Annotated in this window: 46 protein-coding genes and 1 tRNA gene; 32 read left to right on the top strand and 15 right to left on the bottom strand. The window is 59.6% G+C overall.

The window, feature by feature from the left end; genetic code table 11:
* The 6 genes from B3Q33_RS08635 to tatC form a co-directional block, all read left to right on the top strand.
* On the top strand, positions 1–1,023 hold a 1,023-nt coding region (locus B3Q33_RS08635), incomplete at its 5' end, for an ATP phosphoribosyltransferase regulatory subunit (RefSeq protein WP_286827486.1).
* Positions 1,024–1,169: 146 nt separating this feature from the next.
* Positions 1,170–2,462 carry an adenylosuccinate synthase gene (locus tag B3Q33_RS08630; protein WP_035245022.1) on the top strand — a complete coding sequence of 431 codons (1,293 nt, stop codon included), beginning with the start codon at positions 1,170–1,172 and terminating at the stop codon, positions 2,460–2,462.
* Positions 2,463–2,724: 262 nt separating this feature from the next.
* Entirely contained in the window at positions 2,725–4,878 is a 2,154-nt protein-coding gene (locus B3Q33_RS08625; RefSeq protein WP_273009855.1) for a PhoX family protein, read from the top strand.
* Positions 4,879–5,049: 171 nt separating this feature from the next.
* The gene (locus B3Q33_RS08620) at positions 5,050–5,277 is read left to right on the top strand and encodes a Sec-independent protein translocase subunit TatA (RefSeq protein ID WP_272961570.1); all 228 of its coding nucleotides are present in this window, start codon (positions 5,050–5,052) and stop codon (positions 5,275–5,277) included.
* 5 nt (positions 5,278–5,282) lie between these two features.
* Positions 5,283–5,570 carry a Sec-independent protein translocase protein TatB gene (gene tatB / locus B3Q33_RS08615; protein WP_273009854.1) on the top strand — a complete coding sequence of 96 codons (288 nt, stop codon included), beginning with the start codon at positions 5,283–5,285 and terminating at the stop codon, positions 5,568–5,570.
* Positions 5,567–6,301, top strand: coding sequence for a twin-arginine translocase subunit TatC (gene tatC / locus B3Q33_RS08610; RefSeq protein ID WP_273009852.1), 735 nt, complete (start codon positions 5,567–5,569; stop codon positions 6,299–6,301). The genes tatB and tatC overlap by 4 nt, the downstream gene beginning before the upstream one ends.
* A gap of 72 nt (positions 6,302–6,373) precedes the next feature.
* Here the strand turns inward: tatC and B3Q33_RS08605 are convergent, their stop codons facing one another.
* Positions 6,374–6,601, bottom strand: coding sequence for a hypothetical protein (locus tag B3Q33_RS08605; RefSeq protein WP_035245017.1), 228 nt, complete (start codon positions 6,599–6,601; stop codon positions 6,374–6,376).
* Positions 6,602–6,684: 83 nt separating this feature from the next.
* Positions 6,685–6,771, bottom strand: a tRNA-Leu gene (locus B3Q33_RS08600).
* 130 nt (positions 6,772–6,901) lie between these two features.
* Between B3Q33_RS08600 and rnr the strand changes: the two genes are divergently transcribed.
* Entirely contained in the window at positions 6,902–9,319 is a 2,418-nt protein-coding gene (gene rnr, locus B3Q33_RS08595; RefSeq protein WP_035245015.1) for a ribonuclease R, read from the top strand.
* A 147-nt stretch (positions 9,320–9,466) separates the two neighbouring features.
* On the top strand, positions 9,467–10,222 hold the full coding sequence (rlmB, locus tag B3Q33_RS08590; protein WP_272961565.1) for a 23S rRNA (guanosine(2251)-2'-O)-methyltransferase RlmB: 756 nt from the start codon (positions 9,467–9,469) through the stop codon (positions 10,220–10,222).
* Positions 10,223–10,346: 124 nt separating this feature from the next.
* On the opposite strand, the gene B3Q33_RS08585 is transcribed toward rlmB, so the two are convergent.
* Together B3Q33_RS08585 and B3Q33_RS08580 are read right to left on the bottom strand one after the other, a co-directional pair.
* Positions 10,347–10,931 carry a hypothetical protein gene (locus B3Q33_RS08585; protein ID WP_035245014.1) on the bottom strand — a complete coding sequence of 195 codons (585 nt, stop codon included), beginning with the start codon at positions 10,929–10,931 and terminating at the stop codon, positions 10,347–10,349.
* Positions 10,932–10,967: 36 nt separating this feature from the next.
* Positions 10,968–11,702 (bottom strand): hypothetical protein, encoded by a 735-nt coding sequence (locus B3Q33_RS08580; protein WP_035245012.1) that lies wholly within the window; start codon positions 11,700–11,702, stop codon positions 10,968–10,970.
* 287 nt (positions 11,703–11,989) lie between these two features.
* Here B3Q33_RS08580 and rpsF point away from each other — a divergent pair, with 287 nt between their 5' ends.
* The 7 genes from rpsF (at position 11,990) to radA (ending at position 17,750) form a co-directional block, all read left to right on the top strand.
* Positions 11,990–12,331 (top strand): 30S ribosomal protein S6, encoded by a 342-nt coding sequence (gene rpsF / locus B3Q33_RS08575; protein ID WP_035245010.1) that lies wholly within the window; start codon positions 11,990–11,992, stop codon positions 12,329–12,331.
* Between the two features lie 2 nt (positions 12,332–12,333).
* Positions 12,334–12,648 (top strand): primosomal replication protein N, encoded by a 315-nt coding sequence (gene priB, locus B3Q33_RS08570; protein ID WP_035245008.1) that lies wholly within the window; start codon positions 12,334–12,336, stop codon positions 12,646–12,648.
* Positions 12,649–12,663: 15 nt separating this feature from the next.
* Entirely contained in the window at positions 12,664–12,894 is a 231-nt protein-coding gene (gene rpsR / locus B3Q33_RS08565) for a 30S ribosomal protein S18 (RefSeq protein ID WP_035245006.1), read from the top strand.
* 15 nt (positions 12,895–12,909) lie between these two features.
* Positions 12,910–13,362, top strand: a complete 453-nt coding sequence (rplI, locus tag B3Q33_RS08560; protein ID WP_035245005.1) for a 50S ribosomal protein L9 — start codon at positions 12,910–12,912, stop codon at positions 13,360–13,362.
* Positions 13,363–13,623: 261 nt separating this feature from the next.
* Entirely contained in the window at positions 13,624–15,018 is a 1,395-nt protein-coding gene (gene dnaB, locus B3Q33_RS08555; RefSeq protein ID WP_035245003.1) for a replicative DNA helicase, read from the top strand.
* Between the two features lie 85 nt (positions 15,019–15,103).
* Positions 15,104–16,165 (top strand): alanine racemase, encoded by a 1,062-nt coding sequence (alr, locus tag B3Q33_RS08550; protein WP_273009848.1) that lies wholly within the window; start codon positions 15,104–15,106, stop codon positions 16,163–16,165.
* 217 nt (positions 16,166–16,382) lie between these two features.
* Entirely contained in the window at positions 16,383–17,750 is a 1,368-nt protein-coding gene (gene radA / locus B3Q33_RS08545; protein ID WP_273009846.1) for a DNA repair protein RadA, read from the top strand.
* Positions 17,751–17,917: 167 nt separating this feature from the next.
* On the opposite strand, the gene B3Q33_RS08540 is transcribed toward radA, so the two are convergent.
* The 5 genes from B3Q33_RS08540 to B3Q33_RS08520 form a co-directional block, all read right to left on the bottom strand.
* Entirely contained in the window at positions 17,918–18,349 is a 432-nt protein-coding gene (locus tag B3Q33_RS08540) for a hypothetical protein (protein WP_273009844.1), read from the bottom strand.
* Between the two features lie 3 nt (positions 18,350–18,352).
* Positions 18,353–19,147 (bottom strand): DUF547 domain-containing protein, encoded by a 795-nt coding sequence (locus B3Q33_RS08535; RefSeq protein ID WP_035244997.1) that lies wholly within the window; start codon positions 19,145–19,147, stop codon positions 18,353–18,355.
* A gap of 78 nt (positions 19,148–19,225) precedes the next feature.
* Complete coding sequence (gene lpdA / locus B3Q33_RS08530; protein WP_035244996.1) at positions 19,226–21,370, bottom strand: dihydrolipoyl dehydrogenase; 2,145 nt, start codon at positions 21,368–21,370, stop codon at positions 19,226–19,228.
* An 18-nt stretch (positions 21,371–21,388) separates the two neighbouring features.
* Positions 21,389–21,526 carry a hypothetical protein gene (locus B3Q33_RS08525; protein WP_156964813.1) on the bottom strand — a complete coding sequence of 46 codons (138 nt, stop codon included), beginning with the start codon at positions 21,524–21,526 and terminating at the stop codon, positions 21,389–21,391.
* Positions 21,527–21,620: 94 nt separating this feature from the next.
* Entirely contained in the window at positions 21,621–22,664 is a 1,044-nt protein-coding gene (locus B3Q33_RS08520) for a methyltransferase domain-containing protein (protein ID WP_273009841.1), read from the bottom strand.
* 176 nt (positions 22,665–22,840) lie between these two features.
* Between B3Q33_RS08520 and B3Q33_RS08515 the strand changes: the two genes are divergently transcribed.
* From B3Q33_RS08515 to B3Q33_RS08485, 7 genes are all read left to right on the top strand, one after another.
* Positions 22,841–23,644 carry a phosphate ABC transporter substrate-binding protein gene (locus B3Q33_RS08515; RefSeq protein ID WP_273009839.1) on the top strand — a complete coding sequence of 268 codons (804 nt, stop codon included), beginning with the start codon at positions 22,841–22,843 and terminating at the stop codon, positions 23,642–23,644.
* Positions 23,613–24,473: a phosphate ABC transporter permease subunit PstC gene (gene pstC, locus B3Q33_RS08510; RefSeq protein ID WP_273009838.1), complete on the top strand. Its 861-nt coding sequence runs from the start codon at positions 23,613–23,615 to the stop codon at positions 24,471–24,473. The genes B3Q33_RS08515 and pstC overlap by 32 nt, the downstream gene beginning before the upstream one ends.
* A complete protein-coding gene (gene pstA, locus B3Q33_RS08505; protein WP_035244992.1) occupies positions 24,460–25,290 on the top strand; it encodes a phosphate ABC transporter permease PstA in 831 nt (276 codons plus the stop codon). Before pstC ends, pstA begins: the two co-directional genes overlap by 14 nt.
* Positions 25,290–26,054, top strand: coding sequence for a phosphate ABC transporter ATP-binding protein (locus B3Q33_RS08500; RefSeq protein ID WP_035244991.1), 765 nt, complete (start codon positions 25,290–25,292; stop codon positions 26,052–26,054). The genes pstA and B3Q33_RS08500 overlap by 1 nt, the downstream gene beginning before the upstream one ends.
* A gap of 37 nt (positions 26,055–26,091) precedes the next feature.
* Positions 26,092–27,378 (top strand): lipase/acyltransferase domain-containing protein, encoded by a 1,287-nt coding sequence (locus B3Q33_RS08495; protein WP_273009836.1) that lies wholly within the window; start codon positions 26,092–26,094, stop codon positions 27,376–27,378.
* Between the two features lie 66 nt (positions 27,379–27,444).
* A complete protein-coding gene (locus B3Q33_RS08490; RefSeq protein ID WP_273009834.1) occupies positions 27,445–27,807 on the top strand; it encodes a glutaredoxin family protein in 363 nt (120 codons plus the stop codon).
* Between the two features lie 81 nt (positions 27,808–27,888).
* Entirely contained in the window at positions 27,889–28,305 is a 417-nt protein-coding gene (locus tag B3Q33_RS08485) for a hypothetical protein (protein WP_052042458.1), read from the top strand.
* A 35-nt stretch (positions 28,306–28,340) separates the two neighbouring features.
* On the opposite strand, the gene B3Q33_RS08480 is transcribed toward B3Q33_RS08485, so the two are convergent.
* From B3Q33_RS08480 to ettA, 4 genes are all read right to left on the bottom strand, one after another.
* Complete coding sequence (locus B3Q33_RS08480) at positions 28,341–28,577, bottom strand: zf-HC2 domain-containing protein (protein WP_035244989.1); 237 nt, start codon at positions 28,575–28,577, stop codon at positions 28,341–28,343.
* A complete protein-coding gene (locus B3Q33_RS08475; RefSeq protein WP_035244988.1) occupies positions 28,571–29,182 on the bottom strand; it encodes an RNA polymerase sigma factor in 612 nt (203 codons plus the stop codon). The genes B3Q33_RS08480 and B3Q33_RS08475 overlap by 7 nt, the downstream gene beginning before the upstream one ends.
* A 16-nt stretch (positions 29,183–29,198) precedes the next feature.
* Positions 29,199–29,552 carry a PilZ domain-containing protein gene (locus B3Q33_RS08470; protein WP_272961549.1) on the bottom strand — a complete coding sequence of 118 codons (354 nt, stop codon included), beginning with the start codon at positions 29,550–29,552 and terminating at the stop codon, positions 29,199–29,201.
* A 68-nt stretch (positions 29,553–29,620) separates the two neighbouring features.
* On the bottom strand, positions 29,621–31,288 hold the full coding sequence (gene ettA, locus B3Q33_RS08465; RefSeq protein ID WP_035244986.1) for an energy-dependent translational throttle protein EttA: 1,668 nt from the start codon (positions 31,286–31,288) through the stop codon (positions 29,621–29,623).
* A 241-nt stretch (positions 31,289–31,529) separates the two neighbouring features.
* Here ettA and glyA point away from each other — a divergent pair, with 241 nt between their 5' ends.
* From glyA to nrdR, 3 genes are all read left to right on the top strand, one after another.
* Complete coding sequence (gene glyA, locus B3Q33_RS08460) at positions 31,530–32,786, top strand: serine hydroxymethyltransferase (RefSeq protein ID WP_035244985.1); 1,257 nt, start codon at positions 31,530–31,532, stop codon at positions 32,784–32,786.
* Positions 32,787–32,852: 66 nt separating this feature from the next.
* Positions 32,853–33,209, top strand: coding sequence for a four helix bundle protein (locus B3Q33_RS08455; protein WP_035244984.1), 357 nt, complete (start codon positions 32,853–32,855; stop codon positions 33,207–33,209).
* A gap of 58 nt (positions 33,210–33,267) precedes the next feature.
* Positions 33,268–33,738: a transcriptional regulator NrdR gene (gene nrdR / locus B3Q33_RS08450; protein WP_035244983.1), complete on the top strand. Its 471-nt coding sequence runs from the start codon at positions 33,268–33,270 to the stop codon at positions 33,736–33,738.
* A gap of 82 nt (positions 33,739–33,820) precedes the next feature.
* Here nrdR and B3Q33_RS08445 read toward each other — a convergent pair whose 3' ends face one another.
* Both B3Q33_RS08445 and B3Q33_RS08440 read right to left on the bottom strand, forming a co-directional pair.
* Positions 33,821–34,756, bottom strand: a complete 936-nt coding sequence (locus tag B3Q33_RS08445; RefSeq protein ID WP_035244982.1) for a sodium-dependent bicarbonate transport family permease — start codon at positions 34,754–34,756, stop codon at positions 33,821–33,823.
* Positions 34,746–34,952 (bottom strand): hypothetical protein, encoded by a 207-nt coding sequence (locus B3Q33_RS08440; protein ID WP_272961546.1) that lies wholly within the window; start codon positions 34,950–34,952, stop codon positions 34,746–34,748. The genes B3Q33_RS08445 and B3Q33_RS08440 overlap by 11 nt, the downstream gene beginning before the upstream one ends.
* Positions 34,953–35,047: 95 nt before the next feature.
* Here B3Q33_RS08440 and B3Q33_RS08435 point away from each other — a divergent pair, with 95 nt between their 5' ends.
* The 7 genes from B3Q33_RS08435 to thiL form a co-directional block, all read left to right on the top strand.
* On the top strand, positions 35,048–36,016 hold the full coding sequence (locus B3Q33_RS08435) for a LysR family transcriptional regulator (RefSeq protein ID WP_198030603.1): 969 nt from the start codon (positions 35,048–35,050) through the stop codon (positions 36,014–36,016).
* A 10-nt stretch (positions 36,017–36,026) separates the two neighbouring features.
* Complete coding sequence (ribD, locus tag B3Q33_RS08430; RefSeq protein WP_035245500.1) at positions 36,027–37,157, top strand: bifunctional diaminohydroxyphosphoribosylaminopyrimidine deaminase/5-amino-6-(5-phosphoribosylamino)uracil reductase RibD; 1,131 nt, start codon at positions 36,027–36,029, stop codon at positions 37,155–37,157.
* Between the two features lie 113 nt (positions 37,158–37,270).
* The gene (locus B3Q33_RS08425; protein ID WP_273009832.1) at positions 37,271–37,936 is read left to right on the top strand and encodes a riboflavin synthase; all 666 of its coding nucleotides are present in this window, start codon (positions 37,271–37,273) and stop codon (positions 37,934–37,936) included.
* A 218-nt stretch (positions 37,937–38,154) separates the two neighbouring features.
* Positions 38,155–39,264, top strand: coding sequence for a bifunctional 3,4-dihydroxy-2-butanone-4-phosphate synthase/GTP cyclohydrolase II (gene ribBA, locus B3Q33_RS08420; RefSeq protein ID WP_035244978.1), 1,110 nt, complete (start codon positions 38,155–38,157; stop codon positions 39,262–39,264).
* 134 nt (positions 39,265–39,398) lie between these two features.
* The gene (gene ribE / locus B3Q33_RS08415) at positions 39,399–39,869 is read left to right on the top strand and encodes a 6,7-dimethyl-8-ribityllumazine synthase (protein WP_035244977.1); all 471 of its coding nucleotides are present in this window, start codon (positions 39,399–39,401) and stop codon (positions 39,867–39,869) included.
* Between the two features lie 60 nt (positions 39,870–39,929).
* Entirely contained in the window at positions 39,930–40,382 is a 453-nt protein-coding gene (gene nusB, locus B3Q33_RS08410; protein ID WP_272961543.1) for a transcription antitermination factor NusB, read from the top strand.
* Positions 40,383–40,422: 40 nt separating this feature from the next.
* The coding region (thiL, locus tag B3Q33_RS08405) for a thiamine-phosphate kinase (RefSeq protein WP_286827481.1) at positions 40,423–41,323 on the top strand (901 nt) is incomplete at its 3' end.

Here is a 41,323-nt window from a genome sequence, read left to right as displayed (position 1 = left end):
GAATCCCTGCTCAACGGCGCCGGTCGTGATCTGGAACGGGAAACCTTCAAGATTACCGATCAACTGACTGGCCGTCTGATGGGCGTGCGCGCGGATATCACCCCCCAGGTGGCGCGGATGGACGCCCACAGCCTGCGCCGTTCGGCCCCCTCCCGCCTTTGCTACTGCTCCAGCGCATTGCGCACTCGCCCGGCGGTGGCTGGTGCCACCCGTCTGCCTTACCAGCTTGGTGTCGAGCTGTTTGGTCATGCCGGCAGCGACAGCGATCTGGAAGTGATGAGCCTGCTGCTGGATACCCTGGCGCTGGCCGGTGTGGCCGACCAGGTGGTGCTGGATCTTGGCCATGTGGGCTTGTTCCGCGGATTGCTGGACGCCTGCGAGTTGAGCGACGCAGAACAGAACCAACTGGAAGACATTTACGTGCGCAAGGCGCGAGTGGAGCTGGATGCCTTCCTGGCAGAACGCGATCTGCCGGCGCCTGCTGCCCACGCCCTGGCGGCTCTGCCCTGGTTGGCAGGAGGCGTGGAAGTGATTGATCAGGCTCGCGCCCTGCTGGGTGATTTCCCCGGTGCTGTGGCGGCGCTGGATGAACTGGCGGTGCTGGCCGGAGTGCTGGATGCCCGGGGTGTAAAACTGCACCTGGATCTGGGCGAATTGCGTGGCTATCACTACCACACCGGCTGTGTGTTCGCCGCCTACCTACCCGGTGAGAGCGAGCCGGTGGCCAAGGGCGGCCGTTATGACCATATCGGTGAAGTGTTCGGGCGCGCCCGGCCGGCGACCGGGTTCAGCGCCGACCTGAAAATGCTCGCGGCGCGCACTGACGCTGCCGCGCTGAGTGGCATTCTGGCGGAGGGCTCCTTGCAGGATGCCGCTTTTGTTGCCCGGGTGAACGAGCTGCGAGGCACCGGTGAGCGGGTGGTCCTGGCTCTGACTGGAGCAGACAATGACCCGCAGGAACTGGGCTGTCAGCGTAAGCTGGTGTCAGAAGGCAGCGACTGGGTCATCAAGGATATCGACTGAACCCGTAGGAGCTATGCTTGCATGGCGAACCTGCTTGCGAGGGCGTTTGTCATGCGAGCACGGCTCCTGCGATAAAGATCGTGCGTGCCCCGTTAAGCGGGTCGCGTGCAAGCGTTTGTTATAACTCAACACGGCAGCTAGCAATCATGGGTAAGAACGTAGTCATTCTCGGCACCCAGTGGGGTGATGAAGGCAAGGGCAAGATCGTCGATCTGCTTACCGATCAGGCCTCTCTGGTGGCCCGTTTTCAGGGTGGTCACAATGCCGGCCATACCCTGGTGATCGATGGCAAGAAAACCGTCCTGCATCTGATTCCTTCCGGCATTTTGCGCGATGACGTTCAGTGCCTGATCGGCAATGGTGTGGTGCTGGCCCTGGATGCCCTGCTCAAGGAAATCGGCGGCCTGGAAGACAATGGCGTGCCGGTACGTGAGCGTCTGCGCCTTTCTGCCTCCTGCCCGCTGATCCTGCCGGTGCACGTGGCACTGGATCAGGCCCGGGAAGCGGCCCGTGGCAACAAGAAGATCGGGACTACCGGTCGTGGTATCGGCCCGGCCTATGAAGACAAGGTGGCCCGTCGAGGCCTGCGCCTGGGAGATGTCTATTCCCGTGAGCGCTTCGCCGCCAAGCTCGGCGAAGTGATGGACTACCACAATTTTGTGCTGCGCAGTTACTACAATGCCGAGCCGGTGGATTTCCAGAAAACCCTGGATGAAACCCTGGCCATGGGCGAAGACGTGCGCAGCATGGTCACCGACGTGACCACCGTGCTCCACGGCGCCCGTGAGCGCAACGAGAACATCATGTTCGAAGGCGCCCAGGGCACCCTGCTGGATATCGATCACGGCACCTATCCCTATGTGACCAGCTCCAACACCACCGCTGGTGGCGCCGCCACCGGCACCGGTTTCGGCCCGCTTTATCTGGACTATGTGCTGGGCATCACCAAGGCCTACACCACCCGGGTAGGCAGCGGTCCTTTCCCCACCGAGTTGTTCGATGAGAATGGCCGTTACCTGGCAGAGAAAGGCCACGAGTTCGGTTCCACCACCGGGCGTGCCCGCCGTTGCGGCTGGTTCGATGCGGTGGCTCTGAAGCGCTCCATCCAGATCAACTCCATTACCGGCCTGTGTCTGACCAAGCTGGACGTGCTCGACGGTCTGGAAGAAGTGAATATCTGTATCGGCTATCAGGATGCGGAAGGCAACTCCCTCACCTGCGCCTGGGATGCGGATAGCTACGAAGAAGTGAAACCGGTTTACGAAAGCCTGCCCGGCTGGACCGAGTCCACCCTGGGTGCCAAATCCGTGGATGACCTGCCTGCCAATGCGGTGGCCTACCTCAAGCGAATCGAAGAAGTGACCGGTGCGCCCATCGATATTATTTCCACCGGCCCGGACCGTGTGGAAACCATCATCAAGCGGCACCCGTTCTCCTGACGGCTCCTTCCGTCACGTCACCGATGCCCGCCGGGCATCTGGTGACCTGACGGTTCGCGCTATTTGCGCCTTCCTGTTCTGCCCTGATTATCCCCCGCGCTGACTGTCTTTTGATAGACACATCCATGCATTGAAAATGACATGGTCTGTACCCCTTTTTGTCATTCGTTCTGCCTAACCTCGTTTGCGTACTTTCACCGACTCAGTGGCCGGTACGTCCGGCTGCAGGCAGGCAACGAAAACAGACACAGGGAGAACAGAGATGGGCCACCATCCCGTAGAAGACAGCAACCGTTCCGATAACACCACCATCAACACTGTGCTGGAGCAGCACCTTTCCCGTCGCCAGATCCTGCGCGGCGGCGCTACGGCTGCCACCATGGTGGCAGGTGCCAGCCTGGTGGCCTGTGGTGGCGACAGCAACAATCGTAATGGCGGTGATGCGGGTAGTGAGACGCCTGCCGAGTTGGGTTTTGCGGCGGTGCCGCGGTCACTGGAGGATCGGGTGGTGCTGCCTGATGGCTACCAGGCCAGTGTGCTGATCGCCAAAGGTGATGCGCTGTTTTCCGATATCGCGGATTACCAGAACGATGGTAGCGGTGAGGACTTCGACAAGCGTTCCGGCGATGAGCACGACGGCATGGAGTTCTTCGGCCTGGGGGCTGCGGGTGTCTGGGAGCCGAATGCCTCTGAGCGTGGCGTGTTGTGCATGAATCACGAGAATCTGGAAGATGGCACCCTGCATGAGAATGGGGTGACCGATGCCGCCGATAACGGCGGTGCCCGTCCGCAGGTGGAGATTGACCGGGAAATCCTCGCCCATGGTGTGGCGTGTCTGGAAGTGATCAAAGAGGATGGCCAGTGGCGTTACGTCAAGGATTCCGCATTTAACCGTCGTGTTACCGGTGCCACTGAAGCGGTGATTTCAGGCCCCTGCGCAGGCCATGACGCCTTGAAAACCAAACTGAGCCCTGCCGGCGACAAGGGCTTTGGCACCCTCAATAACTGCGCCAGCGGCCGCACTCCCTGGGGCACCTACCTGACCTGTGAAGAAAACTGGTTTTCGTATTTCAATCGCAACGACGCGTCTGATGCGCGCAGTGCGGTCGAGAATGACCTGTTCGCGCGCTACGGCATGGGGCTGGTGAGCAAAGGGTTTTCATATCGGGAATGGGACACCGTTGCCGGCGACATGTACCAGCGGTTCAATATCAGTGTCATCGGTGCCACGGCCACGGATGATTTCCGCAATGAGCCGAACACCTTTGGCTATATTGTGGAGGTGGATCCTTTCGATACCGCCAGCAAACCGGTCAAGCGTACCGCCATGGGCCGCTTTGCCCATGAAGGCGCCATCTTTGCTCCCGCCGAAGCCGGCAAGCCGCTGGTGTATTACATGGGCGATGATTCCCGCAACGAATATCTCTACAAGTTTGTCAGTGCTGCCAGCTGGGATCCCGCTGACGTGGGTATGGGAACCACTGCGGGCAACAAATATCTGGATGACGGCAAGCTGTATGTGGCGATCTTCAACAATGACGGCACCGGCGAGTGGAAAGAGCTGAGCTTCGGAGTGAACGGGCTGGATGCAGCGAATCCCCTTTACCCCTTCTCCAGTCAGGGTGATGTAATCCTGGCGACCCGTCTTGCCGCAGACCATGTTGGTGCGACCAAGATGGATCGCCCGGAGTGGGCGGCGGTCAACCCGATGAATGGTGAGTGCTACCTGACCCTGACCAACAACAACGGCAGAAACCGTACCCCGGATACCGTTGATGGCGTCAATCCGCGCACCTATGGCGGCTCGGGCGGTAACCCCAATGGTCACATTATCCGCTGGCGCGAAGAGGGTGGCGATCATGCCGCCACCAGCTTCGATTGGGATGTGTTCCTGTTCGGCGCCCCTGCCGACAAGGATGCTCAGAGCATCAATCTGTCCGGCCTGACCGCCGACAATGATTTCTCCAGCCCGGATGGTTTGTACTTCGACCAACGTGGTCTGTTGTGGATTCAGACCGATGATGGCGCCTACCGCGATACGGTGAATAACCAGATGCTGGTGGCTATACCGGGCGAGGTCGGTGACGGTGGCATGCTTACCTTTAGCAATGATTTTGGGGCTGAGGAAAATACCACCTTCGTTGGCAAGGATGCATCGGCGGTGGACCTTCGCCGTTTCCTGGTCGGCCCGAAAGGCTGTGAAATTACCGGTATCACCATGACGCCGGATGCCCGCAGTCTGTTCATCAACGTGCAGCACCCCGGCGAGGGTGGCTCTGCCGCCAACTTCAACACGGATGTAAGCACATGGCCAAACCCGAATGGTGATGCCTTGTCATTGGGCAATGGTGTCAGCCGTCCTCGTTCTGCCACTATCGTGATCACCCGTGAAGATGGTGGTGAAATCGCACTGTAAGTCGGCAATCTAACGAAAAAAGCCGCCCACATTGTGGGCGGCTTTTTTCGTTCCGGGTTGTGTTTTTTAAAGTCAAAGCGTCACTGAGATAGCGCGTTGCTGTCATCGCGGAGTCATGCGGAGTCGGGACAATGTTCGTCATATCCCATCAGACAAACGCAGGTGAAAAACATGCTTTCCGGTATCAGCCTCTGGCAACTTCTTATTGTTCTGGTCATCGTCATCATGCTGTTTGGTACCAAACGAATCCGTAGTCTTGGTTCTGATCTGGGAGGCGCTTTCAAGGGCTTCCGGGATGCGGTCAAGGATGGCGAGAAAAGCCTGCAAGCGGAACAGGAGGATTCGGCGTCATTGGTGTCCAGTGATCTGGACTCTCAGAAAGACACCATGCGGAGCTGAGAGTCATGCTCGATTTCGGGTTCATGGAAGTGCTGCTGGTCTGTGTGATCGCGCTGGTGGTGCTGGGGCCGGAAAAGCTACCCAGGCTGGTGCGCACTCTGGGGCAGTGGCTGGGTAAAAGCCGCGCGATGATGAAGCAGGTGCAGCAACAGCTGGAAAGCGAAGCGCGCAATCTGGATATGAAAGAACGCCGTGACAAGATCCAGCGAGAGTTGGCGTTATTGCAACAAGAGCCTGTCGATAAGCCCCCCATGGAGGAAAATGGGTCGGCGAAGAAAATGGAGTCATCATGAATTCCATGCCGCTGACCCGGCATTTGCTGGAACTGCGCCAGCGACTGTTGCGCTCAGTCGTTGCTGTTGTGTTGATTTTCATCCCCTTGTTCATGTTTGCCGGGGACATTTATACCCTGCTGGCGAAGCCGTTGATGCAGGCGCTGCCCGAAGGCGGCAGCATGATCGCCACTGATGTAACCGGGCCTTTTCTGGTGCCCTTCAAGTTGGCGTTGTACCTGAGCATGTTATTGGCCATGCCGTTTTTACTGCACCAATGCTGGAGCTTTGTATCACCAGGGCTTTATCGGCGTGAGAAGCGTTTTGCGCGCCCGCTGTTGTTTGCCAGCGTGCTGTTGTTCTATTTCGGTGCCGTGTTCGCCTGGTTTGTGGTCATGCCGCTGTTGTTTGCGTTCTTTATCTCGGTGGCCCCGCAAGGGGTGGCGGTGATGACGGATATCGGTGCCTGGCTGGGGTTCACCATGACATTCGTGATGGCTTTTGGCATGGCCTTTGAGTTGCCCGTGGCTGTGGTGCTGCTGGTAGCGTCGGGAATTGTCACGCCGACAGTTTTGGCCGGTGGGCGGGCTTATGTGGTGGTGGGGTGTTTCGTGGCGGGCATGTTGCTGACGCCGCCGGACATTATCTCCCAGAGCCTGCTGGCGATCCCCATGTGGGTGCTCTTTGAGGTGGGGCTGCTGTGTTCGCGCTGGGTGGAGCCGATGGCGGATGACAGTGAGGCGCTGTCCTGACGGGGCGCAGGCAGGGTGTGGGGTCTAGATCACGCGGAGCCTGTCGGCAGGGGCGCTGCCAGGGCCAGCTGGTTACTTCCTGCGGCGGGTAATGATGATCAGTGCCACGGTGATGCCGATGACTGCCGCCGGAAACACTAGCAGGTAGCGTTTGCGATTGGCTTCTTTCTCGCGCTGGGCATCAGCTTGCTGAATAGCGGGGTGTTTGGCGCTGCCATCGTCGGCATAGGTGGCAACCGGCGCCAGGAACAGGCTGGTGGCCAATACGAAGGCTGCGATCATGGAACGTAGGATATTCATGGCTTTCTGCACCTTGGCTCTGGGACGGCTGGCGGTGTTTGGCCTGAAACAAAAAAGGGCCCCCGTTTGGGAGCCCTTTGAATTGGTGCCGAGGAGAGGACTTGAACCTCCACGGGGTTGCCCCCACTAGCACCTGAAGCTAGCGTGTCTACCAATTTCACCACCTCGGCGTTTCGTGCTGTACCGAACCCTTCAATATAAGGTAAAGTTGCTTACCGTTTCCGGCCGGTTCATCGCGAAAGCGCGTGCATTCTAGTATATGATGGCCGGATGTCAAACCCTCTTTCCGAAAAAAATTTAATGCCCCCTAAAAAACGTTACCGTGACCCCCATGCCGATCGTGAGGCCGAAAACTACGAAAACCCTGTTCCCAGCCGGGAACTGATCCTTGAGGTGCTCAACGACCATGGCAAGCCCATGGAGTTCGAGCAAATCGCCTCCCTGCTGGAGGTGGACGAGGATGGTGAAGTCGGCCTCGAACGTCGTCTCAAAGCCATGCTGCGTGATGCCCAACTGGTACAGAACCGCAATGGCAAGCTGGGCGTGGTGTCCCGTATGGACCTGATCGCCGGCCGAGTTCAGGCTCATAAGGACGGCTTTGGCTTCCTGATTCCCGATGACAAAACCCAGAGCGACCTGTTTCTGGGGCCTCGCCAGATGGAAAAAGTCCTGGATGGGGATCGGGTGCTGGTCAGCGATGCCGGCTATAACCGCTTTGGCAAAAAAGAAGCCCGCATCGTAGAGATCACCGAACGGGTTGCCACCGAAGTGGTCGGCCGCTACTCCCGCGAGGCCGGCATCAGCTTCTTGCAGCCGGAAAACCGGCGTATTACCCGTGAAGTGCTGGTTGAGGACAAGAATGGCCTCAAACCCAACCCGGGTGACCACGTACGCGCCACGATTACCCAGTACCCCAGCCGTGACCACCATGTGCTGGTGCGTCTGGAAGAGATTATTGCCACTCCGGATCAGGCTGGCATGGAAATCGAGGTGGCCCTGCGCCGTTTCGAGATTCCTCATGTCTGGCCGGACGGTGTGGAAGCCGACGCCGAGCGTTTTGGCACCGGTGTGCCCCACAAGGCGAAAGCCCATCGGGTGGACCTGCGTGATCTGCCGCTGGTCACCATTGATGACGAAACCGCCCGGGATTTTGATGACGCGGTTTATGTGGAGCGTCGCCCCCGTGGTGGCTGGCGCCTGATCGTCGCCATTGCTGATGTCAGCCACTATGTGGCGCCGGGTTCTGCCCTGGATCGGGAGGCCGCTACCCGTGGCAATTCGGTGTACTTCCCCAACCGGGTGGTGCCGATGCTGCCGGAGGCCCTGTCCAACGGGCTGTGCTCGCTCAATCCCCATGTGGATCGGCTGTGCCTGTATTGCGACATGAGAATTTCCGCCAACGGTCGTCTGACCGGGTTTGTCTTCCGTGAAGGGGTGATGCGCTCGCGGCACCGCCTGACCTACAACAAGGTCGGCGCGATCATCGAAGAACCGGATTCCCAGTTGGCCCAGGACACCGTGGCCAGTCTGGACGACGAGTCCCTGGACATGATCTGGTCGTTCCATGAAATGTTCCTGGCACTGCGCAAGCGCCGTGCGGAACGGGGCGCCATCGATTTCGACAGCGATGACACCCGCATCATCTACGATGAAAACCAGAAGATTCAGGCCATTGTGCCGGTGACCCGCAATGTGGCGCATATCATGATCGAGGAGGCCATGCTGGCCGCCAACATCTGTTCCGCCAAACTGCTGGAAAAATCAGGTCTGCCGGCCCTGTTCCGTAACCACGAGCCCCCCAAGGAAGAGCGTCTCAGCAAGCTGCAGCAATTCCTGGGTGGCCTGGGGCTGAGCCTGGGCTGGTCGGAAGGCGCGCCCAAGCCGCACGTCTATCAGGATTTGCGTGAGCAGATTCTGGATCGACCGGATCGCAACGTGATTCAGACCATGATGCTGCGCTCCATGACCCAGGCCAAATACGAGGCGGAGAACAAAGGGCACTTCGGGCTGGCCTACAAGGCCTACACCCACTTCACCTCGCCGATTCGCCGTTATCCGGATTTGCTGGTACACCGGGCCATCCGCTTCCTCATTCGTAGCGAAGGTGAGCCCAATCACGTGGACAATCCCGGCAAACTTCCGAAGATTCCCGCTGAGAAGCTGATTCCCTACAGTCAGGCAGACATGGTGGCCATCGGTGAGCAGTGCTCCATGACCGAGCGCCGGGCTGACGACGCCACCCGCGATGTGGTGTCCTGGCTCAAATGCCAGTTCATGGAATCGCATATCGGTGACGTTTTCGAAGGCGTGATCAGCGGTGTGGCTAATTTCGGTCTCTTTATCCAGCTCAATGAGCTGCATATCGATGGCCTGGTACACGTGGCCAACCTGGATAGCGACTACTACCACTTCGATGAGGTCAATCTGACCCTCACCGGGGAAAGCAGTGGCCGCAAATTCGGGCTCGGCGATGGCGTCACCGTGCGTGTGGCGGCAGTCCATACCGAAGACCGCAAGATTGATCTGCAGCTGGAGTCGTCCACGCCTTCCGGCAAGGGTCGTCCCAAGGGCGGCAGCAAGAAAACCGGTGGCGGTAATCGCAGAGGCGGTAACAGCGAACGGGAAAAGCTGGCCAAAGGCGATATCCCCAAGGCCAAACCCAAACGGAAAGGGCCGCCACGCGGTAAAAAAGCGGCCCGGCGTAGCAGCAAGAGCTAGGCTGCCTTTGCCCGTAGGAGCGTATGGGGCGCGAATAATCCAGAGGATGTTCGCGGCTCAACTCGCAGAGTGCAGAGCTCGCCGCTCCTACAGCTTCCTTTTCCCCGCCGCGTATTCCCGTGGTGCGTATAGCCTGCAGGCGTCGTTATGAATAAACCCTTGATGTATTCCGGCTTCCACGCGGTGGAGGCCCTGTTGCGCCATCGTCCTGAGGCGGTGCTGGAGCTGTTTGTACAGGACAGCCGTGCCGAGCGGGAGGAGCCCCGGCTGGCGGCCATGATCCAGTCCGCCAGGGACTTCGGCATCGCGGTACAGCGGGCTCGCCGAGAGGTGCTGGAAAAGCACGCCGGTCCCCAGCATCAGGGTATCGTGGCCCGGGCGCGGCCCCGCAAGCCTGGCGATGAGAGTGGTCTGCTGAAATGGCTGGATGGCAAGCCCGCGCGGCCATGGCTGTTGATTCTGGAAAATGTCACCGACCCCCATAACCTGGGCGCCTGCCTGCGTAGTGCCGATGCGGCCGGGGTGGATGCGGTGATCGTGCCGCGCCGCAACGCCGCCGGGCTCACGCCGGTGTCCTGTCGTACGGCGGTGGGGGCGGCGGAAAGCCTGGCCTATTACGAGGTGGGCAACCTGGCCAGCCTGCTGGATCAGCTTCGTGAAAGGGGCGTTTGGGTGGTGGGCACAGCGCTCGAAGAGCGTAGTGAGTCCCTGTTTACGTTCCAGGCCCCGGATGCCCTGGCGGTCGTGATGGGCGCCGAAGGTGCCGGCCTGAAGCGGCTGACCCGGGACAAGTGCGACCAGCTACTGGAAATCCCCATGGCCGGCGAAGTGCAGAGCTTGAACGTCTCCGTGGCCACGGGGGTGATGCTGTTTCATGTGCGGGCACAGAGGGAAAGCAAGTAATAATGAATAATTAATAGTTGCGTGAGCAACGGCTTTGGTTTTCTCAACGCAAGAGGCCGCGACCCAAGGATGGGCGCGGCCTCTTGCGTTGGCAAAACCACGAACCAGCATTGCGAGTTATTAATTATTCATTATTAACTATTAATTGCCTTTCCAGCGTGGGTAGCGGCAGCGGGGTGCGGCTGACGGACAGTTCCCGCTGGATGCGCACGTTGTCCTCCAGCAGTATTTCCGGAATCTCGTCGTCATGGTTCTCGGGCAGGGCGCCGGGGACGCTGAGCGCTTTGTCGGCCAGCGTCTGGCCGGGCAGTGGCGCCAGCGGAAAGCTGATATGGGTGGTGCGGTTATAGCGAATCGGTTCCCGGTATTGCGGCTGCACATAGCCATCGGCATTGCGCACGGCGGTGTCCAGATCCTCCGGGCCGGTGACATGATGCCAGTCATTGGGGCTGCTGGGCCGGGGCGGGGCAATGGATTCGCCACGGGCGAGTCTGGCGGTCAGGCGGCTCTTGCGCTGTTGCCAGGCCAACAGATCGGTGACGAACTGGTCCTGGCGGTTGTACTCATGAATGTCCGGTCGAGGCCCCAGTGCCTGCCTCAGGGCCTGTTGCTGGGGCTGGCTCAGCCCGCTGCTACCGGCGGCCGCTGCCACCGTCGGCAGCAATGGCCCCAGCAGGGTCAGCAGGATGATTAAGCGGATCAGGGACATGGCGTGCTCCGGGGCCTCTTTCACATCTGTGCGGGGTCAGGGCGAATTCTCGCAGCCGCTGCTCAGGCAGCTTTCCACTTCAATGAGGCCGGTGGTTAACACTGACTCATTGTTAACATCCAGATAGAGCATCAGGTTACCGTTGCTGGATATCTCGACGATGGCATTGGGGTTGCCGGCCATCAGGGTGGCCAGGTCCGCCTTTCGCTCCTCGCCAAACAGGTTTCGGTAAAGCTGTTCGGTGAGCAGGTTTCGGGCGTCGCCGCCATCGTTCAGCCCGTTTAGCTGCATGCCGACAATGGTCATTGGCAGCACCAGCGGGGTGTCTGATCCGGCGTTGCCGAGCAGGGTGCGGATATGCTCTCCGGCCAGGGAGTTGCCGGGCAGGGCCGGCAGGCCAAAACTCTGTGACGTGGAGCGGTTATACCAGGTGCGGTTGCGCTGGTAGTCAATCGGGCTCAGGCGCTCTGTGCGGGCCAGGGCGCTGTCCAGGGTTTCCGGCTGGTCGATGACGGTGGGGTCGCTGCTGGCCACTGGATCGGGCTCATAATCCTGCGGGCAGGCTGCCTGATGATTGGCTTGCTGACGATTGGCCTGCTTGTACTGCATCACCTGCAGCAGGAAGTCCGAGTAGTCCGGGTAATCCTCTAGAGCCGGTTTGTCCGGCACGGCCACCGGACTGCCGCAGGGTGGCGGGGCCGATTCCTGGGCGGACAGGGGGCTCAGCAGGCATAGGCTGCACAGGCCGAAGGCCAGAGCGCTAAATTTCATGGTCGTATCCCGTTCTTGTTGTTTTCCCTTTTATTTCAGGGATTTAGGGTTAACGACGCTTCTTGTAAGCGTTTGTAGCGTTTTGTTTCTACTGAGCATACGTCCGTCTTTGCCGGATGGCAACGGATATGCCTTGAGGAAAGGGCGTGCAATGGGATAGAATCGCGCGCTTCCTGCGTCCTATAGGCTTTAGCCTGTCGAGCAGGTCTCCTTGCTTCACCGTCCTGCATTTGGCGGATGGGAAGCTGAATTGATGCCGTGAGGTATCGCAACCGTAAGGAGCTAACATGCGTCATTACGAAGTTGTGTTCCTGGTTCATCCGGACCAGAGCGAACAGGTGCCGGCCATGATCGAGCGTTATAGCGCGATCGTGACCGATGGTAAGGGCACCATCCACCGTCTTGAAGATTGGGGCCGTCGTCAGCTGGCTTACCCGATCAACAAGATCCACAAAGCCCACTACGTGATGCTGAACATCGAATGTGACGGCGAGACCCTGGGCGAGCTGGAAAACACTTTCCGCTTTAACGATGCCGTAATCCGTCACCTTGTGATTCGTTGCGACAAGGCGGCCTCCGAGCCGTCCCCGCTAGCCAAGAATGACGAGAAGGAGGGGGCTGCCAGCTGATTTTGGAAAGCAATCGCTGTGAACTCACTGGTGTGATTGTCACTTTGGAAAAAGTGATAGTGACGCCGGCAGGGGTACCGCGCCAACGCCTGTGGCTGGAGCATCGCTCCCGGCAACTGGAAGATGGCCATCCCCGCGAAGTCCAGGCCCGCGTTGCCGTGATACTGGCAGGTGGGATGACCCGACAGGCCCAGAGCCTGAAAGAGGGTCAGCGCATTAAAGTTACCGGTTGCCTGAGTCGCGCCGGTTACAAAGGTGACGCCCGGGACCGTTTGCAATTGATTGCCCAAACGCTGGACACCCTCAACCAGGATTAAAGAGGAGATTATCCAATGGCCCGTTTTTATCGCCGCCGCAAGTTCTGCCGCTTTACCGCGGAAGGTGTTGAGTACATCGATTACAAAGATCTCGACACCCTGAAAGCTTACATCACTGAAACCGGCAAGATCGTGCCCAGCCGTATTACCGGCACCAAGGCACGCTACCAGCGTCAGCTGGCCTCTGCGATCAAGCAGGCCCGCTTCCTGGCGCTGCTGCCGTACACTGACAGCCACGACAATTAAGCCGAGGGGACCATCATGCAAGTGATCCTGCTGCAAACGATCAAGAACCTGGGTGACCTGGGTGCTGTGGTGGATGTGCGTTCCGGTTACGGTCGTAACTTCCTGATTCCGCAAGGTAAAGCGTTGCCGGCTACCAAAGGCAACCTGGCCGAAGTGGAACAGCGTCGCGCCGAGCTGGAGAAGCAAGCTGCCGAGCAGCTGGCCGCCGCCCAGGAACGTGGTGAAAAACTGAACGAAGCCAGCGTGACCGTGACCTCCAAGGCCGGTGACGAAGGCAAGCTGTTCGGTTCCGTGGGTACCCGCGACATCGCCGACGCCATCACTGCTTCCACTGGTGTGGAAGTGGAAAAGGCCGAAGTGAAGCTGCCCCACGGTGCGCTGCGTAACACTGGTGAGTACGACATCGACGTGGTTCTGCACGCCGACGTGACCGTGACCATCAAGCTGGCTGTGGTTCCTGCCGAGTAATCGACAGTTGACCGACAACCGGTTTGCCCCTTGCGGGGCGCGGTGACAGAATTAGGGCATTGTCCGCAAGGGCAGTGCCCTTTTTCGTTTAGTGACAAGTTGAAAGTTCAAAGTGGAAACGCGAGCCAATCCGGTCACAATTTCAGGGTTGCTGGCCGCGTTCAGGGCGTTGGCGCGGAGAGACGTTTAGAATAGCGCTTTCGCCCCCTGTCGCGTTGCAACTTTTAACTTTCAACTTTCTCCTCTTATGTTGGTTGCCCCATGAATGATGCCCTGTCGCTGGATAAACACCTGCCGGAAAACCTCCGGGTCCCCCCCAATTCCCTGGAGGCGGAACAGGCCATTCTGGGTGGCTTGTTGCTGAATAACAGCGCCTGGGATGACGTCGCCGAGCGGATCAGCACGGAAGATTTCTATCGCAAGGAGCATCGCCAGATCTTTTCCGTCATCGGGCAACTGGTGGAAGAGGAAAAGCCCTGTGACCTGGTCACCGTGTCTCAGGCGCTGACTCATCTGGACCAGTTGGACGATGTGGGCGGCATGAACTATCTGTCCGAACTGGCTCGCAATACGCCCAGTGCTGCCAATATCAACGCCTACGCGGATATCGTGCGCGAGCGCAGCATCCTGCGGCAGTTGATCCATGTGTCCCAGGATGTCACCAAGAACGCCTTCACCCCCCAGGGCCGAAAATCCCTGGAGATTCTTGATGAAGCGGAATCGGCGATTTTCCGCATTGCCGAACAGCAGAAGAAAGGGGCGGGCCCGCTGGACATCAAAACCGTGCTGAAAAAGGCGGTGGACCGCATTGATGAGCTCTACAAGCACAAGGGCTCGCTGACCGGTCTGACCACCGGTTTCGAGGAGCTGGACAAGATCACCTCAGGCCTGCAGCCCTCCGACATGGTGGTGATTGCTGCGCGTCCTTCCATGGGTAAAACCACCTTTGCCATGAACCTGTGCGAGAACGTGGCCATCAAGAACGGCAAGCCGGTGCTGGTGTTCTCCATGGAAATGCCCGCCGATGCCATCGTCATGCGGATGCTCTCGTCCCTGGGCAGAATCAATCAGAGTTCGATTCGCTCCGGTAACCTGGACAAGGATGATTGGCCGCGCATTACCTCCGCCATTCATATGCTCAGTGAGCAGAAGATTTTCATCGACGACACCGCGGCCCTGAGCCCGCTGGAAATGCGTGCCCGGGCGCGCCGGGTTGCCCGGGAATGCGGCGGTGAGCTGGGCCTGATCATGGTCGATTATCTGCAGCTCATGCAGGTGCCCGGCGTGGAAAACCGGGTCAACGAAATCTCCGAGATTTCCCGTAATCTGAAGGGGCTGGCGAAGGAAATGAACTGCCCGGTACTGGCGCTTTCCCAGCTCAACCGCTCCCTGGAACAACGCCCCAACAAACGCCCGGTGATGTCCGACCTGCGCGAATCCGGGGCGATTGAACAGGATGCGGATCTGATCGTGTTCCTCTACCGCGATGAGGTCTATAACAAGGAAACCAACGAAAAAGGCGTGGCGGAAATCATCCTCGGCAAGCACCGGAACGGTCCCATCGGCACCGTGCGCCTGGCGTTCCGGGGTGAATTCCTGCGCTTCGATGACCTGGCACCGGAATACTATGCCCAGTTGTCGGCCATGGACGAGTGATTGAGTTGCAAGTTTCAAGAGGTAAATTGCAAGGGAGTGCTCTGGTGTGCCGGCGTGAGGCATGGTGGCGTGGGAGTGTCTCTCAATGAGAGGAACCCGTATCGAAATCCGTCCCGGGGCGCTCAGGAACAATGCGCGGCGAGCCAGGATTCTGGCAGACGGTGCCGAGGTGTTTGCCATGATCAAGGCCGACGGCTACGGCCATGGTCTGACACTGGCTGCGGATGCCCTGGCTGGAGAGGTGGATGGCTTCGGGGTGGCGGTGCTGGAAGAAGCCCGGGCCCTGCGTGATCATGGCATCAGTGCACCGATTCTGGTGGCGGAAGGTTTTTTTGATCGCGAAGAGCTGGAGCAGGCCAGGGCCTTGTCTCTGGAGATGGTCGTGCATTCCCCCTGGCAGGTCGCCCTGTTGCAAGACAACCCCGGCCCGCTGCGCCTCTGGCTGAAGCTGAATACCGGCATGAACCGGCTGGGGCTGCGTCCTGACATTGCCCTGGAAGCCGCCGAGCAGTTGGCCGCTGCGAGCATGAACCCGGTGGGGGTGATGAGCCATTTTGCCTGCGCCGACGAAGCCGATGAGGGTCGTACTGATCCCCAGATGGCGCTGGCCGGTGAAGTGGCAGATCGCCTGGGTTTGCCTCTCTCGGCGGCCAATTCGGCGGCCCTGATCCGCTACCCCCATACCCGTGCCCAACGGGTACGGCCGGGCATTATGCTGTATGGGTCGTCACCCTTCGACTGGCAGAGTGCCGCGCAGCTGGATCTGGCGGTAAGCCACCGTTTCAGTGCCCGCCTGATCGCCATTAATGAGATCCAGCCGGGTGACACAGTGGGTTACGGCGCCACCTGGACCGCCACCCGTCCCGGTCGCATCGGCGTGGTGGCCGCCGGATATGGTGATGGTTACCCGCGTCATGCCCCCAGCGGCACTCCCGCCGCCGTTAATGGCCAGCTCACGATGTTGGTGGGGCGTGTCTCCATGGATATGCTGACCATTGACCTGCATGGCATTGAGGCCGATATCGGTGATGAGGTAGAGCTGTGGGGCGACCACGTGGACGTGGACAAGGTCGCCCGCGCCTGCGGCACCATCAGCTATGAACTGTTCTGCCAGATCACCGGTCGGCCGGAACGCGTCATCGTTTGATTCGCACAGTCGGTATCATGCGAAGCCGCTGTAGGAGCGCCGATTGAGGCGCGAAAACCAAGTGCGATTTCACCACAGAGAACACAGAGCTCTCAGAGAAAACCGGCTTATCCTCAGTTGTCTTTGTGTCCTCTGTGGTAAAAAACTCTTCCCTTCAGGCCTGGATTCGCGCCTCAAGCGGCTATAGTAGAGAGTAATACATAAAAAGGATTTTTTTGTGGCCAAGAAAAAAACTGCCTTTGTCTGCACCGATTGTGGCGCTGATTTCCCCAAGTGGCAGGGGCAATGCCCCGCCTGTGGCGCCTGGAACACCCTGCAGGAATTCGTTCATGATCCGGCCACGCCCATGTCCAAGGGCGCAGGTAGCCGTGACGGCTTTTCCGGGCAATTGTCCGAGGTGCAGAACCTTGGCGAGATCGTGCTGGCGGAAACCCCGCGCATCAGTTCCAGCATGGGCGAGCTGGACCGGGTGCTGGGCGGAGGCCTGGTGCCGGGCTCGGCGATCCTGATTGGCGGGCACCCCGGTGCCGGCAAATCCACCTTGTTGCTGCAAATGCTGTGCAAGCTGGCGGCCACCCAGAAGTGCCTTTATATCACCGGTGAAGAATCCCTCTCCCAGGTGGCCATGCGCGCTGACCGGCTCAAGCTGCCCAAGGAGCAGCTGCGGCTGGCGGCGGAAACCGATGTGGAGCAAATACTGGATCTGGTTCGCAAGGAGCAGCCCCGGGTGCTGGTGGTCGATTCCATTCAGGTCATGTTCCTTGCTGCCCTGCAGTCCGCCCCGGGCAGTGTGGCCCAGGTGCGCGAGTGTGCGGCGGCGTTGACCCGGTTTGCCAAGCAGACCGGCACCGTGCTGTTGCTGGTGGGCCATGTCACCAAGGATGGCACCCTGGCTGGCCCCAAGGTGCTGGAGCATATGATCGACTGCTCACTGATGCTGGAAGGTTCCACGGATTCACGTTTTCGCACCTTACGTGGGCTGAAAAACCGTTTCGGTGCAGTCAACGAGCTAGGTGTGTTTGCCATGACCGGCGAAGGCCTGAAAGAAGTGAAGAACCCCTCAGCCATCTTCCTCAACCGGGCCGACGACATTGCGTCCGGTTCCCTGGTGACGGTGGTCTGGGAGGGTACTCGTCCCTTGCTGGTAGAGCTGCAGGCGCTGGTGGATGCCTCCCACTTCGGCAACCCCCGCCGGGTCTGTGTGGGCCTGGAGGCAAATCGTCTCGCCATGCTGCTGGCGGTGCTGCATCGCCATGGTGGCATCCAGGTAGGCGATCAGGATGTGTTCATGAATGTGGTGGGTGGCGTCAAGGTCACCGAAACCGCCGCCGACCTGGCCCAGGTACTGGCCATCGTCTCCAGCTTTCGCGACCGGGCTCTGGGCCGGGAACTGGTGGTGTTCGGCGAAGTGGGCCTGTCCGGCGAAATCCGCCCGGTGCCCCAGGGCCAGGAGCGTCTCTACGAAGCGGTCAAACACGGCTTCAAGAAAGCTATTGTTCCCAAGGCAAACCTTCCACGACAACTACCGGAAGGGGTGGAGGTGATCGGGGTGAGTACGGTGGGGGAGGCGCTGGAATACCTTTAGTTAATTGATAGTTGAGAATGGATAATTGATAACGTCGCGAGAAATGCCCTCACGACCTAAAACCTATGAGGCCGCGCCCAAAGCATGGGCGCGGCCTCATAAATTTCAGAAAGGGTAATGCCGCATCGCGAGTTATCAATTATCCATTCTCAACTATCAATTGCATTTCACGGGTGGAGCGTCACCCGATCTCCCTGCGCCCAGCACCAGGCATCGACGATGTCGAAGAACAGACTGACGGCGTTGGTCATCACGATGGCCACGGTGAAGGCCCATTGGCTGGCGGTCATGAAGTCGTCGCCCCAGAGGCCGGCGAGTTGGCCGAGCAGGCCCAGCTCCAGGGGGATCCAGGCGAGCAGGTGAACCAGGGACATGTCCTTGTTCATGCCGCCGTGGTGCCACATCAGTGACAGGTTGACTGCCAGAACCAGCAACAGGGCCAGGGCGGTGGCCTGGCCGCTGAAGCTGCTCAGCAGTAACAGGCTGGCGCCGTTCAGGGGCATCAGGATCAGTAGTACCCAGCCTTGCAGCCACAGGGGCAGGTTGCGAAAGGAATGCCAGATGCCCAGCAGGCGATGTGAGGTGGAGTTGCCTTCCATGACTCAGCTCCCGTTGGTTTCACTATTCAGTGACCAGTCATAATCCAGAAATTGAATCTTCAGCCGTTCTGCGTCCAGTGATTTTCGGTGGTTGGCGGGTATCTCCAGCGTATCCGCATACTGCAGAAGGTAATGAGACAGGCTGCCGGCGGCATCGATGAAATCGTCTTCATACCAGTCGAAGATCTTTGAGACTGCCAGATGGGGCGGTTTTTCATTGAAGCGATTGCGCTGCCGGTCGGCCAGAAAGCGGCGGGTGCTGTCGGCCAGTTGCTGTTCCAGCTCCTTGGCCCGATAGGCTTCCGGGCGCAGGGCGGGGCAGCCCACGGAGGCGCAGTTCACAGCAAAATGAATGCGCGGATCCATCAGTGCGGGGTTGCCGCGAATCATGTCGTGCTCAACTTCGTCCAGGGTGCGTGCTTCACCCAGCAGGGTAAAAAAGCGCTGATCCCAGGGGCCGGAGAAGAAGGAGCCGATATCACGGATGGAGTCGGGCAGGGTGTCCTGGCGCAGGACCAGGTCGATGGTGAAGGCATTGTAGGCATTGATCAGAAAGGCAAGCTTCTTATCCCGAGGCCAGCTTTCGAAGTCATCTTTTGATACCTGCGAGAGAGCGCCCAGATATTCGTCGAGTGCTGCCCGATCCTTGCGCAAGCCAGGGTAATCAACACTGGTGGTGACTCCGCCCCGTTGCCATTGCACATGGTTGTCCAGCAATGCATCCCAGCGCTGGTGATCAAAGGCCATCAGCGGGCTGGCAAGTAATAACAGTAGTGGTAGCAGTAGCCGAGCAGCCATGGGGCCTCCAGAGAAATCGATGTGAAAATCTGTTGGCGCCCGGTCTGCAAGACGAGAGCGCCGGATGAAAATGGCAGTCTATCGTCGCCAGTTATGGAAGCGCTCCACCCACCGCAGCACGCCTTCCGGCTTGTGGGCCTTCTTCCATTCACCGGCGGCAAACTTGTTGGCTTCCGCCATGGTCGGGTAAATGTGGATGGTGCCGAGAATTTTGTTCAGACCCAGGCCGTGTTTCATGGCCAACACATATTCGGCGATCAGGTCGCCGGCACCGGCGCCGACGATGGTAACGCCGAGAATCTTGTCGCTGCTCTTGGCGGTAATCACTTTCACGAAGCCGTGATCATTGCTGTCGGCAATGGCCCGATCCAGGTCGTCGATACCATAGCGGGTCACTTCGTAATCCACTCCCTGCTCTTCGGCCTCCTGTTCGTTTAGACCAACGCGAGCCACTTCCGGGTCAGTGAATGTACACCAGGGGATCACACGGTAATCCACGGCGAAGCTTTTCAAGGAACCGAACAGCGCGTTCACTGACGCATACCAGGCCTGATGGGCGGCGGTGTGGGTGAACTGGTAGGGCCCGGCTACGTCGCCACAGGCGTAGATGTTCGGGTAGCGGCTTTGCAGTCGCTCATTGACGGTGACGGTGCCATTGCCGTTGGTGGGCAGGTTGAGCTCATCCAGACCCAGGCCATCGGTATTGGCGCGGCGACCCACTGCCACCAGTACCGCATCGAACACCAGGCGTTTTTCTTCGCCGTTGTGTTCGACATAGAGCACCTTGTCGTCGCCTTCCCGGGCAAAACGCACGGCCTTGTGTTCGGTGAGCACGTCCACGCCATTGTCGCGGAGTGAGGCGGTGACCAGGGCGGCGGCGTCGTCATCTTCGCGGGGCATGATCCGTGGCAGCATTTCCACCTGCATCACCTGGCTGCCCAGGCGAGCGAAGGTCTGGGCCAGCTCGCAGCCAATCGGGCCGCCGCCGAGTACCACCAGCCGTTTGGGTTGATCCTGCAGCTCCCACAAATTATCGGAAGTAAGGATATCCATGTCCTCGATGCCGGGAATGGGTGGCACAAAGGGGCGCGCGCCGGTGGCGATGATGATGCTGCGGGCGGTGAGTGTCTCGATGTTGTCACCGTTGCGAATTTCCACTTCCCAGGGTGAGACCATGCGCGCTTCTCCCTGGCGGCAATCCACCCCCAGTTCCGAGTAGCGTTCCACGGAGTCATGGGGTTCGATTTTTTCGATCACCCGGTGCACCCGGGCCATCAGGTTGCTGAAACGGAAATCGCTACGGATGGCATCGAAGCCGTACTTGTCTGCTTCCTTGTCGTGCCAGGCCAGACGTGCGCTTTTGATTAATGCCTTGGACGGCACGCAACCGGTGTTCAGGCAATCACCGCCCATCTTGTGCTTTTCAATCAGGGTAACCTTGGCTTTGACAGTGGCAGCGATATAGGCGCTGACCAGTCCGGCGGAACCAGCGCCAATGACGATCAGGTTGCGGTCAAAGTGATCGGGTTTCTGCCAGCCGCGATATACCTTGCGGGCCTGGAGTCTGGCCATGATGAATTTGGCAATCCAGGGGAAGATGCCCAGCAATACAAAGGCGCCGATCAGTTCCGGTGACAGCAACCCGCTGGCGCTCTCTATCTGCCCCAGTTGCGTGCCCGCCAGTACATAGACGGCGGTGCCCGCCAGCATGCCCACCTGGCTGACAAAGTAAAAAGTGCGGACCTTGATGGGGGTCAGACCCATGACCAGATTGATGACAAAAAACGGAAAAGCCGGCACCAGACGCAGGGTAAAGAGATAGAACGCCCCGTCTTTCCTGACACCTTCGTTGAGCTTTTTCAGGCGGTCGCCGAAGCGTTGCTGCACCGTATCGTGGAACAGAAACCGGGAAGCGAGAAAGGCCAGGGTGGCCCCCATGGATGAGGCAAAAGACACCAGCAGCAAGGCCACCCAGAAACCGAAAAGAGCGCCGGCGGCCAGTGTCATGATGGCAGCGCCGGGCAGGCTCAGGGCGGTAACCACCACATACATGAGAAAGAAGCCGCCCAGAATCAGTGCCGGATTTTCCTGATACAGGGCATCAAAAGAGGCTTGTTGATTCTTGATGTAATCCAGGCTCAGGTACTGGCCAAGATCGAAGAAGAAGTAGCTGGCGATCAGGGTGGCAAAGACCGCCAGCAGGATGAGTTTGCGAACATTCATGGAAAAGTCCTTGCCGGATTAACCCTGGAAAATCCAGGGTTGGTCGATCAGGGTCCAAAGCGAGCACTGCTCCTGCTCGCCAGGAGAATAAGCCGTGCCCGCCAGGGTAAGGCTGCTAAATGCCAGTAATGCCAGCACGATCATGGCCCGTTGCATTATCTTCTCCTGGTGACCGGATGCAGCAATAGGATGCGTGTCGAGAACCGGTGTTACACCGCGAGTCGATAACAGCAGGCGTTACGTCGGCGTCTCAGCAGCAGGGAGCGGCGCCGTTGCTGGCATCGTTCTCTTCAAAGGGAACGTTCAGTCCGCACCCTTCAAAGATGCCGTAATGAGTATCGAAGTTCCCGATAAAGGTGAAATGCTCGGCGAAGCGGCTTTTCTCCAGCATCAGCCAGGTGTTACCGCAGACCGGAAACACCTTGCCGGTTTCAATCACATGGTGATCATCCAGCATGAGCGCATGGGGATGCTGGTCCACGGTGCCCTGATAGATCACCGCCTGGCCGTAGTCTTCGCAGGCCGGTTCCAGGCCTTCGATATTGAACAAACGGTAGGTGGCGGAATAAAAACGTTGTTGGCCGAGTCGTGCTTCGATATCCGGGTTTTCGATGGTCAGCCGGCGGGATTCCACCAGGCGGGGATCGGCAAAGCCGTTCTGCTTGGCCAGGTTGATAAAATCATTCCAGTACAGGGCACCAGCCAGACATTCACCGTACAGCACCGGGTCGTTGAGGAGCGGTTGGGGTACGCGACGATCGGCATATACATCGGAGAAAAAGAATTCGCCACCGGGTTTCAGCAGGCGTTTCACGTCACGTATTACCTTGGGCTTGTCGGTGCTGAGATTGATCACGCAGTTGGAAATAACAATGTCGAAATAGCCCTCTTGCAGATCCAGCTGATCCAGCTCTTCGATATACCCTTTCAGAAAGCGCACATTGCTTTTCGCGTAGCCGAACACGTCCCGGTGGTAGTCCTGATGACGTCTGGCTACCTCCAGCTGCTCGTCGGTCATGTCCACGCCTACCACTTCGCCCTGTTCGCCGACCAGGGCGGACAACAGATAGACGTCGCGCCCGGAGCCGGAGCCCAGGTCGAGAATACGCATGCCCTTCAATTGCTGGGGGGCCACCAGACCACAGCCGTAGTAGCGCATGACCACTTCATCATGGAGCTGCGCAAGGAGGGGTTTCAGATAGGCCGGCGGCTCCTGGTCACAGCAGGCGTTGGTCTGCAGATCGTCACTGGAGTGCAGCTGTTGGCCGTAGTAGTTCTGTACCTCTTCACGCATTGTTGATCCTCTGGTGGTGGCTTCGGTGTAACGTGGTTTCACTGCGTACGGTTTAGCGCAATGAAGTAAAGATGCCATCTTTGTGTTCAGGTTACACCGGTGAGCGGCCGTTACTGTAATTATTGCGTCAAGATGGCATCCAAGACGGCAGTAAAAAGTGAAAACAAGGACAACAGATGCAACGGAAAAGATGGAGCGCATTATTTCTCGCGCTGGCAATGGCGGGCTGTCAGCCGGCAACGGACAAGTTGGTGATTACCGGTTCCAGCACCATCGCGCCGCTGATGGCGGAGCTGGCTGAACGTTATGAGGCACAAACCGGGGTGCAGGTGGATGTGCAGAGCGGCGGTTCCGGTCGCGGCATCAGCGATGTGCGCCAGGGGCTGGCGGATCTGGGCATGGTCAGCCGTGCGCTGAAGCAGGACGAGCAGGACCTGACCGGTCATGTGATCGCCCGTGATGGCATCGCGCTGATTGTGCACGCAGAGAATCCGGTGGCGCCGCTTACCCGGGACCAGGTGATCGATATCTACACCGGAAAGCTGGACAGCTGGTCGCTGCTGGGTGGCGCAGATCGGCCCATTACTGTGGTGCACAAGGCCGACGGGCGATCGACGCAGGAGCTTTTTCTTGAGCACTTTGGCCTGGATGGCGATCAGATCCGGGCGGACCTGGTGATTGGTGAAAACCAGCAGGGGATCAAGGCGGTCGCCGGTGACCCGTATGCCATTGGCTATGTCTCCATCGGTACGGCGGTTTATGAGGCGGACCATGGTGTACCGCTGCGGTTGTTGCCGCTGCAGGGTGTGCCGGCCAGCCTGGCGACGCTGGATCAAGGCGATTACCCGTTAAGCCGCGAACTGAACCTGGTCAGCCAGGGAGAGCTACAGGCCCAGGCACAGGCGCTGCTGGATTTCATCTCCGACCCGGCGCAGGCCGAGATATACCATGCTTACTACTTTCTCCCCGCCACGCGCTGACCGGCTGCTGAGCTGGGCGCTCAGACTGGCCGGCGCGATGGCCGTGCTGGTGCTCGGCGGTATCGTGCTGGTACTGCTGATCCAGTCCGCGCCGTTTCTGTTTGATCATGGTAGTGGCCTGTGGCGCAACGACTGGCAACCCGGTCAGGCCCGTTATGGCATGGCGGCCATGGTGGCCGGCTCCATCGTGGTGAGTGTGCTGGCGCTGCTGATGGCCGGGCCGTTGGCGGTATTGTTGGCCGCCTGGTTACGATATTTCGCCCCTGTACTGCGCCGGCCGACGCTGGCGCTGGTGGAGTTGATGGCTGGGATTCCCTCGGTGGTTTATGGCCTGTGGGGGATGCTGGTTCTGGTGCCCTGGATTAACCAGTGGGCACCGCCGGGGGCCTCCTGGCTGGCGGCATCGCTGGTATTGGCCCTGATGATTTTGCCGCTGGCATTGCTGGTCACCGATACGGCCCTGGACCAGTTGCCCGCTCGCTACCTGCAGGCCGGGCAGGCGTTGTCCCTGTCCCGGGTGGGCATGCTCCGCCGGATCCTGTTGCCCCAGGCCGGGCCATCCATAGTCAGTGGGTTGGTGCTGCAATTCGGTCGTGCCCTCGGGGAAACCATGGCGGTATTGATGGTGGCGGGTAATGTGGTGCAGTGGCCAACCTCCCTGTTCGACCCGGTACGGACGTTGACTGCCAATATCGCCCTGGAAATGGCCTATGCTACTGGCGACCATCGAGTGGCACTGTTTGCCAGCGGGCTGTTGCTGTTACTGGTTACCGCGCTGCTGTTGTTGCTGAGCTGGCGGTTGCGGGGAGAAAAGCATGCGCTGGCCTGATCGTCTGGCGGCAGTGACCGGTGCATTGCTGCTGCTGGCGGTGCTTGTGCCCATGGGCCTGATGCTGTGGTCGCTGATGGCGCAAGGCAGCAGTGTGTTATCCGTCGATTTTCTGTTTGAGGATCCGAGTCAGGCTGGCCGTGCCGGTGGTATCGCGTCGTTGATGATCAGCACTGGCTGGATTCTGGCGGTGTGTCTGCTGGTGGCCGTGCCGCTGGGGCTTGGCTGCGCACTGTATCTGAGTGAACAGGTGCCAGCGGGCACCCGCCGCGCCCAATGGCTGGGTGGCGTGCTGGATATGCTGGCGGCAGTGCCCTCCATTGTTTACGGCCTGTTCGGCTACCAGTTTTTTGCCATCAGTCTGGGGCTGGGGTTTTCCATTCTCAGTGGCGGTCTGGCATTGGCGCTGATGGTGTTGCCGCTGATGATTCGTAGTGCAGAGCAGGCCCTGCGGGCGGTGCCGCTGTCCTATCGGCAGGCCGGTGAGGCGCTCTCGATCAGTCGTTGGGGCTGGGTAAGACGCATCCTTGTACCGCAGGCCGCGCCGGGGATTGCGGTGGGGATTATTCTCAGCATCGGTCGGGCACTGGCTGAAACCGCCGTGCTGTTGTTCACCGCCGGCTATGTGTTGCGGCGGCCGGATTCGGTTATGGATTCCGGTCGTGCCCTGAGCGTGCATATCTACGATCTGGCCATGAACGTGCCCGGTGGTATGCCCCGGGCCGCGGCCACCGGCCTGGTGCTGGTGGCCATATTGGTGATACTGAATCTGCTGGTGCGGCGCTGGCTGCGTCCGGCTCAAGGAGTGTTGTACTGATGATGCCCCCTTCGTTGGAACTACAAGGCGTGTGTGTGCATTACGGCAACCAGGCAGCGATTGAACATGCCAGCCTGACCGTGGGTGGTGGTGAGTTGATGGCACTGGTCGGCCCCAGTGGCTGTGGCAAAAGCAGCCTGCTGGGCAGTATCAACCGCATGACCGACAGCATTCCCGGATGTCGGGTCAGTGGTCGTGTATTGCTGGGAGATGAGGTTATTTCTGCCCGCCGCGATCCGGCAACGTTGCGCCGCCAGATCGGTATGGTGTTTCAGCAGCCCAATCCCTTCCCGTTGTCGATCATCGATAATCTGCGTTTCCCCCTCTCTGAACACGGCGTGCCTCGTCGCGATCGTGATGCCCTTGCTGAACAGGCCCTGCGGGCAGTGGGGCTGTGGGAGGAGGTGAAAGGGCGGTTGAATCAGTCGGCCCTGGGGCTGTCCGGCGGTCAGCAGCAGCGCCTTTGTATTGCCCGGGCGTTGGTGCTGGAGCCGCAGGTGCTGTTGCTGGACGAGCCCTGTTCCGCACTGGACCCGGTGTCCTCAAAGGTGGTGGAGGAGCTGATTGTCTCTCTGAAAGGCCGTTATACCCTGCTGATGGTCACCCATAATCTGGCGCAAGCCCGGCGTATTGCTGACAGCGTGACGGTGTGTTGGGTCGAAGCGGGGTGTGGTTGCGTGGTGGAATCCAACGGCTGCCGTCAGGTGTTCGAACACCCCAGCCACCCGATCACCGCCGCCTATTGTGCCGGGGAGGCGGGTTAGTGACATGTGGCGGCTAGGGTTGTTGGTCGGGCTCATCATGGCTGGTTGCTCAGAGCCGCAACCGGATCTGCACTGGCTTTACGGTGAGGCACGGGAAGCCCGGGTGCCTCCACCGCTGATTGTGGTGCCGGGGGTCATGGGCAGCCGGCTGGTGGCGACGGACAGCGGCAAAGAGGTCTGGCCGGGTGGGCTCGGGCGGCTGTTGTTTTCTGACTATGCGGATCTGGCCTTGCCATTGTCGGGTGACCCTCAGGAGTCAGAGTGGCAGGTGGCCGGGTTCTTTGATGGTGTAGCAGGTCAGGATTTCTATGGTCGCATTGTGCGCACCCTGGAAGAGGCGGCGGGTTACCAGCGTACCGAACCCGGAAGCCCGATTGATGAACCTGTGGCTCGCTACTACGAGTTTGATTACGACTGGCGACAGGACAACGTGGCCACTGCCCGTCACCTGCATGCTCTGATCGAACAGATTCGTCGAGACCATGATGATCCCGCCCTGAAAGTAGATGTGATTGCCCACTCCATGGGTGGCCTGGCGCTACGTTATTACCTGCGTTATGGCACCGTGGATGTGCTGGAAAGCAACGATTTTCCTGTCAACGGCGTGGGCGCCGAGCGGATTCATCGGCTGATCCTGTTGGGTACCCCGAATCTTGGCTCGATTACCGCCATGACCTCGTTGCTGGAAGGGCAGAGAGTAGGGTTGCGTCGGGTGCCGGCGGAGGTGATGTTGTCGTTCCCTTCCGTCTATCAACTGATGCCCCATGCTCTGACGCCCTGGCTGGTGACGGAAACCGGTCAGCCTTTATCCCGTGACCAGTTTGATGCCTATATCTGGAAACGTTTTCAGATCGGACCCTGGGATCCGGCGTTGGCGAAGCGGATAGAGCCGCAGCACCTTGAGTCCCTGCAGCAGGCCAGTCAACGTTACCTGGAAAGAGCCCGTCGGTTCTCCTGGTCTTTGACGGTGCCGGCGGGTGAGGCAGACATTTACCAGCTTGGCGGCGATTGCCATCCCTCTCCCAGCCGTTTTCTGGTGGAGGAGGTTAACGGGACGTCACATCTGCGGCTGTGGCCTGAGGACATTGCGGACCGAAAGCCGGGCCGGGACTATCAGCGCTGGATGTTGGAGCCGGGGGATGGTGTGGTCACCAAGTCCTCGTTGTTGGCGCGTAATGTATTGAACCCGGCCTTGCCGCGTCACCCCCATATTCACTTTCCTGCACGCAGTGCTTTTTTTCTTTGTGAGCAACATGATGGTCTCACCGGCAATGTGAATTTTCAGGACAACTTGCTCCATCTTCTGCTCAGCATCGATCATTGATGTGAATCAGCCTGTGTCGTTTTTGCGCCAAGGGGGGGGGGCGGTAATTAAAAGGAGGAAAAGGGAATGAAAAGACTGGTGACAAAGTGGAAGCGCTGGTTTCAGGGCTCGGATTCGCCGGCGCTAGGGCGCTCTCCCGCACAGCAGCGAACACTGGATCAGGCCGGTGAAAACCTGACATTGTTCTTTTTTCCCTCCTGCCCATTTTGTCGAAAGGTATTGCGTGAGATTGAGCACATGCAGCTGACCATCGAGTGTCGCAATATTCGGCAGGATGTAGGTGCCCGTGATGCCCTGAAGGCGGGAGGTGGGCGCACCACCGTGCCCTGTCTGCTTATTAGCGAGGGCGAGCAAGTCCAGTGGCTGTATGAATCGTCTGATATCGTCAGGTTCTTGCGTGCCTGGTCGGCATCGGTGTTGTCTGGCTGATACATCTTCCTATTGCCAGGGTGTAACAACCCAGGTTGCCGGGCGTCTCTCTTGTTCAATAACAATGTACCGGGGACCATTATGAATCGTATCAATGACATCTGGCGTTCGTTGCGTAGCTTGCCGCTGTGGGTGCAAATCTGGGTGGTAGGGATTCTTGTGCCGGTGAATGGTTTGCCATTTTTTCTGCTCGATACCCGGGTAGGGTTAGCTGCCAGTCTGGCGGCGCTGTTCGTAGTAGTGACCAATGTGCCGCTGATGTGGATTTACAAAGGCATGAACAAGGTGTTGTCGATCCCGCACTTGATTGCCTGGGGGCCGCTACAAATCTATCTGTTGATGCTGCTGGCTGATAGCGGCTTCCGTGCCGAAGCGGGAGCCCTGGAGTTGGGGTTGGCGGTGCTGCTGCTGGTGGTCAATGGCATCAGCCTGGCCTTTGATGTGATGGACAGTGCCAAGTGGGTGGCAGGAGACCGGGCAACACCGGGGCTAACATAACGGTGAGGCTTTGACTAAGTAAAACAGCAGGGGGATCAGGGCTGATCTTGTGGTGTATCCAGCTTTTTCAGAATGTCCTCAATCGCTGCCTCTTCCAGAGGTTGCTTGTCCCGTGGCAAAAAGCCAAGCAGGGCGCGAAGCTGGCGCACATAGCGCCGGCAATGGTGGCACATCATCAGATGCAAGCGCAGAGCAAGGCGCTCGCGAAGGCTGATCGGACTGCCATCTACCAGTGCGTCCGCTTTTTCAACGAGGTGTTGGCATTTCAGCATTCGCCTGTCTCCTGGAAGTGATCCACCATTTCGAATAAACGGGCCCTTGCTCGGTGAAGCAATACCCGCACATTCGATGCACTGATTTCCAGCATGTTACAGACATCCTCTGCGGGCAGGCCTTGCATATCACGCAGCTCCAGCACCAGGCGCTGACTGTCAGGCATGAAGTGCAGGTGCTTTTCCATACAGTGGCGCAGTTCTTCGCGGGTCAGCAGGTTGTCAGGGCTGGATAGTTCCCAGTGTTGCGGTGGGTGCTGCCAGTGGCCATCACCGTGAAAGCGATGCGCCAGTGCGTCAGGGTCGTTGGTGGGATCAAACTGAACTTCCCGGCCGCGTTTTCTGATCATCATTTTCGCCTGGTTGATCACGATGCGCGTCAGCCAGGTGCGCAACAGGCTGCGGCCCTCGAATTTTGCGATCGCTCTATGGGCGGCTATCCAGGCATCCTGTACGGCCTCTTCGGCATCTGCCGGGCTGAGTAAGGTGCGGGCGGTGGCCAGCAGCATGTTGTGATGGCCTTTGACGAGTTTGCCAAAGGCGGCCCGGTCTCCCTGGCGGAGCTGTTCGATGAATTGGGGATCTTCCAGCTGAATATCGGCCATTGGCGATTCCGGTTAGCTAACGTGGGAGCAGGTCGCTGGGGTTGTCTTCACCCTCATCCCCCTGGTGCAGCATGACCAGACGGCGCAGATGCTGCATGTCGTCCACGGAAGGACGGCTGAACATGATGCCGATTTCCAGGCCTTGCTGACGTTTCACGGTGCCGGGCAGGGTCAGGTGAATGTCCGAATCTTCCAGGGTAATGGTCAGGGTGACCGGCGAGGCATCGGGCAGGGCCAACGGCTGGCTGCTGTGCACCTGGGCGCCCATGACGGACAGGTCCGCCAGTTCTACCGCAACGGTATCCTGCTGAAAGATCAGTGTGGCTTCGCCATCAAAGGCAACGCGGTTGGCCCGGCGCCGTTCATTCATGTTGTTATGTCCTTGTTAATCCCCGCACCCCGGCGACGCTCCTGCTGCCGGGGTGACCCTCTCTCGTCTTACACCTCGATACGTTTGTATTTCATGCGCTTGGGCTGCAGAGCGTCGTCACCCAGTTGCTTGCGCTTGAACTCCTCGTACTCGGTATAGGAGCCTTCAAACCATTCTACCCGTGCATCCCCCTCAAAGGAGAGAATATGGGTCGCCACCCGATCCAGGAACCAGCGATCGTGCGAAATCACGATGGCACAGCCGGGGAAGGCCAGCAGGGCTTCTTCCAGGGCCCGCAGGGTTTCCACATCCAGATCGTTGGTGGGCTCATCGAGCAGTAGCACGTTGGCGCCCTGCTTGAGGAGTTTGGCAAGGTGCAGACGGTTTCGTTCCCCGCCAGACAGATCGCCGACCCGTTTCTGTTGGTCGCCACCCTTGAAGTTGAACCGGCCCAGGTAGGCGCGGCTGGGAACTTCGTAGTTGCCGATCTTGAGAATGTCGTTGCCCTCGGACACTTCTTCCCAGACGGTTTTCTTGCTGTCCAGGTCCTCGCGGCTCTGGTCCACATAGGCCATCTGTACGGTGTCGCCGGTAACGATTTCACCGCTATCCGGGGTTTCCTGGCCCGCCAGCATGCGGAACAGGGTGGTTTTACCGGCACCGTTGGGGCCGATAATGCCGACGATAGCACCACGGGGAATCTGGAAGCTCAGATCTTCGTAGAGCAGTTTGTGGTCGAACTGCTTGCCCACGCCGTGCAACTCGAAAACCTGCTCGCCGAGACGGTCACCCGGTGGGATATAGAGTTCCTGGGTTTCGTTGCGTTTCTGGAATTCCTGGCTGGCCAGCTCTTCGAACGCGCTCACCCGGGCCTTGTTCTTGCTGCGCCGGCCCTTCGGGTTCTGGCGCACCCATTCCAGCTCCTTCTCCACGGTCTTGCGGTGGGCCGATTCGGATTTGGCTTCCTGCTCCAGGCGTTTTTCTTTCTGTTCCAGCCAGGAGGAGTAGTTGCCTTTCCAGGGGATGCCTTCGCCGCGGTCCAGTTCCAGAATCCATTCGCAGGAGTTGTCCAGGAAGTAACGGTCGTGAGTCACCGCCACCACGGTACCGGGAAACTCGTGCAGGAAGCGCTCCAGCCAAGCCACGGACTCTGCGTCCAGATGGTTGGTGGGCTCATCCAGCAGCAGCATGTCAGGGGCGCTCATGATCAGGCGGCACAGGGCCACCCGGCGGCGCTCACCACCGGACAAATGCTCGACGCTGGCGTCCCAGGGTGGCAGACGCAGGGCATCGGCGGCGATTTCCAGCTTGCGCTCCAAATTATGGGCATCGCTGGTTTCGATGATGGCTTCCAGCTTGGCCTGCTCGGCGGCCAGCTTGTCGAAATCCGCATCTTCTTCCGCATAGGCAGCATAGACTTCGTCCAGCCGCTGCTGGGCGCTGAGAATCTCGGACAGGGCTTCTTCGACGATTTCGCGGACATTCTTGCTTGGGTCCAGCTCCGGCTCCTGGGGCAGGTAGCCGATATTGGTGCCCGGCTGCGGCCGTGCTTCACCCAGATAATCCTTGTCCACCCCGGCCATGATGCGCAGCAGGGTGGATTTACCCGACCCGTTCAGGCCCAGCACGCCGATCTTGGCGCCGGGGAAGAAGGACAGGGAGATGTCTTTGAGAATGTGCTTTTTCGGCGGGACAACCTTGCCCACCTTGTCCATGGTGAAGATGTACTGGCTCATAAACTCCGACCGCAGTGTCATTGAGTGTACGGGGCCCGGCGGGCCCCGTCGGAATGGCGCCTAAGCTAACGGAAAGCGCCTCTGAGTGAAAGGCCGCCGGGTCTTCCCGGGGAGGCGGGTGGAGCCGAACGGCGGATGAGATGACCGGCAGGTTCCCATGAGTCGACTTCATGTGTCTTTGCGGTCGGTTTTGGTTAGAATATGCGCCCCCGAATCCACCAATGACTCCGTAGGGTAGCCCATGTTCCCGAAATCCATGTCCATCGCCGAGTTCGATCCGGAAATCCAGGCGGCCATTGAGGCCGAGGAAGTTCGCCAGGAAGAGCATATCGAGCTGATTGCCTCTGAAAACTACGCGTCTCCACGGGTCATGGAAGCCCAGGGGTCCGTGCTGACCAACAAATACGCGGAAGGCTACCCGGGCAAGCGCTATTACGGCGGTTGCGAGAATGTGGATGTGGTCGAGCAGCTGGCCATCGACCGGGCCTGTGAACTGTTTGGCGCCGATTGGGCCAACGTACAGCCGCATTCCGGTTCCCAGGCCAACGGTGCGGTCTACATGGCCATGCTGCAGCCGGGCGACACCGTGCTGGGCATGAGCCTGGACGCCGGCGGTCACCTGACCCACGGTGCCAAGCCCAACTTCTCTGGCAAGACCTACAACGCGGTGCAGTACGGCCTGAACAACGACACCGGTCTGATCGACTACGAGCAGGTGGAAGCCCTGGCTCGTGAGCACAAGCCGAAAATGATTGTGGCCGGCTTCTCTGCCTATTCCCAAGTGGTGGATTGGCAGCGTTTCCGCGACATCGCCGACGAAGTGGGTGCCATCCTGCTGGTGGACATGGCCCACGTGGCCGGCCTGGTTGCTGCGGGTGTCTACCCGAGCCCGGTGGGCATTGCTGACATCACCACCACCACTACCCACAAGACGCTGGGTGGTCCCCGTGGCGGTCTGATCATGGGTAAGGCCAACGAAGCGATTCAGAAGAAGATCAACTCCGCGGTATTCCCCGGTGGCCAGGGTGGCCCGCTGGAGCACGTGATTGCCGCCAAGGCGATCTGCTTCAAGGAAGCCATGCAGGCTGATTTCAAAGGCTACCAGCAGCAGGTAGTGAAGAACGCCCAGGCCATGGCCAGCGTGTTCATCGAGCGTGGCTTTGATGTGGTTTCCAACGGCACCGAAAACCACCTGTTCCTGCTCAGCCTGATCAAGCAGGACATCACCGGTAAAGATGCGGATGCCGCCCTGGGTAGCGCCAACATCACAGTGAACAAGAACGCCGTCCCCAACGACCCGCGTTCCCCGTTCGTTACCTCCGGCCTGCGCATCGGCTCCCCGTCCATCACTCGTCGTGGTTTCGATGAAGCCGACGCCAAGGAACTGGCCGGCTGGATTTGCGACATCCTCGATAACATGGGCGATGAGTCTGTGATCGAGACCGTGAAGGGCAAGGTGAAGGAGATTTGTGCGCGGTTGCCGGTGTATGAGCGCTAGAAGATGAGTTGACAGTTGACAGTGGATAGTTGACAGCGAAAAGCGAACAAATACGTAGGGTCACGGATGACGACGAGGTATGCAGCGCGGGAGAAATCCCGCGCTTTTGCTTTGCGGATGATAAAGGTTTATCAGTATCTACAAGAGCAGAAGCGAGAATTCATATTAAGTAAGCAATTGCTGCGCAGTGGAACAGCAATTGGAGCCTTGGTCAGGGAAGCTGAGCAGGCTGAGAGTCGTGCAGACTTCGTGCATAAGCTGTCTATCGCTCTCAAAGAGGCTAATGAAACGGAATATTGGCTGGAGTTATTGACGGAGTCCGGCTATTTGGAGCCTTCGTCTGGTCAGTCAGTTATGGCTGACGCCAAAGAGCTAGTAAAGATATTGACGGCAATTATCAAAACCACCAAAACGCGCAGATAAACGGGTTTCAAGGTTTTAGCTGTCAATTGTCAACTATCAACTGTCAACTGGGGTTTCCATGTATTGCCCGTTCTGTAGCGCCCAAGACACCAAAGTGATCGACTCGCGTCTGGTCGCGGATGGCGGGCAGGTGCGTCGTCGGCGTGAGTGTCTTAGCTGTAACGAACGCTTTACCACCTTTGAAACGGCGGAGCTGGTGATGCCGCGGCTGGTGAAGTCCGATGGCACCCGTCAGCCGTTTGACGAAGCCAAGTTGCGGGCCGGCATGTTGCGGGCGCTGGAGAAGCGGCCGGTGAGCATGGAGGATCTGGAGGCGGCGATCAGTCGTGTCTGTCACCGCTTGCGCGCCACTGGGGAACGTGAGTTGCCGGCCCGGGAGCTGGGTGAGTTCGTGATGGAAGAGTTGCAGCAACTGGACGATGTGGCCTATGTGCGTTTCGCGTCCGTGTATCGCAGCTTCCAGGATATCTCCGAGTTTTCCGCAGAAGTAGATCGCCTGCGCGGAAGAAGTGACAAGAAAGACGACTAGTCTTTTCGTCAGGTTGAGCATCGAAAAGCCACCGGTCACAGGGCGTGACCGGTGGCTTTTTTCGTTGTGTTGCGAGCGAAGCTCAGCTGCCATGCAGCCATTGAGCAAGCAGCAGATACAGCGGGATACCTGCCAGCACATTGAACGGAAAGGTAATGCCCAGTGACGCGGCCATGGACAGGGTGGCGTTCGCCTGGGGCAGGGCGACGCGCATGGCTGCGGGCACCGCGATGTAGGACGCGCTGGCGCCCAGGACGGCCAGCAGGGTGATGCCGCCCACCGACAGCCCCAGACCGTGGCCCAGCAGGGCGCCAAGTCCGCCGGCCAGCAGCGGCATGAAGATGCCGAAGGCGGTCAGGAACGGGCCGTCTTGCTTGAGAGCGCCCAGCTGTTCCGTGGTAATCAGCCCCATCTTAAGCAGGAACAGCGCCAGGGCGCCCTGGAACAGGTCCATGAAGAAGGGGGAAATCTTGGTCAGGCTATCGCCGGCGAAGGCACCGATCAGCAGGCCGCCCACCATCAACACGATCCCCGGGCTGAGCAGGGTTTCATGGGCAAGCTGGCGGCTGGCCAGGCCGGCAGACAGCCCCTTTGCCAGCACCAGGCCGACGATGATGGCGGGAATCTCCAGCAGTACCACAAACAGCGGGAAGTAGGGCTCGTAGGCCACGCCAGCGGCATCCAGCACTGCCACGGCGACAGCGTAGGTGGCCACACTGACGCTGCCGTAATGGGCGGCAATGGCGGCCGCGTTGACCCTGTTCAGGCCGCCCACATAGCGTAGCAGCGGGAAGGCCAGTAATGGCAGAACCACGCCGAACCCCACCACCAGTAACGATTCCTGGACGATTCGCAGGCTGGCATGTTCCGCCAGGGCGGCGCCGCCCTTCAGGCCGATGGCCAGTAGCAGAAACAGGGTCAGGGTCTGATAAAGGCCGCCGGGAAAGGGAAGACGAACCTTCAATATGCCGGCGGCCAGCCCCAGCACGAAGAAAAGCACTACCGCATCAAGCTGCATAGCTATCCCCGCCTTGCTGGTCACCGGTGGCGACGGCCGGGTTGCGCCCTGCCAGCCATGCCAGGGGCAGCAAGGCGATGCCGATTACCCCCAGTGGAATGCCGGCGTGCCCGTTGGCGATGAGGGCCGTGGCCAGGCCAAGGTTGATCAGGGCAACGAAGAGAATGAAAAAACGCTGTCGGGTGTGTTGTGGCATGGGACCTCCGGGTGAAATCGGAGGCCATTATCAGAGAGAGAAAGATTAGATAAAAATAGATACTATCTAGGTTTGATATAGATAAAGGTCTAATCATGAGCCGGTTACATGCCCGCGTGGGTACCCTCAGACAACTGGAAATCCTGCTGGCAGTGCATGAGGCGGGTACCGTGACCGGGGCGGCGGAAACGCTGCATCTGACGCAGCCCACAGTATCCATGCAGTTGCGCAAACTGGTTGATGCCATGGGCATGCCGCTCTACCAGCAACAGGGTCGCAAATTACGCTTTACCGATGCGGGGCTGGCGGCAGTGGCCAGTGCCCGTCGGGTTATGGAGGAGTTCGAGCATCTGGACATGACCCTGGCGGACCTGCGCGGACTCAAGGCCGGGACACTGCGCCTGGCGGTGGTCACCACGGCCAAGTATTTCGTGCCCCATCTACTCGGGCCCTTCTGTGCCCTCTATCCCGGCGTGGAAGTGTCTTTCCATGTGGGCAACCGTGAGCAGATTATCGAGCGGCTGGAGCAGGGGCTGGATGATTTCTGTGTCTTCAGTCATGTTCCCGGTGGGCGCCCGCTGATCTCCAGCGCCTTCCTGGATAATCCGCTGGTGGCCATTGCCGCGGAAAACCATCCGCTGGCTCGCCGTAACCATCTGACCCTGGATGACATCGCCAGCGAGCCCTTTCTGATGCGCGAACCTGGTTCCGGTACCCGTCACGCCATCGAGCATTATCTGCAGCAGCAGGGCAAACAGCTGAATGTGAAGATGACCGTGGAAAGCAATGAAGCCATCCGCCATTCGGTGATGGCCGGGCTGGGTATTTCCATTCTCTCCGCCCATACCCTCAATCTGGGCGGTTGGGTGGGGCTGGCGCCGCTGAAGGTGGTCGGCCTTCCCATTGTGACCCAGTGGTACCTGGTGCGGCCTTCCGGGAAAAAACTCTCTATCGTGGCGCAGGCGTTCCAGCAGTTCATGGCGAACGAGGGCAAAGCGGTGCTGGCGGATTTTGTCGAGGATGCAGATCGCTTTGTTGCGGCACCGGACGCCGGCATCCAGTAGAATGCCAGCCATGTTTACGCGTCTGGATCATCAATATATGGCCCGTGCCCTGCAGCTGGCAGAGCAGGGGCTCTACACCACCGACCCCAACCCGCGGGTGGGGTGCGTGCTGGTGCGCGATGGTGAGATTGTCGGGGAAGGGTTTCATGCCCGTGCCGGCGAGCCCCATGCGGAGCGTCATGCCATGGCGGAAGCGGGTGATCGGGCTCGCGGGGCCACTGCCTATGTGACTCTGGAGCCCTGTTCCCACACCGGCCGTACCGGGCCCTGCGCGGATGCGCTGGTGGCCGCCGGGGTGGCCAGGGTAGTGGTGGCCATGGAAGACCCGAATCCCCAGGTAGCCGGTAATGGCATGCAAACGCTGGCGGCAGCGGGTATTGAAACCGCGTCCGGCTTGCTGGAAGCCGACGCACGGGCGCTGAATCCCGGCTTTATCTCGCGTATGACACGCCAGCGGCCCTACCTGCGCATCAAGATTGCCGCCAGTGTGGATGGTCGCACGGCCATGGCCAGCGGCGAATCCCAGTGGATTACCGGCCCTGCGGCTCGCGAGGATGTGCAGCGCCTGCGTGCCCGCAGCTCTGCGGTGATTACCGGTGTCGGCACCGTGCTGGCGGACCGGCCTTCCTACACGGTTCGCCCGCAGCAGTGGGCCCTGACTGACTATCAGCAACACTCTGGGGGCAGTGACCGCGTGCGCCAGCCCTTGCGGGTGATCCTCGATCGTACCCTGCAAACCCCGCCGGGTGTGCCGGTAGTCAGCGCCCCGGGGCATTGCCTGCTGGTAGCCGGGGAGCAGCACCCGGGGCGGCAGAATGCGCTGGAGTCCGCCGGTGCCGAGGTGATGCTGCTGCCCGCCTCCGGGTCCGGGATCGACCTGCAACAGTTACTGATCGAACTGAACCGGCGCGAATGCAACGAAGTACTGGTAGAATGTGGCGCCACGCTGGCCGGGGCCTTCGTTCGCGAGGGGCTGTTCGACGAGTTGATCGTCTATATGGCGCCGGCCCTGCTGGGCTCATCGGCCCGTCCATTGCTGGGGTTGCCGCAACTGGCCAGCATGAGCGAGAAGGTGTCGCTGCAGTGGCAGGACGTGCGGCAGGTGGGTAATGACCTGCGGCTGACGCTGGTTCCGGCGTGATGGAATTTCGCCGTAGGAGCGGCGCTTGAGCCGCGAAGCGCTTCGGCAAGGTTCCCGCAGTTGGCTTCGCGGCTCAAGCGCCGCTCCTACAGCCTGAAATAACGAGGTTTTCCATGTTTACCGGCATTATTGAAGCCATGGGCCAGGTCGCGGCCATGACCCCGAAGGGGGGCGACGTGACCTTGTTGATCAAGAGCGACGCGCTGGACTTTTCCGATGTGCAGCTGGGTGATTCCATCGCCGTCAACGGCGTCTGCCTGACGGCCACGGCCCTGCCCGGTGGTGCCTTCGAGGCGGATGTATCCGGGGAAACCCTGTCGCTGACGTCACTCAAGCAGATTGCCGTGGGCAGCCAGGTAAACCTGGAAAAGGCCCTGACGCCGACCACCCGGCTGGGCGGTCATCTGGTCAGTGGCCACGTGGATGGCCTGGGCAAGATCGTGCAGATGAAGCAGGATGCCCGCTCGGTACGCATCGATATCGAAGCGCCGGCGGAGCTGGCCCGCTACATCGCCCACAAGGGCTCGATCACCGTGGATGGCATCAGCCTGACGGTGAACAGCGTGGACGGTGCGGTCTTTTCCCTGAACATCATCCCCCATACCCAGGATGTCACCACCATTGGTCAATGGAGGGTGGGGACGCCAGTGAACCTGGAAGTTGATATAATCGCCCGCTATCTGGAGCGCCTGTTGCTGGGCGACAAGGCCGCCGAGCCGAATGCGGAAGGTATCTCTATGGCATTTCTGGCCGAAAACGGGTTTTTGAAAGGCGGCTGAAGCCGCCAGTAACAAGCCGCAAGTGACAAGCTTCAACGCGATAAAAGCGGGTTGCCATCAATTGCAGGCTGGAGTGCGCCAACATCGCGGCGTACCGGAAAGACAGGGTTCGCACTGGTTTTCCTTGTAGCTTGCGGCTTGTAGCTTGCAGCTCATCACCGGTGAAAAATGCAGAGGAAGTGCCGTTTGCTTCCACGCTAAATAGGTCGAGTACCACTATGCAGCTCAACAGTATTGAAGAACTGATCGAAGATATTCGCCAGGGCAAGATGGTTGTCCTGATGGATGATGAAGACCGGGAAAACGAGGGCGATCTGGTGATGGCCGCCGAGCATGTCACCGCCGAGGCAATCAATTTCATGGCCCGCTACGGCCGTGGCCTGATCTGTATGCCCATGTCTCGCGAGCGCTGTGAGCTGCTGGAACTGCCGTTGATGGTACAGAGCAACGGCAGTGGTTTTGGTACCAAGTTCACTGTCTCCATCGAGGCCCGTGAAGGGGTGACCACCGGGATTTCCGCTGCCGATCGTGCCCGCACGGTGCAGGCCGCCGTGGCCCGCAATGCCCGCGCCTATGACATCGTCCAGCCTGGCCACATTTTCCCGTTAATGGCCGAGCCCGGTGGCGTGCTGCGGCGTGCCGGTCATACCGAGGCATCCTGTGATCTGGCCATGCTGGCCGGTTGCGAGTCCGCCGGGGTGATCTGTGAGGTGATGAACGACGATGGCTCCATGGCCCGCCGCGAAGACCTGGAAGTGTTCGCCAAGGAGCACGAGCTGAAGATTGGCACCATTGCCGATCTGATTCAGTATCGTGCGCTCAACGAGAAAACCATCGAGCTGATGTCCGATAACACCCTGGATACCTGGTACGGTGATTTCCGTCTGGTCGCCTTCCGCGACACCGTGGATGGCCTGACCCATGTGGCCCTGGTCAAAGGTGAGATCAGCGAAGACAAGGAAGTGACCGTTCGGGTGCATCAGGTGGATCCGCTGCGAGATCTGATGAGCGCCAAGATGAATGGCCGCACCGGCTGGAACATGCATCGCGTTCTGGAATCTGTCTCCCAGGCGGATGCCGGCGTGGTGATTATTCTGGGTCAGGATTATGAATCCCAGGATACCGTGGAGCGGCTGGAAGCCTTCTTCGGCGGCACTGCCAGCAAACCCAAAGGGGAATCCCGTGCCTACCGCAACATCGGTACCGGCTCCCAGATTCTCAAGGCCCTGGGGGTGCGCAAGATGCGCCTGCTCAGCTCGCCGATGAAGTTCAATGCGCTCAGTGGTTTCGATCTGGAAATCACCGAGTATGTGGAAGCAGATAGTTGAGATAAGTCGGACGTCTGAAGTTTGGCGTCGGACGACAATTTCAAGAGCGTCAGACGTCCGACTTTCGACGTCCGACTGCAAGTTAAATACTGAGTCGGTCGCCGTGAGCCACCGGCACTGACAGGAAGGCAAGCATGCAAAACATCAAAACCCTGGAAGGCACTCTGAACAATGTGGGCGGTCGTTACGGTATCGTCGTTGCACGTTTCAACAGCTTTGTGGTGGAAGCCCTGCTGGAAGGCGCGGTGGATGCGCTGGTCCGTCACGGTGTCAGCCCTGATGATATCGAGATCATCCGTGTCCCCGGTGCCTGGGAGATGCCGGTGGCAGTGAAGAAGGTCATCGAAAAGCGCGATTACGATGCAGTGATCACCCTGGGTGCGGTGATTCGCGGTGGCACCGCCCACTTCGAATATGTGGCCGGCGAAGCAGCCAAAGGCATTGCCGCTGTCCAGAACGCCACAGGCGTACCGGTGGTCTTCGGTGTGTTGACCGTGGACACCATTGAACAGGCCATCGAACGTTCCGGCACCAAGGCTGGCAACAAGGGTGCCGAAGCGGCCATGAGCGCGCTGGAAATGGTCTCCCTGTTTAAGGCACTGTAATTATTCGGGACGCGGCGCGGGGCGCAGGCGTCCCGCACCACTTCCTGACGTTGAGGCAGCATGAACAATCCTTCCACACCCAGTGCCCGCCGCAAGGCGCGCCGATTCACCATGCAGGCCCTGTATCAGTGGCAGCTGGCGGGTGCCGCCGTGAGCGACATCGAAGCCCAGTTCCTGGCTAACCAGGATTTTGCCAAGGCAGATCGCGAGTATTTCCATGACCTGCTGCACGGGGTGCCGGCCCAGGTGAAAGAGCTCGACGAGCTGCTGACGCCCTATCTGGATCGTCGGGTAGAAGAACTGTCCCAGATCGAGAAAGCGATCCTGCGCCTCGGCGCCTACGAGCTGAAAGAGCGCCTGGATGTGCCCTATCGGGTGGTGATCAACGAAGGCATCGAACTGGCCAAGGTGTTCGGTGCCGACGATTCCTTCAAGTACGTCAACGGCGTGCTCGACAAGCTGGCGCGCAAGCTGCGTTACCAGGAAGCCGCAGAACGTCCTTTCCGCGATTGAGCGGGTGCGCGCAGGGCTCTCTGCGCGCTATGCTTCTCCCATGACAGACACCTCGACGCTGCAGACGCTGGATGAATTTTCCCTGATTCGGCGTTACTTTCATCGCCATGGTCACCACGGTCCGGATGCCGGCGTGGTGCTTGGCCCCGGTGACGATGCGGCGATTCTGACTCCCCCCGCCGGTCAGCAACTGGTGATGACCCAGGACACAAGCCTGGCCGGGCGCCATTTTCCTGACGACATGGATGCCGCTGATGTGGGCTACCGCTGCCTGGCGGTGAATCTGTCCGACCTGGCGGCCATGGGCGCCGACCCCCTCTGGTTTCTGCTCTCGCTGACCCTGCCCGACGTGGATGAAGCCTGGCTGGCAGGCTTTGCCGATGGCATGTTTACACTGGCCGACCAGGCCGGCATCTCCCTGGTGGGGGGCGACGTGACCCGGGGCCCGCTGTCCGTCTCCATTCAGGCCACCGGGGCAGTGCCGCCGGGGCAGGCCCTGCGCCGTGATGGCGCGCAGGCGGGCGATCAAATCTGTGTGGGCGGTGTCACCGGCGCAGGCCTGCTGGGTTTACAGCAATGGCAGCAAGGAATGCGCAGCGGTGTCGCTATCGATCACTTCCGACGTCCGTCTCCACAACTCAGCCTGGGGCAGGCGCTGCGGGGACGTGCCACGGCCTGCATCGATATCTCCGACGGGGTGCTGGCGGACCTGGGCCATATTCTGGCCGCATCCGGTAGTCTGGGGGCCTGTTTGCAGGAAGACGCCTTGCCGCTGGGCAATGCTGTGCTTGCCGGTTGCAGCGATGCAGAGCAACGTAGGCTGCAGCTCCAGGGCGGCGATGATTACCTGCTACTTTTTACCCTGCCAGCGCAGGAAAGCCTGCCGCCGGGCTGCTATTGTCTGGGCACGGTGGAGCGGCAGGCGGGCCTGCGACTGGCAG

The organism is Alcanivorax sp. UBA3183, from assembly GCF_002364155.1.
Taxonomy (GTDB): Bacteria; Pseudomonadota; Gammaproteobacteria; order Pseudomonadales; family Alcanivoracaceae; genus Alcanivorax; species Alcanivorax jadensis.
This window is presented reverse-complemented; position numbering and strand designations above follow the sequence as displayed.

Excerpts from the sequence above, each read along its gene's own strand:
- B3Q33_RS08630 (WP_035245022.1), top strand. The coding sequence starts at position 1,170 with ATGGGTAAGAACGTAGTCATTCTCGGCACCCAGTGGGGTGATGAAGGC.
- B3Q33_RS08625 (WP_273009855.1), top strand. The coding sequence starts at position 2,725 with ATGGGCCACCATCCCGTAGAAGACAGCAACCGTTCCGATAACACCACC.
- B3Q33_RS08620 (WP_272961570.1), top strand. The coding sequence starts at position 5,050 with ATGCTTTCCGGTATCAGCCTCTGGCAACTTCTTATTGTTCTGGTCATC.
- tatB (WP_273009854.1), top strand. The coding sequence starts at position 5,283 with ATGCTCGATTTCGGGTTCATGGAAGTGCTGCTGGTCTGTGTGATCGCG.
- tatC (WP_273009852.1), top strand. The coding sequence starts at position 5,567 with ATGAATTCCATGCCGCTGACCCGGCATTTGCTGGAACTGCGCCAGCGA.
- B3Q33_RS08605 (WP_035245017.1), bottom strand. The coding sequence starts at position 6,601 with ATGAATATCCTACGTTCCATGATCGCAGCCTTCGTATTGGCCACCAGC.
- rnr (WP_035245015.1), top strand. The coding sequence starts at position 6,902 with ATGCCCCCTAAAAAACGTTACCGTGACCCCCATGCCGATCGTGAGGCC.
- rlmB (WP_272961565.1), top strand. The coding sequence starts at position 9,467 with ATGAATAAACCCTTGATGTATTCCGGCTTCCACGCGGTGGAGGCCCTG.
- B3Q33_RS08585 (WP_035245014.1), bottom strand. The coding sequence starts at position 10,931 with ATGTCCCTGATCCGCTTAATCATCCTGCTGACCCTGCTGGGGCCATTG.
- B3Q33_RS08580 (WP_035245012.1), bottom strand. The coding sequence starts at position 11,702 with ATGAAATTTAGCGCTCTGGCCTTCGGCCTGTGCAGCCTATGCCTGCTG.
- rpsF (WP_035245010.1), top strand. The coding sequence starts at position 11,990 with ATGCGTCATTACGAAGTTGTGTTCCTGGTTCATCCGGACCAGAGCGAA.
- rpsR (WP_035245006.1), top strand. The coding sequence starts at position 12,664 with ATGGCCCGTTTTTATCGCCGCCGCAAGTTCTGCCGCTTTACCGCGGAA.
- rplI (WP_035245005.1), top strand. The coding sequence starts at position 12,910 with ATGCAAGTGATCCTGCTGCAAACGATCAAGAACCTGGGTGACCTGGGT.
- dnaB (WP_035245003.1), top strand. The coding sequence starts at position 13,624 with ATGAATGATGCCCTGTCGCTGGATAAACACCTGCCGGAAAACCTCCGG.
- alr (WP_273009848.1), top strand. The coding sequence starts at position 15,104 with ATGAGAGGAACCCGTATCGAAATCCGTCCCGGGGCGCTCAGGAACAAT.
- B3Q33_RS08540 (WP_273009844.1), bottom strand. The coding sequence starts at position 18,349 with ATGGAAGGCAACTCCACCTCACATCGCCTGCTGGGCATCTGGCATTCC.
- B3Q33_RS08535 (WP_035244997.1), bottom strand. The coding sequence starts at position 19,147 with ATGGCTGCTCGGCTACTGCTACCACTACTGTTATTACTTGCCAGCCCG.
- lpdA (WP_035244996.1), bottom strand. The coding sequence starts at position 21,370 with ATGAATGTTCGCAAACTCATCCTGCTGGCGGTCTTTGCCACCCTGATC.
- B3Q33_RS08525 (WP_156964813.1), bottom strand. The coding sequence starts at position 21,526 with ATGCAACGGGCCATGATCGTGCTGGCATTACTGGCATTTAGCAGCCTT.
- B3Q33_RS08520 (WP_273009841.1), bottom strand. The coding sequence starts at position 22,664 with ATGCGTGAAGAGGTACAGAACTACTACGGCCAACAGCTGCACTCCAGT.
- B3Q33_RS08515 (WP_273009839.1), top strand. The coding sequence starts at position 22,841 with ATGCAACGGAAAAGATGGAGCGCATTATTTCTCGCGCTGGCAATGGCG.
- pstC (WP_273009838.1), top strand. The coding sequence starts at position 23,613 with ATGCTTACTACTTTCTCCCCGCCACGCGCTGACCGGCTGCTGAGCTGG.
- pstA (WP_035244992.1), top strand. The coding sequence starts at position 24,460 with ATGCGCTGGCCTGATCGTCTGGCGGCAGTGACCGGTGCATTGCTGCTG.
- B3Q33_RS08500 (WP_035244991.1), top strand. The coding sequence starts at position 25,290 with ATGATGCCCCCTTCGTTGGAACTACAAGGCGTGTGTGTGCATTACGGC.
- B3Q33_RS08495 (WP_273009836.1), top strand. The coding sequence starts at position 26,092 with ATGGCTGGTTGCTCAGAGCCGCAACCGGATCTGCACTGGCTTTACGGT.
- B3Q33_RS08490 (WP_273009834.1), top strand. The coding sequence starts at position 27,445 with ATGAAAAGACTGGTGACAAAGTGGAAGCGCTGGTTTCAGGGCTCGGAT.
- B3Q33_RS08485 (WP_052042458.1), top strand. The coding sequence starts at position 27,889 with ATGAATCGTATCAATGACATCTGGCGTTCGTTGCGTAGCTTGCCGCTG.
- B3Q33_RS08480 (WP_035244989.1), bottom strand. The coding sequence starts at position 28,577 with ATGCTGAAATGCCAACACCTCGTTGAAAAAGCGGACGCACTGGTAGAT.
- B3Q33_RS08475 (WP_035244988.1), bottom strand. The coding sequence starts at position 29,182 with ATGGCCGATATTCAGCTGGAAGATCCCCAATTCATCGAACAGCTCCGC.
- B3Q33_RS08470 (WP_272961549.1), bottom strand. The coding sequence starts at position 29,552 with ATGAATGAACGGCGCCGGGCCAACCGCGTTGCCTTTGATGGCGAAGCC.
- ettA (WP_035244986.1), bottom strand. The coding sequence starts at position 31,288 with ATGAGCCAGTACATCTTCACCATGGACAAGGTGGGCAAGGTTGTCCCG.
- glyA (WP_035244985.1), top strand. The coding sequence starts at position 31,530 with ATGTTCCCGAAATCCATGTCCATCGCCGAGTTCGATCCGGAAATCCAG.
- B3Q33_RS08455 (WP_035244984.1), top strand. The coding sequence starts at position 32,853 with ATGACGACGAGGTATGCAGCGCGGGAGAAATCCCGCGCTTTTGCTTTG.
- nrdR (WP_035244983.1), top strand. The coding sequence starts at position 33,268 with ATGTATTGCCCGTTCTGTAGCGCCCAAGACACCAAAGTGATCGACTCG.
- B3Q33_RS08445 (WP_035244982.1), bottom strand. The coding sequence starts at position 34,756 with ATGCAGCTTGATGCGGTAGTGCTTTTCTTCGTGCTGGGGCTGGCCGCC.
- B3Q33_RS08440 (WP_272961546.1), bottom strand. The coding sequence starts at position 34,952 with ATGCCACAACACACCCGACAGCGTTTTTTCATTCTCTTCGTTGCCCTG.
- B3Q33_RS08435 (WP_198030603.1), top strand. The coding sequence starts at position 35,048 with ATGAGCCGGTTACATGCCCGCGTGGGTACCCTCAGACAACTGGAAATC.
- ribD (WP_035245500.1), top strand. The coding sequence starts at position 36,027 with ATGTTTACGCGTCTGGATCATCAATATATGGCCCGTGCCCTGCAGCTG.
- B3Q33_RS08425 (WP_273009832.1), top strand. The coding sequence starts at position 37,271 with ATGTTTACCGGCATTATTGAAGCCATGGGCCAGGTCGCGGCCATGACC.
- ribBA (WP_035244978.1), top strand. The coding sequence starts at position 38,155 with ATGCAGCTCAACAGTATTGAAGAACTGATCGAAGATATTCGCCAGGGC.
- ribE (WP_035244977.1), top strand. The coding sequence starts at position 39,399 with ATGCAAAACATCAAAACCCTGGAAGGCACTCTGAACAATGTGGGCGGT.
- nusB (WP_272961543.1), top strand. The coding sequence starts at position 39,930 with ATGAACAATCCTTCCACACCCAGTGCCCGCCGCAAGGCGCGCCGATTC.